The organism is Vibrio rumoiensis 1S-45 (assembly GCF_000286955.2).
GTDB lineage: Bacteria > Pseudomonadota > Gammaproteobacteria > Enterobacterales > Vibrionaceae > Vibrio > Vibrio rumoiensis_A.
On record NZ_AJYK02000002.1, the window covers coordinates 22,490 to 74,250 of the forward strand.

Here is a 51,761-nt window from a genome sequence, read left to right on the forward strand (position 1 = left end):
ATTTTTTAAAGCATTCTGATTGAACGCAGAAGATATTAACCATGCCTTATTCGTGTTGCAAGCAGAAATTTATAACTTTGAGTGTGTTTGTTGCCTTTATGGTCTAATTGCTGTTTTTTTGCACTTTTGTTTTTCAGTCATGAAAAGAAAAACATCCAATATTCATGACGATTTTTATCATATTGGATGTTTTTGTTGTTTGATGAATAACTTAGCTTGAACTATGAGTAAGATACCAGTGTCGTACTTATTTAACTGAATTCTGGCTTACTCATAAAAATTCTAATTCATTATTTCTGCGTTAACGGTAAGTCTTGGGTGAATCTTATGACCAAATCACAAATAGCATTAAGATCATTTATAGAGACGTGAGGCAGTTCGGTGTTTAGGTCGTCACAGTCTGAAGCAATAGCAATGATATTGTCATCATCTGGATGTAGCCAAGGCTTACCAACTTCTTCACGGTGCAATTCAATTTTAGGGAACGATAAATTTTTACACCCTTCAACTAAAATAAAATCGAGTTTACTGCTATCAAAATGGGTCAATAAATCAAAAAAGGGGGCTTCTTCATCCGGTGTTTCTGTCATTAATACATGACGATTACGAGATGAGATTAACATTTGAGATGCACCTGCTTTCCGTAGGCGATAGCTGTCTTTACCTGGTTGATCAACATCAAAGTCATGGTGAGCGTGTTTAAATACACCAACACGTAAGCCTTTTTCGGTTAATTTTGGTAAAAGAGCTTCAAGCAAAGTTGTTTTTCCAGTTCCGCTGTACGCTGCAAAACCAAGAATAGGAATAGAGCATGAATTCATAGAAAACCTTTATTTATCTATATTTGGATAATGTTTTAACTGTTCAAGTGTATTTAGGTTGATAAAGGTTTCTTTTTCATTTGAAAAATCCACCTTATAGGTTTTACATTCATCATAGAAAGCTGTGATCTTTCTCTCTCCACGATCGAGGAAATCCTTGAGTTTGTTTGTTACCCTGTGATGAAAGAGTGTAAAAACGGGTTGATAATAATCACCATCATGTGCCACTAAAATATCGGCATCTTCTTGCCAACCACTGCAAAATATTTCCGCTAAATTAGCCGGAATATTAGGGCTATCACAAGGAACAAAACCAACCCAATCATGCTGATTGTAATGAGTTAAACCCGCATGGATACCACCAAGTGGGCCCGGATATTCAGCAATAATGTCGGCAATAACTGGTGCATAATGCTGATATATTTCTTGACTACGATTGGCATTAATTACGATCGAAGATGCTTGGGGCTTTAATGCTGAAATGACATATTCGATTAACGGTTTACCATTGAGTTTGACTAAACCTTTATCCAGTCCACCCATTCGAGAACCTTGTCCTCCCGCAAGTACAACCCAATGGATCTTCTTTGGTGTCAGCATGATACGTCTCTATATAGGTAGTTTATTAATATTTTTCGTTAGATGAATGATCATCTAAGTTAATATCATTGATGATAGCGATCAGTAAACCATTTTAGATATTACGCTTATTGATTTAAATCAAGTCGTTGCAAAAATCTGGATTAAACAACAATACCTAAAGTAGATCATTCGTTGCATGAGTCATCATGCTGTTTGGTCAAAGCAGGATTGTAACACCTCTAATATTCATATCATGGATGCATTTTTTGTTCTATTTACCGAGTAAGTATTTCTGTCTAACAATAAAGAAATATGCTGAGTGTTTTTTATACAATTAAAAGCAGTATTTGGTTTTATATCTATAATTTACACATTGATGAACATTCGCTGAACCAAATACAGTACGATTAATAAAACAATAAAAATATAAGGATATGTATATGAAGAAAGTACTCTGTACTTCGACCTTTTTGCTTGCGTCGACACTTCCATTTACTAGTTCAGCTTCTGAATGTGGCTCTGTATCTATTGCTGATATGAATTGGAGCTCTGCCACACTGATGGCGAATGTGGATAAATTTATCTTAGAAAATGCTTATCAATGTGATGTTGAATTAGTCCCGGGCGATACTGTACCTACGACAACCTCAATGGTTGAAAAAGGCGAGCCGGATATTGCACCAGAGCTTTGGAGTAACTCGGCAAAAGAATTACTTGAAAATGGTGTGAAAGAAAAGCGTCTTCGTTTTGCGGGTCAAAGCTTATCGGATGGTGGTGAAGAAGGGTATTGGGTACCGCAATATATGGTTGATAAAGACCCCAGCCTTGCCACTATCGAAGGAATAAAAGCGAACGCTAAATTATTTACTCACCCTGAAGATGACAGTAAACATGCGTTTTATACTTGTCCTGCCGGTTGGACATGCCAAATATCAGCAGGGCATATTTTTGATGCACTTCAACTCAAGAAATCTGGATTTGAACAAGTTGATCCAGGTTCTGGCGCGGCGCTTGCTGCCACCATCGCTAAAGCTTATTCACGTCAAGAACCTTGGTTTGGTTACTATTGGGCACCAACAGCCGTATTAGGTAAATACCCTATGGTTAAAGTAGAGTTTGGTCAAGGCACTGACGAGCAGCATTACCAAAACTGTATTACTCAAGTGGAATGTAAAAATCCGAAGCCGATTATGTGGCCACGCTCTAAAGTCGATACGGTTGTGACTGAATCGTTTGCTGAGCGTGCACCGGATGCGATGAATTACTTAAGTAAGCGTGCATACACCAATAAACAAATGAGCAATATGTTAGCTTGGATGGAAGATAACCAAGCCGACGGTGAAATGGCGATGGAAGAATTCATGCTTAAACACAAAGATATCTGGTCAAAATGGCTAGATGGACAAGCATTGAAATCCGTTGACTCTGCGGTCAGTAAATTGTAGTGACATGCCTAATCTATCATTGATTTTATCGATTTTAGGTTGAGCATAATTTTAGTTTGTATTAATAATAAATCATCAAATATCGGAAGTTGAATGTCTTTTCCAACTTGGTTAACTGAGTTTCCTGAATTAGATCGGGACAGTTTGTTATGGATAAGAAGAACACTAGATTCTGCTTATCGCGATTTTTCTCGTCAATACGGCGATACTATTGAATCATTTTTCCACCCATTGCTGTCATTTTTGGTCGGGTTTGAAAAATTATTACTCAGCACACCTTGGTGGTTGGTAATAGGGGTACTGGCTGTGCTGTCTTTTGCTGCTAGCCGTTCTTGGAAACTGTCTTTAAGTGTCATCATTTCCTTTTTCTTAATCGGCTACTTCGGCATGTGGGAAGACACCATGAGAACCATGAGTATTATTCTGGTCTCAACTTTTGTCGCCATTGTCTTAGGTGTGCCTACCGGTATTGCTATGGCAAGTTCTAACCGGGTGCAGCGCATTGTCACGCCGCTATTAGATATCATGCAAACCATGCCCGCATTTGTTTATTTAATTCCAATAGTGATGCTACTTGGGATTGGTAAGATCCCCGGTTTGATTGCAGTGGTGGTTTACGCCATTCCTCCGGTGATCCGCTTAACCAACCTCGGCATACGATTAGTTGATAAAGAAGTATTAGAAGCTTCCACCGCTTTTGGTGCGAATTCTTTTCAGCGTTTATTTGGGGTTCAAATCCCCCTTGCCATGCCTAACATTATGGCTGGTATTAACCAAACCATCATGATGGCGTTAGCGATGGTCGTTATTGCATCAATGATTGGTGTTAAAGGATTAGGGCAACCGGTTCTCAAATCGATAACCAATCAATATTTCACGCTTGGCTTGCTCAATGGCTTAGCGATTGTGGCTCTGGCGATTATTTTTGACCGTGTCACTCAAAGTTATGCCAAGCGTACTCAGCAACATCTTGGAGGTTCCAAATAATGGAAACAAAACTTCCAAATGAAGGCACCACACCTTCACAAGTGCCGCATATTCGAATTAAAGAACTTTATAAAGTATTTGGCACCAATGCTTCGAGCGCCATTGAACAACTACAAAATGGCAAAAGCAAAGAACAATTAATGCATGAATCCAACTTGAGTGTTGGCTTGAACAATATCAACCTCGACATTAATCGTGGTGAAACGTTTGTGGTGATGGGGCTTTCGGGCTCTGGGAAATCAACACTTATTCGACACTTTAACCGTTTAATTGATCCCACTTCTGGGGCAATTGAACTGGATGGTGTTGATATTTGTTCTTTTTCTGCAAAAGAAATACAAGATCTGCGCCGTCATAAAATGTCGATGGTTTTTCAGCGCTTTGGCTTACTACCACACCGTACCGTAATTCAAAATGTAGCTTACGGTTTAAAAATTCAAAAAGTCAGCCAAGATGTTTGTGAGAAAAAAGCCCAGCATTGGATAGATGTTGTGGGGTTGAAAGGCTACGAGCAACAATACCCAAACCAATTATCTGGCGGGCAACAACAACGAGTTGGATTAGCTCGTGCATTATGTACGGATGCTGAGATTTTGTTGATGGATGAAGCCTTTTCAGCACTTGATCCTCTCATACGCAGTGAAATGCAGTTACAGCTTAAAGAGCTGCAACAAAAGCTGAATAAGACGATTATCTTCATCACTCACGATCTCGACGAAGCGTTAAGGTTAGGGGATCGCATTGCGATTTTAAAAGATGGAGAACTGATCCAACAAGGTTGCCCCATTGAAATTTTACTCAATCCAACCACGGATTATGTGGCATCGTTTGTCAAAGACATCAATCGGGCGCGCGCGTTAACCGTCGCAACGGTGATGGAGCCTTTAGATGATGAGGATAATATCGATATCAGTAATGCAGTAACACTTGAGCAAACCTTAGAAACCGTGATGCCAGTGGTGTTAGCAAGCCAACAATCGATTGCCGTGATAGATTCAGACGGAAAAGTGGTAGGCAAAATTCAAGCTGAAAAGTTAGCTCAAGTATTACGTTAATGACTCGTAAGTTAACTAAGCTTGAAATTAACTAGGTATGAAGCTAACTAAGCATAATGAGTACAAAACAAACAAGGCGGCTAAGATGGTGGCCTTGTTTGTTTTGTATATAAAGCTTTCTGGTTATAAGCTTTGTAATAACTCTGGAGTAATTTGTTCAAGTGATGTTAGTTTGTGATCCGCAATAACAAAGCGAGGCTGTTCACGTTGTGAATGCTCTGGGATCACAATAGTCTTCATCTGAGCCGCTTTAGCTGCCAATAGACCAGTGAATGAATCCTCTAAAGCCACACAGTCTAATGGCGACACCTCTAATGCATCTGCTGCATTCAAGTACACTTCTGGGTGAGGTTTGCCATAGGGGAGTCCTTCAGCCGATAATACCGCTTCAAATACGCCATCCAACTCAAGTGCTTCTAACACCGCTTCAATCAGTACCATTGGAGATGAAGACGCTAAGGCAATCTTTAAATCTTGTTGTTGGCAGGTTTCAAGCGCATGGAATAAACCGGGCATCATCGGCTTGTGCTCTTTGACAAGTTCGATAACGCGCGTAAGGATCATATTACACACATCCTCACAGCTTAATCCACTCCATGGCGATTGACGGTAATAGAGCTCAACAATTTGATCAATACGGACACCGGTTGTATCTATGGTATCTTGCAACGTAAGTTTAACGCCCACTTTAGGGAATACTTCAAGTTGAGCTTGTTGCCAAAATGGTTCGGAATCCACCATCAAACCGTCCATATCAAACACTGCTGCTTTAATCATCTTGTATACCTTGTTTTGGAATTTGATAGGGAGTTTAGCACTATGTTATGACGATTTAATAGCGCTTAATCTTTTGATTCACACGCGATTCATTACCTTAAAATTCACCTTAAATATCAGGGCATATTAACGATTAAAAGCCGATGTAATTTATATGCTGCTCATTAAATGATTCTTTCCTGTCTATCGCATTTCCTCCGATTCAAGCCACAATCCCTTCAAACAGTGAATACACTTATTTATTAAAAATAAGGAGAGCTCGAAGATGAAGCAAAAAGAATACCGACCGTTGCCTGTAATCATAACAATGGCGTGTTTACCAGGGTCGCTTTCTTTGCACGCTGAAACGATAAATGTAATGAGTGATGAGAAGGGAAGCATACAACTTATGCTTGCCAATGAGTATGACGATGATATCAATATCAGTCACTATTGCATGAGTGAGAAGTTAGATGGCATCCGTGCGGTTTGGGATGGTGAGCACTTTTACACACGTAATGGACATCCTATCATCGCGCCCAAATGGTTTACCCAAGGTTTTCCAAAGCTTAAATTAGATGGTGAGTTATGGGCGGGAAGAGGGCAATTTCCGCGCGTTCAACAAACCGTTCTTGATCACGAGCCAAATGATGAGGACTGGAAAGGCATTCGTTTTATGGCCTTTGATATTGTCGATGATAAACAGGCTTTTACTTTTCGATATCAGTGGTTAGATTCGGTTATTGGAACAACCAATTCCCCATACTTAGAATTGGTTACGCATGAGGCTATCTTATCGCGCGAAGCATTATTTGAGAGGTTAGAGGAAATAGAGCAAGGTCGTGGTGAAGGCTTGATGCTGAGAAAGTTCAGTAGTCACTATCAAAGTGGTCGTAATGATGATTTATTAAAACTGAAATCTTATCAAGATGATGAGGCGGTTGTAATTGGCTATAAGCCGGGAAAAGGGCGCAATCGCGCGCAAGTAGGCTCTTTGTACGTGGAATGGAAAGATGGAAAACGATTTTATTTAGGTAGTGGCTTAACGGATGCACAAAGATCTGATCCTCCCGCGCTAGGCAGTAAAGTAACCTTTCGATTTAATGGTTATACGCGTTCCGGTTTACCACGTTTTGCTCGATTTGTTCACGTTAGAGTGGAAGGAAGTTAAATCAAAACAACTAAATAAAAAGGCTCGAACCAGTCGAGCCTAATGTTGGATTTATTAGTCGTAGCAACAAGATTAGCGGCCGGCAAACTCCAACTGAACTTCATCGGATTGTCTATGCAACCAGTATAAGCGTGCAGACAATAATACCGCTGCCATACTTAATCCGAAGATGATTCCAATCCAGAACCCATTCACACCCATCGGTTTGTCTGTAATCCAGCTTGTCATACCAAGAATGTAACCAATTGGCATGCCGACTATCCAATATGAGAATAGGGTACGAGTCAGTATTGAACTCATATCCTTATAACCACGTAAAGCCCCAGCAGCAATCACTTGTATTGCATCACTGCATTGATAAATCGCTGCCATAAATAACAAGTGCATAGCGATTTCTAACACTTCTTTATTGTCAGTGTACAAACGGATAATTTGCTCACTGAACACAATGGTTAAACCAGCAGTCATTAATGCGGTCACAAACGCGACTATTAACCCCACATGAGAGGACACTTTTGCACCTTCCACATTATGCTCACCCAATTGATGACCAACACGGATACTTACTGCTGCCGCAATACTCATAGGCAGCATGAAAACCATAGAGGCAAAATTGATAGCCACTTGATGCGCTGCGACAATGATTGGCCCAAGTGGGGCAATCAATAGGGCAACCACTGCAAAAAGCGTCACTTCGAAGAAGATAGAAGCGGCAATTGGAAACCCTAAACGGAATAAGCGTGATAACGAATGCATATTCGGTTTATGAAACTCTGTAAAAATATGGATGTTCTTGAACTTTTTCGCCGTGATCACATACCCAAGCATGCATAAGAACATCACCCAATAAACAATGGCCGTTGCAACACCACAACCAACAGCGCCAAGTGCTGGCATACCAAACTTACCATAAACAAAAATCCAGTTTAAAGGCACATTAAGCCCTAAGCCAATGAATCCAAGGATCATTGCCGGCTTTGTTAAAGATAATCCGTCAGAAAGACTACGCAGTGTTTGGAATAATAAAAACGCAGGTACAGCAAAGATCATCGAAAACATATAGCCATTGGTTTTAGCTGCCATGACGGGTTCGATTTTCATGACATGTAAAATATGCTGAGTTTGCGATAACACAACAACAATAGGGATCGCCACAAGGAATGAAAGATAAAAGCCTTGTTGAATTTCATGTGCAATTCGAACTTGTCGTCCAGAACCATTTAATTGCGCTACCACAGGTACTAAGGCAAGCAATAAACCGATACCAAATAAAATAGAGGGCAGCCAAATACTCGATGCAACAGCAACAGCTGCCATATCGGTCGCACTGACTCCACCGGCCATAACGGTATCCACAAATCCCATACCTGTTTGAGCGACAGAGGCAAGTAAAACGGGGGTCGCTAACTTAACAAGGATGGAACTTTCTTTACGATAACGATGCACAAATTCTCCTAACAACGTTAAAACACGAGAAGATGATTATAGCGATTATTTACATTATAGCGATATAAATAACAGGCAATAAAAAGCCCCAAAATTAGGGGCTTAATGATTGTCTAAATTGTATTAAACTTTAAAAAAATGAGTGATCTTCTGCTCCAATACTTAATTGAACCTTTGCATTTTCGATTTTAAGTTCTAAATGAATTGCATGGCTACAAGCTGGACAATCATCATAAAAATCTTGGTCACCATTAGAAGAATCAACCGTCATACCAATTTGGTGTCCGCAATGTGGGCAAGACACTCTTTTTTCCATGTATTTTATCATCGCTTCCCTCACTATACTTCCCGTGTAAAGCTCTATGAACATCAAAATTAATCAGAATAAGGATGTAGGTGTTTTCTGATTTGATTTTATAGTAACTCGGTAAGTTAGTTCATGATTGAAAATAAGCAAAAAGGTTGAATCACAGCAAAGTTATAACATTATTTAGCTTCTTTTTTGCCATTATTAAGTGACAAAGCAGTCAATAAAAGTAATTCGAACTTCAAGCCTCCGTATATTTATGTAAGTGTAGTTTCTTATCAACATTTTTATACGAGGCATGTCTCACTTTAAGGTTTTGTTAATTAAAATTGAAAATTAACAATATGTTACAGGTTACTTTATTTTTCTAATTGGCTTATTTGTTCAAGGCATTGAGGTAAATAGTCACCTCCAAATTGATTGCAGCAGCAGAGTAGGTAGTACAATTGATAAACCGATTTTCGGTTTAAATATCCTTCAGGCAATGGATACGATTGGTTATAAGCTTTAAAGAATTCATCATCTAAACCACTAAATGCTTCAATAATCGCAATGTCACATTCTCTATCACCCCAATAGCTGGAAGGGTCATAAGAGATCACCCCAGAGACAGATAATGCATGATTATTAGCCGTTAAATTACCATGTAGTAGTGCAGGTTTTGGCGAGTGAGCGCCTAAAATAGACTTCACCAGATTAACGGTTTGATCAATATCACCGAGATCTAATCCTTTTTCCTTTAATAATTGCAGTTGCCAACCAATTCGGAATTCAGCAAAAAAGAAACCCCAGTTTTTATGCCAGGTGTTCGGTTGAAGATTTAGACCTACATAAGTATCAGCGTCATACCCATACTCCTTTTGCTCACCCCATTGATGAAGCATGGCAAGTTGGTTGCCAAAATCAAAGGCATCTTTAGGGGGAATGACAGGTTTAGTGGGTAAATAATTCAAGATTAAAAAGGCATTATCTTTGGTTACACCGCAAGTAACCGGTTGGGGAACGCGAATGGTGCTAGTGGCCAGTAAAGCCGAGAGGTTATCAATTTCAGATTCGAATTTAGAGATAAACTCGCGACCGTTAACTTTAACAAAGTAACGTTCCTCACCATCGGAGATCATGTAACAAGAGTTACATTCCCCATCACTTAGGTGTTCTTTTTCTCGAATGATAAAGTTAAATGCAAGAACTTCTGATAACTGTTGCGCAATAGCGTGCCACATAGTGCCTCCAGATCTTGAAATTCACCAGCCTATGACATTAGCTTAGCTGAAGTTTCAAATTAGAGAACTAATACGCAAAAATAACTTTAATCAGTTAGTCATTTACACTATTCAGTTAGTCTGTGATATCAATAACGTTTTGAAAAGCTAGCTATTTGGAGTGACTCGTCTAAATTGCCAAAATTTACTCGCCCAATAAGGATTATCTAAGCGTGAAATAATGACACCTTTAGATGAGGAAGCGTGCATAAACTCATTATCACCGAGGTATAAGCCAACATGGCGCTGATTCCAACCGGTTTTGAAAAAGACGAGATCACCAAAAGTAGCTTGGCTTTCTGGAACATATTCGCCTTCTTTACTTTGTAATTCAGTTGAACGAGGTAGGTGTAATTGGTAAACACTAGACATAGCGACTTGCATAAAAGCAGAGCAGTCTATGCCTTGTTTGGTCGCCCCACCAAATTCATAGGGAACACCTTCCCAAGATTGATATAACAATGAGACTTCTTGCTCTTCTGTTGGCGCAGAATCTATCAGAGAAGACTTAGCTGGTGGATTTGATAGTTTAGAGGATTTAGAGCTCGCAGGCGGTTGGGAGGCGCAGCCAACCAGAAAACTGGTAATAAGAGTGAGAAGTAATGGTGTCATTTTCATGTTGAATGTGCCTAACAGTGATAATAATGATGAAATTCTGTGCCTTTATAATAGAAGATGCGAGTTTTCACAAGTTGATATGTGATATTGAAAACGCTATTAATTAATGTTTCGTCAAAATTTAATATTCTTTGATGTTTAAAACATGAAGATAGTCATTGGTTTATAAATAAGCAAATAGATTGGCAGAACAAGTAACTTCGCCGCTAATCACAGTTTGCGCAACGAGTTTGTGGATAATACTTTTAGTTTAATTTTTAATTTAGATGTTGTGGAGAATAGGGATGTATTACGGTTTTGATGTCGGTGGTACCAAAATTGAGTTCGGTGCATTTAACGATAACTTAGAACGTATGGCTACGGAACGCGTACCAACTCCGGGTGATGATTATCAAGCTTTACTTAGCGTGCTAAGTGAACTAGTCGAGAAATACGATAAACAATTTAGTGTGAAAGGATCAATCGGTATCGGTATTCCAGGCATGGAAAGTGTCGATGATGGTGCCGTTTTAACCTCTAATGTTCCAGCAGCAAAAGGCAAAAAATTACGTGAAGATTTAGAAGCCCTAGTTGATCGCCCGGTTAAAGTTGAAAACGATGCTAACTGCTTTGCTTTATCTGAAGCTTGGGATAAAGAGCACCAAGGTAAAGAGTCAGTTTTAGGCCTTATTCTCGGAACGGGATTTGGTGGCGGTATCGTCAATAATGGTCATGTCGTTTCTGGCCGTAGTCACGTTGCTGGTGAGCTTGGGCATACTCGCATGCCGATTGATGCATGGTTTTACTTAAACGACAGTGCCGAAGGCATTGATGCACCTTTATTTGGCTGTGGTTGCGATAAGAAAGGCTGTATTGATAACTATTTATCTGGTCGTGGATTTGAACAGCTTTACCAGCATTACTACGGCGAAAATGTTAAAGCGATAGACATTATTAATCGTCACAAACAAGGTGAAGAAAAAGCAGTTGAGCATGTCGAACGCTTTATGGAACTGCTCGCAATCTGTTTGGGTAATATATTTACCGCCTTTGATCCGAATGTTGTGGTTCTTGGCGGTGGTTTATCAAACTTTGAATTAATTTACGAAGAAATGCCTAAACGAATTCCAAAATATCTGCTTTCAGTGGGTAAAGTACCTACAATATTAAAAGCTAAGCATGGTGATTCTGGTGGTGTTCGTGGCGCAGCATTCTTGAATATTGTTTAACGTATTTTCAAACAGTTAAAACTAAAAAAGGGTTCACTTTAATTTTAAAGTGAACCCTTTTTGTTATTTCTTTTTTTGACCAATGCCAATATTTTCTTTTGGCATTAAGGTAATGCGTCCAAAACCTAATTTTTTAAAATGTGCATCACGGTATTCCCGAACCGTTTTTGTATCAGAAATTGCTTCAATAGATTGCTCCATTTTTAAGTAATCACGGATATCAAGCCCTTCATGTGCAGCAACGGCTTCGTGAATAGTGTGGAATTCACGGTAGCTAAATGCCAATGTTTTTTGTTCATCTTTATAAGTGTACGTAATGATGCGAGACATAAAATTTTCCAATAAAAAAGCAGCAACAACAAGAACATGTTACTGCTTTAAAAACCAAACTGCTTTTAAAACTGATTGCCGGATTATACCCTTAACCAACAAAAATCACTAATATGCCTCAGTGACAGCAGTGTAAAACACTATGGTTGCATTGTAGTACGTACAGCAATCATTGGTGGGTAAATGTTATTTTTCCTAAACTCTTTCATTACACGTAATGTAATATCCGTTTCAAATAACTTCTCATAAACTGTATCCACCACATAAGCCTTACAGGTGAGTTTAATCGCAAGATAGTTATCCGCAATGTCTTGACTAACCAATACAACTACAGGCTTAGGTAAGTGAATATAACGGCTAGAAGAGGCAGCTTCCTGAATTAAGTCTCTGGCTAAATCTATATTTTGATCCATTCCGATATAAAAAGGGATCACACATTGCATATCTAGAGCACCATAGTTACCACTCATGGTGACTTCACTTAAAAACTTGTTGTTGGGAATGGTAATAATGTCATCGGTGAGTGTTCTCATTCGGACAGAGCGTAAACCAATGGTAATGATATCCCCATAATTACCCTCAAACGTGACGCGGTCACCAACTTGAAAGGGGCGATCAATCATCACCGTCAAACCTGCAATGAAGGACGCTGCCAGATCTTTTAAAGCAAAACCGATAGAAACCGCTAACGTACCACCAATCAAGGTTAATATTTGATCGTTAATCCTAAAGCTCACCATGAATACAACCAAACCTGCACTCATATAAACGAAGAACTGAAAGAAAGATTGCAGCTTTTGTAGCACCATTCGATATTGAACAAATTGGCTACTGAATGTTTCAACTAATTTATTGGTAAAACGTAATAGAATCCAAGAAGCAAGAATGATGAAAAAAGAGAAAAGGACACCACTCCAGCGAATAAGACTAGTAAATTGGCTGATATTTTCTAAATGAGCAGAGGCATCTTCCGCGCTGGCTAGGGCGCTTGTGCTTAATGCCATGAGTAATAAAAAGGACAGTATCTTTTTCATGTTATTTCACCAATAAATGCTGACGATGTAAGGCGTTGGTAATAAAGCGATACCAATGATCGGAAATTTTTGCTTTATCTGCAGTCCACTCAATGTAACCACGGCTTTCAAAATAACGTAAAGTTCCAATAACTTCCGCAATCGTAAGCTGAGTACACTCGGACAATTCTTCTGGAGTTGACACTTCAAGTTGAACAATTGAACGCAAAATTGCCAACATCGGTTTTGGCATTTTTTCTAGCTCATCGGCTTGAGGTGCTTGGAAAAGGCGAACTACAACTTTTTCAGTCTTCTGATCGCGTCTTAAAGACAATCTAAAAAAGCGAAGCGCAACAGTGGGGTTTCCGTCCGCATAATGCCAAAGAATTCGATAAAAGCCTCTCCTTGCGCGTTCTTCTTCTGAAATATCATCTTGGTCCCATTGTTTAGGTAATGAAAGATCATCAAAAGAGACAGGGTTTTCAACATCTTGGTTTAAACGTGAATCCAATAATTCAGAAATTTCTGCTTCAGACCATCTAGGCATAAACGTCACGAGATCGAACAACAGACGTTCACCACGCGCTCGATCGACAAAGCGCCAACTTGATTTCTCAATAGCAAGCAACACTCTGTGGTTTTTCTTAGAACGGCGCATAAGATTAGTAAACTTCATTAGCCCAGTCAGACCGCCAACCATTGGTTTAACTAGACGCTGAGCATTATCTACGGCTATAAGGTAGTTCGTATCACTTTTTCTAAGATAAGCTAAAATTTGAATATCTGTCGCGGCGGCGTCTAAACCTATTTGAACTGCAAGATCCGACAATAACTCAGCGTAGCCAGAATTAGGGCAGTTTAAATAAATGGCTTCCGCATTATTTACGCGATACAGAATTTGTTTAATAAATGTCGTGGTTCCTATGCCTCGTTCACCGCTCACTACGCACATCGCAGGGCTGTCGGATAAGATATAACGAGAAATCTGCTTAATCTCTTCGCAAGCATAGCCAATGAGTTCGCTGTCTTCTCTACCTGGTAGAACGTAATTGAAAATATCGTCACCTTTCAATTTCACCAAGTTAGTATTGTTGCCACCGCTGTCACTTTGTTTGGCAACTTCAATTCTGAATAAATACGCCAATGCTTGGCTGAAGAAAGCGTATTGTGACAAGTTAGCGATGACAAATTGCTTCAAACTACGAGTGATTAACCAAAATGTCATGGTCGCAGTTGTAATAGTCGATAAACCGAAAGTGTTTTGTTTATCAACAGCCCATAAAGCCCATACCGGCATTTCTAAGCTAGTGTGGTTTTCACTAAAGACATACGGCTTCCACTTACGCAGTACCAAAATAGTAATAAAGATAAACCACAGAAACAGTAGGCTAGATACCCAATGATAAATGGTACCTTCGCCAATCGTAGTTTCGGTTATTTGTAAGATGACACCTGCACCAATCACACTCCAAACGTAGTAACGAATTGTTGATAAGCGGATTGCTGTGATTTCTTTAGTTGTTGAGCGGCTATTGCGATAAGCAAATTCAAGAATAAATTTAACCGCAATCGAACCACCTAAAATCCACCATGTAAAGATGTCTAAGAACTTAACATGTTGAAGGCTTTGTAATTTCGCTAAGATATCAAGAGATACGGTGATGGCAATTAACCATGCAATAGGGCGATTGGCTTTACTGATGTACCAAAATAACCTGACCCATATCGTTGGTGCCGTTGGGGTTTCTAGCTTTGTTTTACGAAAATGTTGGATCATTCCACGGCTGTTTCGCAGCCACCATGACAGCAATAAATAAACAATAAAGAGTTTAACCACCATCGCGATTACAGGAACCGGTGAAATCGTAAGATCTTTAATGAAAGCTTTAAAACTCTGAAGTTGATAAAAAAGAAGGTATTGAGCATTCAATTCAGTTAAATGAAGTTCAGCTTTAAATTGTGTGACACCGTATGGGCCAAACCCTGTCAGTTTATTATAAACACTTGATTGAGCTAACTTGAGTAAATCTTCTTTCGATTGACTATAACTGTGCAGAGTTAAGTAATACTCTTGCGCGCGAAACCATGCATTCGTACCACCTTTAGTACGGTATTCTTTCAGCGTATCTTGAAATCCATTGGTGCCTATATCAATCTGATACAGCGTGGTTGATAGCAATTCATCGACTTTAATATGATCTTTTTCTGTCATAAATAAAGGATCAGGTAGTTTCGCAATTTGATCGGCGATTCTTTGGGCTGCAGGCGTGATGGTTGGTGTTTTCGATTGATGAGTTGGTTCCCATTCTGCTTGAACAGAAAGAGAGAAAAACAACAATAAGCTAAGCATTATTTGAATGGTCTTACCCATAGAGTTCACTTTTAAATAGTTGAAAGGACATGTTTTTAATAAAGATATTATTATACTTAATTATTTTTTAGATGCTTGTTAATGTAATGACTAACGATAAAAACAATCATATATTTATTAAATCACATTAATTATGGTCGTAAATTCCGATCTAACACATAAGTTTTTAATCCAAAATGTAAAATTACGAATAAAACAGGTAAATTAGCCTTATCTATTTTTGTTGTATCGGCATGTTAGAACCGATTGATTTAAGTTACATAGCAAAAGGACTTTGAATGCTTTTTCCTTATCAAAATATTGTCGTTCTCACTGGCGCAGGTATTTCTGCCGAGTCTGGCATTCAAACTTTCCGCTCTCAAGATGGTTTATGGGAGAGTCACAAAATTGAAGATGTGGCAACACCAGAAGGTTATGCGCTTAACCCTGAATTGGTACAAGAATTTTATAACCAAAGAAGGGCAAGCTTGCATGATGTCAATTTGATGCCAAATGACGCCCATATTGCACTGGCAGAGCTTGAGCAGCAATTAAATGGCAAAGTCACGATCATTACACAAAACATCGATAACCTACATGAACGAGCGGGCAGTGAGCGTATTATCCATATGCATGGTGAATTATTAAAAGCTCGTTGCCCAGAATCCAATCAAGTGATTGAGGTGACTGAGTCCTTAACAACAACAGATTTATGCCATTGTTGCCAAATACCAAATCCTTTACGACCACATATTGTTTGGTTTGGTGAAATGCCGTTAAAAATGGCAGAAATATATTCTCTTATTGAGCAGGCTGATCTGTTTATTTCAATTGGAACATCAGGTGTGGTTTATCCTGCGGCAGGATTTGTTCATGATGCAAAAATGCATGGTGCTCATACCATGGAAATCAACTTAGAGCCTAGTGCAGTACAAAGTGAATTCGCTGAAAAAAGATACGGCAAAGCCAGCATAGAAGTGCCGAAGCTCGTTGCCGAGTTACTAGCCGACTGATTCAAGAAAAATAAAACCCGCTATTGCAAGCGGGTTTTATTATCGATACCAAAGTAAGTAAATGTAGAACGATTACATGTTTACTTTTAGCTTTTGGAAGTACTCTTCATAAAGCACATTCGCTTCACCAACATCATCTTGCCATTCACCTGAATCTAAAACTTTCTGTGGTGGGAATACGTTGTCATCATTTGCGAAATCTTTTGGCAATAATGGATAAGCGGTTTTCACTGGGGTCGGGTAACCAATTTCCACCGCAATTTTGGCTGCATTTTCTGGGCGTAATAAGAAATCAATCATCTTGTAAGCCGCATCAATATTCTTAGCTCCAGACGGAATCGCTAGGCTATCCATCCAAAAAATTGTGCCTTTTTCTGGCCAAATAATATGAATAGGGGCGCCTTCTTTGCGAGCAGCGTAAGCAGATCCATTCCACAACATACCTAGCGAGGTTTCACCGGCCAAATAAGGGTTAGCAGGGAAGTCTGAGTTAAACACCAACACATTTGGCATTAACTTTTTCAGCTCTTCGTACGCTTCTTTAATTTGTGCTGGATCTTGTGTATTACCTGAATAACCCAACTTCGTTAGAGCAATTTGGAACAGCTCACGTGGGTCATCCATCATCATTAACTGACCGACCCATTTAGGATCCCATAAATCATCCCACTTATGAATGCTAGATTTATCCAACATATCGGTGTTAATACCAATACCCGTTGCGCCCCATACATAAGGAATAGAGTAGTTATTGCTTGGATCAAAAGGTTTGTTTAAATAGTTTGGATCCAAATCGGAGAAGTGAGATAACTTCGACTTATCAATTTCTTTTAACATGCCTTCTTTACGCATTTTAGAAATGAAATACGTAGAAGGAACAACAAGATCGTAACCTTTACCTTGTGTTTTTAATTTAGCGTACATGGACTCATTGGATTCATAAGTTGAATAAATAACTTTGATTCCTGTTTCTTTGGTAAAGTCTTGAAGTACTTCGCTTGGAATGTACTCAGACCAATTATAAAAATAGAGTTCTTTGTCATCAGCTTGTACGGAACTTGCAGTAAACGATGCCGCAAGCGTTGCAGCTACAAGGAACTTAGACCATGTTTTCATTGGTGACTCCCAGTCTGGATAGTGTTATTTGTATCATTATCAAAATAGTGTGAAGTATAGTTAGATAAATCCATTTTTAAACCATTTATCCGTATTTATTCAAACAATAACTCGCATCTTACCGTTACTTCAGTATAGGTACGGTTACTTAACGCGATCTCGCGCTAATAGCTGTGAAATCATTACTAGCAGCAAAGAAACCACTAACATCACTGTCGCTAATGCGTTCACCTCAGGTGAAATACCTACTTTAACCATAGAATAAATCTTCAAAGGTAGTATTTCATAGCTTGGCCCTGTTACAAATGAACTGATGATCACGTCATCAAGCGACAAGGTGAAGCTCAATAACCAGCCAGCAGCCACAGCAGGTTTTGCTAGTGGGAATATAATTCGTTTTAGGATAATCCATTCACTTGCGCCTAAATCTTTAGCAGCTTCAAGCATTTTGACATCAAAGCCTTTTAAGCGGCTATATACCGTTACCACCACAAAGGGTAGGCAAAACGTAATGTGGGAAATTAATAACGTGATTAAACCTAACTGAAACCCAACCACTAAGAACAGAGCAAGCAAAGAAATTGCCATCACAATATCAGGCGACATCATCACGACAAAAAGCAATCCATTAACAGCAGACTTTGCTTTGAATTTATAACGAAATAGCGCGACAGCCGTTAAACTGCCAATGATGGTTGCCGCGGTAGAGGATAAAATTGCGATGGTAATAGAATGGCCAGCAGCTTGGATTAAGCTGTCATTATTCAGTAATTCTGAATACCATTTTGTCGTAAAACCATCCCATTTAATCCCAAATTTACTGGCGTTAAACGAATTAACAATTAACACAATGATCGGCAAATATAAGAATAAATACACCAAACTCATGAAGCTCGATTTGGCAATATTCCCACCAACAGATTTCTTCATTAGTCTAACTCCGTCTTTTTATTCAAAAACTTACCCGCACGATAGTACGCATAAATCATCAAGGCCATAATCAGTGTTAGGGCAATACTGGTGGATGCTCCAAATGGCCAATCTCTCGCATTAAGGACTTGGCTTTTAATCACATTACCAATCAATAAGTTTTTCGCACCACCTAATAGATCTGATACGTAGAACATCCCTAAAGCCGGCAATAAAACTAACAAACAGCCACCAATAATACCTGGCATCGTTAAAGGTAAAGTCACTTTTATTAATGTTTGAATTTTATTCGCACCAAGATCTCTCGCAGCTTCAATATAAGTGCGATCTAACTTTTCTAGTGCTGAGTATAAAGGCAAGATCATAAATGGCAGTAAGATGTACACAAGGCCGATCATTACGGCTGTTTCGCTATACATAATACGCATTGGATGCTCAATAATACCAATGGCCATTAGGCTCTTATTTAAAATGCCTTGTGTCCCTAACACGATTTTTAAACCATAAGTACGAATAAGGGAGTTGGTCCAAAAGGGCACTATGATTAAAAACAGCATGATAGGGCGTGTTTTTGCTGGCATTTTCGCCACGATATAAGCAAAAGGGTAGCCAATCAGTAAACATAAGCCTGTTGCCACTATCGCCATATACAATGAATGGAGCATAACTTTTGCGTACAGAGGATCTAATAAGCGAGTATAGTTACTTAACGTAAACGTTAACTCAATGAGGTTCGCTTCATCACGAGTAAGAAAGCTGGTGATGATGATCATTAAATTGGGGATGAAAACAAACAGCATCAACCAAGATACAATCAAGATAACAATGCTATTTTGAAGATTGAGTTTCTTCATTGCTTTATTTACTCTTCAACTGATTTGGCAAATGCTGGCGCACTTTCATCGTAAGGCAGCACGACTTCCCAACTCGCCACCCAAGTAATGGATACTTTTTGACCAATTGAGTGATCAACATCAGGGTCATCCTCATTAAAGAATTCACTAACCATCACTCGCATACCAGATTCCAACTCAACAATCGAATCTAATGTCATGCCTTTATAAGTGCGCTCTGTTACATGTCCAACAATACCAAAATCTTCGGACTCTTTAATTTCTTCAATTCGAATATCTTCCGGTCGGATCAAAACATTTAGTTTCTGACCGATTTCAACATTTTTGCCGTAATGAACTGTAGATTCAATCTCTTCAATTTCAGCCAAAATGGTTTTGTCGTCTTGTCTTTTTATGACTGACGCTTCGAAAACATTAATCTCACCAATAAAGCTGGCAACAAATAGGTTGCTTGGTTCTTCGTATATCTCACGAGGAGAGCCATCTTGTTCAATGATCCCATCACGCATAACGATAATACGATCAGACATTGACAGTGCTTCTTCTTGATCATGAGTCACAAAGATAAACGTAATGCCTAACTGACGCTGTAATTGCTTTAGCTCTAATTGCATTTGTTTACGAAGCTTGTAATCCAATGCGGAAAGCGATTCATCTAATAGAAGTACTTTAGGCTTATTGACGACCGCTCGCGCAATGGCAATTCGTTGTTGCTGGCCACCAGATAATTGATGAGGTTTGCGTTGCGCCATACTGTCTAAGCGAACCATCCTTAACGCTTCAAGTACACGAGCCTCCACATCAACTTGAGGCACTTTTTGCATGCGCAAACCAAAAGCCACATTTTCAAATACCGTCATATGAGGGAAGAGTGCGTAACTTTGAAATACAGTATTAACGTGTCTTTTCTCAGGTGGCTGTTCTGTCACATCATCATTCGCTAGGAGTATGGTGCCAGAATCTACAGTTTCAAACCCCGCAATCATTCTTAAAACCGTTGTCTTACCACAGCCAGAGGGGCCAAGAATAGTAAGAAACTCACCATGATTTACATTTAAATCTAGATTGTCGATGATCGCTTTGCCATCGAAGCTTTTGCTTATGCCAGTCAATTGAATGACGGTTGAGCCTTGTGATTGTTCAACATTCAATTTCTGTATTTCTCCATAGAATGAAAAGCGCAGTTACACACAAAAATTTGAGGGCGGATCATAGTCGCCATTAGCCGTAATTCATAGTCATTTTTAACAACGAATCTAAGCGGTCATTTTCACGCAATTCGATAATTATCCTTCATCTGCCGACCAGATACAAAAAAGAATCGATGAATATAAGTAATCTTTTGAAAATAAAAGATTTTTACAAATTAAATGGGATTTAAAATTGGCTGAACTCGCATCTTGATACTGCTTGGGTATAATGTGGCTCCATTACGTACATTTGACGATGCTTGGATTACCCATAAATGAATGACAATTTAGAAAAAGAATTCAATGTTGGCGGAAACATAGAGACAGCGTTATCGGGTCAATATGAATTAAAAGCCAGCAATATTATTAAAGAAGCATGGCAATTGACGATCAAAAACTTTTTATCGTTCTCACCAACAATTGTTGTCCTTATCTTATTACAAATTACCATTTTTATTGTCGCGCTAAAAATGCAACTGGGTGACCCTAGTGCGATCTTTAAAATATTTGAAGACTCAGCGGATTCAACCCAGGTTCAGAGCATTATTGAATCGGTATTGATTGCTAACTTCAGCTATGAAGTGATAAGCGCACCATTATTTGCAGGTGTGTGTATTATGGCGATGAGCCATGCTACGGGGTTCAAAACTCAAATTCGCCATATTTTAAAAGGTTTTCAATTCACTATCCCAGTCATGCTGATGACATTAATGGCGTTAATGCTACAAGGTATTGCTGGTATGGTTTTACCTTTCTTATCATTATATTTATCGATGGCGTTCAGTAATGCGGTATTGCTAATTTGCGAAAAACGAATCACACCAATGCGTTCACTATTGCTATCACTGCGTGCAGTTAATAAGAAAATACTGCCCGTGACGGCTGCTTATGCCTTGATACTATTGATGTTCTTTGTTGCAGCGCTTTTTTATGGCATCGGCCTGATATTCGTATTGCCTTTTTATTTTCATATTAAAGGCATCATCTATAGAGATATGTTTGGCGTTAAATTAAAAGTAATCAACACGGGTGGCAACCCACCTAATAATGGCAATAAAACTCAATCGCAGGTGTTTGACGCATGATGAAAAAATTTATAATGATCTCCGCAATATTGTCCTTTTGGGCAGTTTATTATGTGCAAAACCATATGAACACATCCCCTAAAGAAGAGATTGCAGAAGAAAGCGAAAGTACTGATGTCAATACTAAAAAAGCGCAATTTTTTGATGAATTAAATATCGGAATCAAGAAGGAAAATGAACGTGTTGAAGCAGAACGTTCTCAATTGCTGGAAATAAAAACATCCTTATCCGATAACGACATAAGTAAAAAACAAATAAATATGGCAACAGGTCTGGCTGAACTGTATAGCAATGAAATTCCGGAAGCAGGCATTGACCAAGCATGGGTTGAGGAAATGCTATTGCGCGTCAATGTTCTTCCTGAAGCACTCGTTATGATTCAAGCCGCCAATGAATCAGCTTGGGGAACATCAAGATTTGCTGAAGAAGGGAATAATTTCTTTGGGCAATGGTGTTATACCGAGGGCTGTGGTTTAGTACCACTACAACGTGTAGAAGGTGCCACCCACGAAGTAGCTAAATTTGATTCACCACAAGAATCAATTAACGCATATTTTATGAATGTGAACACTAATTCAGCGTATGAAAAGTTACGTGAGATCAGAGCCAAGCTTGCTTTAGAAAATAAAGATTTAAAGTCAGAAGAAACTGCTATCGCGCTGACGAATGGATTGCTAAGTTACTCTGAGAGAGGGCAAGCCTATGTTAATGACCTGCAAACTATGATTCACCATAATACTGCATATTGGACAGAAAAATGATCATTCGTAAAGCGACTCTAACAGCATGTGCATTGATGGCGTCTCTATTGTCAGTATCTGCCAATGCTGAACAGTATCGATTCAATTATTCCAAACTATATACACAAATGAAGAATAACCTTGAAGAAGGGCATCCTGACGTTAAGGTGGCTTTTTTCTTCCAAGAAAATCAAAGCTCAAATATTTGTCATATAGAAAAAGCTTGGATGGAGAAAGAGGAACATTACGAAGAGTTTAGCATTCCATCAAGCCAAGAATTGATCGTACCGATTGACAGTAATCTCCGTAAAGCTGCGCCTTTAGTTTATGTTGATACTGAAAAAGGGAAGCTCTGTGACTTTTCGATGGTCGTGATGACAAAAGAGCCTTTACAAGGAAAAGTCAGTTACGACCAAATCGAAGCGTTAATACCTCAAATGAGTAAAATGCTGAATGATCTTGGGGGAATGTTCTCAAGTTGGTTTGCACCGGACGTAATTGGATTAACGCTAGAGTTTAATGATATTCAACACGGCTCAATCTCAGTCTCTGATGGTTCAATCATCAACATAGAGAATGGCAAGGCCGTCGTTAAACTTGCTGACTTGAAAAAAGGAAATACGTTAACGCTTCCTCAAGCCACGTTTAGAGTACTACCATTACTTGAGAAATAATGACGTAAACAAGCGTGCATAACACATAAAAAGGCCGAACCTTTAAGTGCAAAACAAGCACATAAAAGTTCGGCTTTTTCATATCAAGATGAGAGATAGACGTTAGATATTCGTAACGTCTAATTGTAGGCTAGGATCGAATTCCACCGCATCCTCGGAAGGTAGTTGCGTGGGTATTTCTTCTTTGTCAAAGCCAATATCCCCACCGTTTATCACACCAGAATCACGATCAATCGATTTAAAATCGAATAAGTTATGATCGGCTAAATGACTTGGCACTACGTTTTGTACTGCTTTAAACATTGTTTCGATACGCCCTGGGAAACGCTTATCCCATTCATTGAGCATTAGCTTAATGTTTTGACGCTCAAGGTTAGGTTGAGATCCGCACAAGTTACATGGAATAATAGGGTAGTCACGCATAGCGGAGAACTTGATGATGTCTTTCTCACGGCAATACGCAAGTGGGCGAATAACCACGTGCTCACCATTATCTGAAACCAGCTTGGGCGGCATCGCTTTCATTTTCCCGCCATGGAACATGTTCAAAAACAAAGTTTCTAAAATATCATCTCGATGATGTCCAAGGGCGATTTTTGTCGCGCCTATCTCTTTTGCTGTACGATACAAAATACCACGGCGTAAACGAGAACATAAAGAACAAGTTGTTTTCCCTTCTGGTACTTTATCTAACACGATAGAGTAGGTATCTTCTTCGACAATTTTGTATTCAATACCGAGAGAATCAAGGTATGTTGGAAGAATATGCTCAGGAAAGCCCGGTTGTTTTTGATCTAAGTTTACCGCGACTAATTCAAAATTAACGGGGGCGCTTTTCTTTAAACTAATCAGTATGTCGAGCATGGTGAAGCTATCTTTACCACCAGACAAACACACCATGATACGGTCACCTTCTTCAATCATGTTGAAATCTGCAATGGCTTGACCGGTATTGCGACGAATCCGTTTTTGAAGCTTATTAAAATCATGCTGCTTAGCTTTATTGAGCACTTGTTGGCCAGATTCGGTCATGGTGTTTGGATTTACGTTCATTGTTCTTAACCTTAACTGATACCAATGTAACTTATGTTATCCATCGGTATTGTTTAACGCTTGTGGCATCAATCAGCAAAAAGATGCACATAAATAAAGGCAGTATCATACTGACAAAAAACAAAAGAGCAACACAGTTGGTTGCTCTTTTCATAAGCTCAGATTACCTTTTCAGATAAATGCCGTTAAGGCGTTACCTGATTATTCATTAGGATCTAACGGGCTAATATAGCCTGCTGGTTTCAATGCCAATACATCACAATTTATCTTATCAATAACATTCTCTGCAGTATTACCAATAAATACGGCAGAAAGACCCGTTCTACCAGTTGTGCCTAAAATAACTAAACCCGCATCTAATATTTTAGATTCTTTAGGGATAACATCTTCCGGCAAGCCTTCACTCACTCGAGTATGCTCTTCATCTATGCCATATTTTTGTCTTAGTGCTTTCATGGCCGTTAAATGGAAGCCCCTTACTGCATCGGTATATGAGGTAGGATCAAATTCTGGTAACTCTACCGTTACATTTGCTGGTGTCACCGGGTAGGAATTAACTAAGTAAAGCTCCGCATGCAACTGCTTTGAAAAGTTAAGTCCTTGCTTGACCATACTTTCATTCAATTCTATATGAGTGCTATTTTCTGAACCCACATGCACGGAGGCAACAATGTTTCCATTGACCGGCCAATCATGGTTTTTCACCAATAAAACAGGGCAAGGGCACTTACGTAATAAATGCCAGTCCGTTGGAGTAAAGAATACGGACTCTAATACGTCATGTTTGCGCGTTGCTTTAAGCAAAATATCGTGATCGCCGGCAAACACTTCCGCAATAATCGCTTCGTATGGTCGATGGTGCCAAACGACTTTAATATTCAGTTCTATCCCATCTTTCATATAAGGTGCAGCGACTTCTTTCATCCACTCTTCACGTTGATGAATTACGCCTTTACGCATAGCATCACGTTCATCAGAAGACAACATAGAGGTCATGTCATAGGAAAAATCGTATATGGATAAGAAAAAAGTAATTGGAGCTGGGCAAGGAAGGTCACGAACAATCTGAAATGCACGTGAAAGTGCCGATTGCTCGACATTATTAACATCCGCAACCACTAAAATATGTTTATACTCGTTCATAAATACTCCCTTTATTCACAATTGAAGCTAAGCAAACTTCAAAATATTACCTTACTAATAACTGTAGCTGAATATAGGGTAAACTTTTAGTGACCAATCCAATATTTTAGAAAGAAAAAAGCCGCTAATATCACAATAGCGGCTTTTTAATTATTTGAATTTACAGTGATTAATCATCAACAATACCAGCAAGTTGCTGCAAAGCGTCGTGATCGTTAATGGTAATATATTTGCCTTTTACACTGAGTATTTCACTTTTCTGAAAACGACCAAGCAAACGGCTAATCGTTTCTACTGTTAGACCTAAATAATTACCGATATCGCCACGAGTCATTGTTAGGCGAAACTCTCTTGGTGAGAAACCACGCTGAGAGAAACGAGTCGAAAGGCTGAATAAAAATGCGGCTAAACGTTCTTCGGCGTTCTTTTTAGAGAGCAGCAAAATCATATCTTGATCGCCTTTGATTTCATGACTCATCAAACGCATGATTTGTTGGCGAAGTTTTGGCATTTTCCCGGAAAGGTCATCTAATGTCTCGTATGGGATTTCGCAGACCATCGCAGTTTCTAATGCTTGTGCAAAGCTAGGGTGCGAGTTGTTGTTAATCGCATCAAACCCAATTAAATCACCGGCAAGATGAAAAGCGGTAATTTGTTCGTCGCCTTGCTCCGTAATGGTATAGCTTTTTATAGTCCCAGAACGAATCGCATACAGTGATTTAAGTTCATCGCCTGCTTTGAATATTTCCTGGCCCTTTTGAATTGGCTTCTTACGCTCAATGATTTCATCAAGCTGATCGAGCTCTGAGTCATTCAATGTGAAAGGAATGCATAACTGACTAATGCTACAATCTTGGCAGTGAATCGCACATCCACCAGATTGGACTCGTTTAGTTTTCGAATTACCTGAATTCATAAGGCACCAGAGAAGTTAAAATGTAATAAACAACAATATTTTAGCATTTTGACATACAGAAGAATAGACAAGACTACGAAATTGCTACATTCATATAACTCTGACGACGCCGTAATACAGCTGAAACACGCCATAACATAATAATATAGCGGCACCTATTCGGCGAAATGCCATCGACTTTATCCATTGGTTTAACTTAGAAGTGCTCAAGCCAATTGTTAACATTAAAGGTAAAGTGCCTAAACCGAAGAAAAACATGATTAAAGCGCCTTGTGTAGCATTACCAGATGCAGCAGACCATGTCAGCATTGAGTACACTAAACCGCATGGTAACCATCCCCACACAAAGCCAAACGGAATAGCGTACAAAGGATGCTTAATCGGTAATAAGCGTTTCCCGAATGGTGAAATGTATTTCCAAATATGTTGCCCAGCTTTTTCTATTTTAAGCAACCCTTGCCACCATTGCCCTATGTATAAAGCAAGAACAATCATAAAAATGGCAGAGATGAGACGCAACCAGTTCAACGGCGAATTAACACCGGAATATTGTGCAATCGTTGATATTGCTGCCCCAACAATCCCACCAATTAAGCTGTAGCTCATCAAACGCCCAATATTATAGAACAAAGGGTTAAGCCATAACTTTGATGACGAGATGCTACCAATACTCATCAAGCCTGCAATCCCACCGCACATTCCCATGCAATGACCAGCACCTAATACTCCGATAAGAAAAGCCGCTAACCAATCATGACTCATTGCTTTACTTTTCCTCTACCTTGTCTTCTTTAACAATAGAGGTGGTATCAGAGTTGGCTTCTGATTTCATTTTAACTTCATCGCTATCATCAAATAAGATGCTGTGACCTTGTCGATCTAGGTCATCAAATTGATCCGTTTTCACAGCCCAAATAAATATGCCAACCGCAATACAAACGAAAATTACAGCAATGGGGATCAATAAATACAAACTTTCCATTTATTTCAATAACCTTAATGAGTTGGTTACAACGATGATTGAACTTGCAGACATACCAATAACAGCAAAATATGGCGCAATGAAACCCATTACCGCAAGCGGTAAAATTAAAGCATTGTACCCAAGAGCCCAAGCAAGGTTTTGGCGAATAATGCTTCGAGTATGGAGTGCCAACTCTCTTGCCTCAAGCACTTTATCCAGCTTATCGCCAAGCAAAACCATATCTGCAGATGCTTTAGCAATATCAGAGCCACTACCCATCGCTACTGATAAGTGAGCACCGGCCAAAGTAGGGGCATCATTAATGCCGTCGCCAATCATCAAGGTGACGTTGTTTTTGTTTAAGTCATTTAAGTAACGTAATTTATCATCGGGTTTCAACTGACAATGAAAATCTTCAATGCCAAGTTCATCAGCGACTCTTAGCGTGCTTTGTAAGGAATCTCCGGTTAATACCGTTACTTTTAGATTCTTAGTTTTAAGGCTATTAATAAACTCAACGCTTTCTTTACGAATTGGGTCTAAATATTCAAAAGATGCAACCAATACATCATTATGAGAAAGGTAAATGGTAGAAGCCTGAACTACTTCTGTTGACTCTTTTGCTACAAAATCCAAGGTTCCAATTTTCCATTGATTTCCTTGGTATTCTCCAATTAAACCCGATCCAATAATATTTTTGACATTAATGACTTCAATGCTGTCAGAGAAGTATGGTTGAAATGCATTAGCAATAGGGTGGTTAGCGTGTTTTTCTAAACTGGCAGCAATCGAATAACATTCAGACTCATTGAAGACAGACTGGTTATAAACCGTACATTGGCTTATTTCAATATTGCCTTCGGTTAAAGTTCCGGTTTTATCTAATACTATCTGATTAACTTTGCATAAGGTTTCAAAAACATGGCCTTTACGCAATAAAATTCCTAAGCTGCCAAGACGAGAGGTAGAGCAAGTTACCGCTGTAGGCGTAGCTAAGGAAAGGGCACAAGGACAGGTTGCAACTAACACTGAAAGCATGATCCAGAAAGCCGAATCTGGCTGATGTTGGTGCCAATAAAGCCAAGTTCCCAGTGCAATCACTAAAATAATCGCCACAAAGTATTTTGCAACGTAATCAGCAACTTCGGCAATTTTAGGTTTAGATAATTGAGCTTCATCTTGCAGGCGAACAATTTTAGAAATCACCGAATCCGCTTTATGTGTGGTGACTGACATCTCAAATGATTCATCAACATTCATAGTGCCAGCATAAACGAAGTCATGCTCTTGCTTAAACACAGGTATAGATTCACCCGTTAGCATGGATTCATCAACTTGCGTGGAACCAGTCAAAACTTCTCCATCTGCCGGAATATGCTCACCTGGCAGCACTTGAATAATATCGCCAATTTTTAAACTGCGAACAGGAATTTGCTCACCATCCTTCATTCTTGCCATGGCTGGAATTAATTTAAGTAGGTTGGCGCTTGCGGTCGCGGCTTTACGTCTTGCACGCATTTCAAGAAAACGACCAACCAATAAGAAGAAGGTAAACATTGAAATGGATTCGAAAAAAACTTCCCCTGTACCTGCAACAGTTGCCCATAGACTTGAAACATAAGCGAAGATCAAAGCAATAGAAACGGGCACATCCATACCAAGCGTTCGACCTTTGATACTTCTCCAAGCATTAAGGTAAAAGGGCTGAGCTGAATAAATCAATACAGGGGTAGCAAAAATCAAACTGACAACACGTAAGTACTGTTTAAATTCAGCATCGAGATCGGAGAATACTTCAAAGTAAAGTGCAATGGCTAACATCATCACTTGCATGGTAGCAAGCCCGGCAACCCCCAATCGATAGAGGTATTGCTTCATCATGTGGTGATAACTTTCTTCGTGTTTATTCGGTTCAAAAGGGGCTGCTTTATAACCCAATTGATGAATAGAACGCAGTAAATCACTTAAACGAGTTTGCTCTGAATCCCATTTTAAAATGGCTCGATTAGTGGTGATATTGACTCGTATAAGGACGATGCCTTTTTCAGAGGCCAATTGTTTTTCAATAAGCCACGCACAAGCAGCACATGACACCCCATCGAGTGACAGTGTCACTTCGGATGTGTTTACATCATGTCTGACAAACTCTTGCTGAACTTCTACATTGTCATAATGAATGAGCTTTTGAAGTTGTTCAGGTACCAAATCTGCTTTTTCAGCAGGGGAAGTCCGATATTGGTAATAAGAGTCCAAACCACTTTCTACAATGGTTTGTGCGACAGATTGGCATCCTGGGCAACACATTTCACGTTGCTGCCCTAGAATATCAACGGTAAAGCTAGCTTTAGCTGGTACAGCATCACCACAGTGATAGCACGCTTGCGGCGTCGATGGTTGAGACATTTACAAAAGGCCTTAATCTAATAAAACAGTCGGAGTTTTTGTAGGGAAACCAACCTTACCTTGAATAATCCACTCTTTGTTATGAGGTTCTAACTTGATGAACCAAGGTCCACTTAAAGGAGTGTCTAAGCTGATTCGATAATTTCCATTTGCATCTGAGCTAATGGTACGTTCGAAGTCTCTATCAGGCAATGTACGATGTGTAAAAGTTACTTTCAAAGCAGGGTAAATAGGCAACTTTCCTTTATCTAAATTGAAGATAAGACCAGTGTCAGTTGAAACCACCGATGCTTTTAATTGGAAGCCTTTAGCAACGTGTATTCTCGTTAAATCAACATTAATACCTTTGCCTTCTTTGTAGTAATCCTCAGAGACGAGATCCACACTGTTTTTAGTGAAGAGTCCTAAGGTAACAAAACTACCGATAACAGCCGACATAGGAAGGAAAATAAGAAACCACGGCCAAAACTGTTTATACCAAGGTTTTTGCATAATATTCTCACAAATTGAAACATATTGAATAGAAGAAAAAACAGCCCCATGAAGGGGCTGTTAGACCAGTGAGGTTTAGTTGGTCTGTTCAGAAGGTTGTGGGTTACTCAAACTCCATACATAGGAAGCAACAAGGTGAATTTTGTCTTCACCTAAAATGTTACCCCACGCTGGCATCACACCTTGGCGCCCATACATAACCGTTTCAGTCACATCAGCGCGAGAGTCGCCAAATAACCAATCATGGTCAGTCAGATCTGGTGCACCAAATGCTGGGTTACCTTTACCATCTGTGCCGTGACAAGCCGCACAAGCTGCGAAACGAACTTTACCCGCAGATGCATCACGAGAGTTCACTTTACGTCCTGATAGACTCAACACATAACTTACTACTTCGTGAACACCATCTTCACCAAACGTTTCGCCCCAAGCTGGCATAGCGCCAACACGACCATGACGAATTGTCGTAAGGATAGCTTCTGGTTCACCACCATATAACCATGCTTTATCGGTTAAGTTAGGGAACCCTTTTTGCCCACGGGCATCAGAACCATGACATTGAGAACAGTTTTGTAAGAATAAATTCTGTCCAACTCTCAATGCCGCAGGGTCTGCAGCGATTTCAGGAATCGTTTTATACTCTGTACCCGCTTCGTTATACGCTAAGCGCTTAAATGATTCGCCATAAAACTTATTGGCATCATCTAACTCTTTTGAGTATTCATCGAGCTGCTTGTTTTCTTGTGCGCTTTTAATCGCCGCATTCATTTCTTGAACTGATTTCACTTGTTGCGGTGAACTTGTCCAGCCTAACAGGCCAGGGTAGTTACCTAAACCAGGGTATAGCGCAAGATAAATAGCAGAGAAAACAAACGTAGAGAAGAATAAGTAGGTCCACCATTTAGGAAGAGGGTTATTAAGCTCACGAATACCATCGTATTCATGTCCCATATCCGCACCTTCTTCTACGCCCATTTTATCTTTTAAACACCAGATTAAAATGGCTGCAATACCAAAAATAGTACCGAGTGTAATTACTGTTATCCAGACACTCCAGAATGTAGTCATTACTTCATTCCTCCCTGTTCTTTGTTCGATTCAGCTGGTTCATCATCAAAGATTAAATTGGCTGCTTCATCAAAACGAGACTGGCGACTCTTACTTCCATAAGCCCACCATACAACACCACAAAAACTAATGAACAGAACCAGAGTCCAAATACTATGAATCGTAATAATATCCATATTATTTACTCCTTATTTCATTGCATGGCCAAGAGACTGAAGGTAAGAAACAAGAGCATCTAACTCTGTTTTGCCTTCCACATCTTTCTTAGCATTAGCAATTTGTTCATCAGTGTATGGAACACCAAAGGAATCACGGAATAAGCGTAGCTTTTGTTCCGTATACTCACCAGTTAGCTTGTTTTCAGCCAACCACGGATAACCTGGCATAATTGATTCAGGAACCACTTCACGTGGATCAATCAAGTGAACACGGTGCCATTCATCAGAATAACGACCACCTACACGAGCAAGATCAGGACCAGTACGCTTAGAACCCCATAAGAATGGATGTTCCCATACCGATTCACCTGCAACCGAGTAGTGACCATAACGTTCTGTTTCTGAACGGAAAGGACGAATCATTTGGCTGTGACATACGCTACAACCTTCTTTGATATAAATATCACGACCTTCCATCTGCAAAGCAGTGTAAGGTTTTAGACCGTCAACAGGTTCAGTCGTTTGTTTTTGGAAAATCAACGGTGTGATCTCAACCAAAGCACCTAAACTGATACCGAAAACCATCAAAATAGCCAATAAACCAACGTTCTTTTCGACTATTGAATGGCGATTCTTATTAGAACTCATACTAATAGCCTCCTATAAAGCCGGTTGAGGAATAGCTTTTAAACTATTCTTTGGCGCAGTAACCGTTTTATATGTGTTATATGCCATCAACCACATACCACTAACAATGATTACACCGCCAATGAAACGAACCAAATAGAAAGGATGAGATGCTTCTACAGATTCAACGAAGCTGTAAGTTAGTGTGCCGTCAGCGTTAACTGCTCTCCACATTAGACCTTGCATTACACCTGAGATCCACATAGCTACGATGTATAAAACGGTACCTATGGTTGCAAGCCAGAAGTGAATGTTAATCAGCTTCACTGAATACATGCGTTCTTGGCCGAATAGTTTAGGAATCAAGTGGTATAACGAACCCACCGTTACCATTGCAACCCAACCTAAAGCACCAGAGTGTACGTGACCAATGGTCCAGTCAGTATAGTGTGATAGGGCATTAACTGTTTTAATTGCCATCATTGGACCTTCAAAGGTAGACATACCATAGAAAGACAATGAAACAATCAAGAAACGAAGTATTGGGTCATAACGCAATTTATGCCAAGCACCTGATAAGGTCATAATACCGTTAATCATGCCACCCCAAGATGGAACAAATAGGATAACTGACATCACCATGCCTAAAGACTGAGTCCAGTCAGGCAATGCGGTGTAATGTAAATGGTGCGGACCTGCCCAAATATAAAGCGAGATCAAACCCCAAAAATGCACAATAGAAAGGCGGTAAGAATATACTGGACGTTCAGCTTGTTTTGGTACGAAGTAATACATCATACCTAAGAAGCCAGCTGTTAATAAGAAACCAACAGCATTATGTCCATACCACCATTGGATCATGGCATCAACAGCACCAGAATATATCGAATAGGATTTACCATAAGAAACCGGTATAGCCATGCTATTTACAATATGCAGAACTGCAACGGTTAGAATAAACCCACCGAAGAACCAGTTTGCAACATAAATATGGGAGGTATTTCTTTTAATCAAAGTACCAAAGAAAACAATGGCATAAGCAACCCATACAATCGCAATTGCAATGTCAATCGGCCATTCTAGTTCTGCATATTCTTTACTGGTTGTATATCCCAAAGGTAGTGAGATCACAGCAGCCAAAATAATGGCTTGCCAACCCCAAAAAGTGAACGGAACTAACAAACCACCAAATAGGCGGGTTTTACACGTTCTTTGCACAACATAGTAAGAACATGCGAATAGGGCACTAGTACCAAACGCAAATATTACCGCATTTGTATGCAATGGACGTAAACGACTGTACGTCAACCACGGCGTGTCAAAGTTAAGCTGTGGCCAGACTAATTGAGCGGCAATTAACACACCCACGCTCATACCCACAATTCCCCAAAGTATAGTTACAAGGGCAAATTGACGCACGACCGTGTAGTTATAATTATGCTCAAGCTGATGTTCTTGGCTCATCTTGAATGCTTCCAATCTTTATAATTAACTACATAGCATCAACACTAAAATAGTGTTGTAATGTCACCCAAACACATATTACCTAGGCTATCACTAACCGCCGATAACAATGGCTTTAAATAAAAGCAACATTTTCGGTGCTACTATACCTGACATACCAATAGGTTAAACAGGTTTATTACCAAATAATTTGAAGTAAGTTGCATAGGAAAGTAAAGCAATGGCAGCAGAGAAACTCACGAAGGCAAGACTTGTACAAATAGTGGTCATTTTCATCATTCTCGTTATAGCATTTACATGGAGAACCATTGAACATGGAAAAGACTCAAACATGAAAATCACCTGTAAAATAGGTGAAATATGTCTATTTAAAGATTCAGAAACAACGCACTCCATGCTTTTTAATCAAGTATCGCCATCAGAATTAAAAATCACATTACAACCAATTAAAAATACAAAAGAAAATGAAAGTGAAATAATAAATTCTATTTGGATTAGCTCTCGAACTTTAAAAGTAGACCGCATGCACTTAACAACATCTCAAGAGCTAAGGTTATCGATATTAAAACTAAATCCTATGAACCAGTTTGATATAGAAACCCACAGTGATGAAGTAATATCTTTAACTTTAGTGCCATAGAACTTTAGCGCGGATACAAAGTGGATTTATTTGCAATACAAAAATTACAGAGTAATGCAGGGGATTAATGGTAAAACGTGTAAACAATTACGTATAACGCGATCTCATTTAACATAATATACATAATGCGCACCTAATTTATTGATCCTATTTAGTCTTATCTCTTACTTTTCTATTCAAACTGATCAATGTGTTAAGGCTCATTAACTTAATGGTTATCGATGCCCTAACACTAAATCAGAAAATGACTTTTAAAGCTGTTAGATTCAGTATTACTTAAACCTACATAGGTATGAAGGAAAAATGAGAAGTTACTTTAAGCTTTCAAAGTACGCTGCAATATTTTCAATGTCAGCATCATTAATCGTTGCTGCCATTGGTGACATAACAGGATCTTTTCGTTCGCCACTCTTAAATGCTTTAATTGATTTTTCAAGGTATGCCGCGTTTTGCCCCTTGAGATTTGGATATGTTGGAATGATCGCAACACCATCAGCACCATGACATGAAGCACAAATTGCAGCTTTGGCTTTTCCAGCCTCGATATCTGCAGCAAATGTCGATGATGAAGCTAATCCGAACAGTATCAATATAGTGAGTTTTTTCATAAACATCTTCCTTGTATTGGTGGGAAATGGCAGCCATCAATGTAAACATTAATGTGTACAATCTACCAAGATTTCAGCTATAAACCAAAAACATTTGTTAGAAAGTGTTTGTTACATCACTATTCAAACATTGAGGAGATGGCTTAAAAATCGAGTAACTTACTTAGATCCGCTTTGATACTATTCACTTTTTTACTGGCTTTTTCACTACGAGATGCTTCTGAAACTAAGTATTCAATGGCTTCGGATAATGTACACCCTAGTTCTTGTGCTCGCTCTGATAGCTTTTCCCAGACGGCATAATCTAAATCTATTGATTTCTTCTTGGTATGAACATGTTCAGCATTGAAATGTCTTTTTCTTTTCGCTCGAATGGCTTGTTTAAGTTTATTTTCAAGCTCTGGATTCATGTGTTCATTTATCCATTCAATAACTTGTGTTGGTTGGTGCTCAAGCTTTTTCAAACCTTCAAAAGCAGCGGCTGATTCACTGCTATCCTTGTATCGAGTGATTGATTCACCGTCTTTCCATTTTCGTACCAAATATTGCCATTTCCAACCACATTCTAAATTCTCAAGTTGTTGATACTTCATTAGTCTTCCCTATTGACAAGTTTGAGTGACAGCGTAACCAAGTATGGGTATAAACTCAACTATTTAATAATGATGATTATAGATATATATCGGTATGTCATTTTGAGCATTCTGTTGCTATATGTACCGATAAACAAGTATAAGATTAGGCTATTTTTCTATATACTTCTTAGCTTCTAACCACATAGTGAAAAAATTTATAATGATAAAAGAGTCTTGGCAATCAGCGATACCTAATTTTGATCAATTTAAAGATGAGTTATCTAATATAGATGCAATACCAGCACTCTCCTTTCTCGATTTACAGCCTCGATTAAAATCGTCATTAATTCGATTTGATCAAGTAAACGACTTCCCTCGTTTTCTTCTAATCAACTCACCTGATAATTTCATCTATCGTCAAGCCATCACTCAAAGTTATGAAGATCTTAAAGCAGAACAACAAATCTCACAGGTTCCTATCATCACCAGTGATTCGATAGAACCAGAGGATCTATTTGGTCAATATCAAGTCAAAGATGGTGAAGTTGTTAATTTCACAAGCGGTCTACTTGATAAAGCTAATGGTGGTTACTTGATCATTTCGGCCAATTTAATTCTCGCGAACCCTAGATCATGGCCAAAGCTTAAATCAGCCCTTCTTGGCGAAAGTTGCCCAGCGATTAGTTCTGATCCACGCCAAATTGCACCAAATCCACCGGTTAAAAATTACGATGTAAAACTTGTCATTGTTGGTGATCGTAACCAATTAGGCGATCTCGAACATTTCGATAGCGATTTTCGAAGCCAACTCTGTATTTTTGGCGAAGTTGAGCTTGAAGTTAAAGCTTCTAAAAAATCATTCAAACAGTACTTGGGCTATGTTAAAGGCCTCATTGAACAAAACCGTTTGCCACAACTACAAGATTCCGAAGCTTGGGAAGTCTTATTAAAACACGGAACAAGAGAAACTGAAGATCAAGAACGATTGCCGCTTTGCTTAATCTGGCATAAAGGTTTGCTTGCTGAAGCAAGCATTGAAGCCCAACACCAACCAATTAAATCTATCCATTTATTAAAAGCGTTAACCCATAAAGAATATCGTCAATCTTACTTACCAATGAGGGCGATAGATGACATTTTAGAAGGCCAAGTAATCATTGAAACTCAAGGCGAACGTGTTGGACAAGTAAATGGATTGACCGTCATTGAAATCCCTGGTCACCCTGTCACTTATGGTGAACCAGCCAGAATATCTTGTGTTATTCATCTTGGTGATGGTGATATTACAGATGTTGAACGCAAAGCGGAACTTGGTGGTAATCTTCATGCAAAAGGTATGATGATCATGCAAGCATTTTTAGCCAGTGCGTTGCAGCTTGATGAACCTCTCCCTTTCTCTGCTTCTATTGTATTTGAACAATCCTATTCTGAAGTTGATGGTGACAGTGCTTCGCTTGCTGAATTATGTTCTTTACTCAGCGCCCTATCTGGATACCCAATAAACCAAGAAATAGCCGTAACGGGTGCCATTGATCAATTTGGCCGCGTGCAAGCAGTTGGCGGTTTAAATGAGAAAATTGAAGGGTTCTTCCATGTATGTCAGCATCAAGGATTAACTGGTCATCAAGGCATAGTTTTACCCAAAACCAATTTAAAACACCTTTCTCTTCATCAAGATGTCATCACAGCAATAAAAGCAGAGCAATTCCATATTTGGTCTGTTGAATCTGTCGATGAAGCATTGCCGGTTATTTTTGGTAAAGCATTCCGTGGTGAAGACGACGACACTATTTTAAATAAAATTTCTGAGAGAATTGAACATTTCGATAAACATGAACATAACCCATGCAGTTTCTTGAATAAGATCAAAAACTTTATAGGCTTTCACTGATCGGACTTGTTTAGCTTACACGTGTTCTCTAAGATACACAGACTATTTCTGGAGTGATTATACAATGCAAAACAAACGTAACTCATATACTCGTGAAGATCTTTTAGCTTCAAGCCAAGGTGAATTATTTGGCCCAGGCCGTCCTCAGTTACCTGCACCAAACATGCTAATGATGGATCGTATCGTAAATATTACAGACGAAGACGGCGCTGGTGCATTCGGCAAAGGTGTTATCGTTGCTGAACTAGATATCACTCCTGACTTATGGTTCTTTGATTGTCATTTTCCTGGTGACCCAGTTATGCCTGGCTGTTTAGGTCTTGATGCAATGTGGCAACTTGTAGGCTTTTTCTTGGGCTGGGTTGGCGGCGAAGGCAAAGGCCGAGCTTTAGGAGTTGGTGAAGTGAAATTTACTGGTCAAATTCTTCCTACCGCTAAAAAAGTTACTTATGAAATTAACATAAAGCGTGTTGTAAACCGCCGTTTAGTGATGGGTCTTGCAGATGGTCGCGTTCTGGTTGATGGAAAAGAAATCTATGTGGCAAAAGATTTAAAAGTGGGCCTTTTCCAAGACACCTCTTCTTTCTAGAATATGTTGTTTTAATAATATTAATAGATCAGCTTAACCGCTGATTTATTTTATATAAGATATTTAGTTATAGTGCGTTATGGTATAAAATAAAAGGCCCCAATAACTTGGAGCCTAAGTTTAGCATCTTACTTTATAAGGCCAGATTGACGATCTTCTCTAGCATCTCGCCAACCACCTAACCAATTCGATTTTGCATCCATTTGCTGGAATGGACAGTCATCCATCGATCTCCCATTTAGACCCGCTTTATAGCCTTGAGATTGTGCTCTTTCTAGGCGATCGCGTTTCTGTCTCTTCATAGTTCAGTCCTCTACTTTTGATTTTACGAAAACGACTATCTGTGGCAGTTTTATTACACCACAATTAAAGCATCGAACATATTCAGAGTTTTCTCAAGGTTAAAAAAAACCGAGGCTCATTTTTGTGAGCCTCGGTTTAATCTTACATTTTATTTTTTCTTCGTCTGAAACCAATTAAACCTAATAAGGTCAAAGCAAAGTATCCGATGCTACCACCCGACCTTTCAACATTTTGACTGTCTGATTTTCTTAATACAATGTCATCTGATGTTGCGCCAGAAATTGGTACAAGTTTAACCGACACTAATGTTTCAACGCCTGTACCGCCACCACAGAATGAATCATTGGCAACATCATCGTAACCACCTTCACAGAAATTAGCAGTAGCAGAAATAACACCGTCATCATTAATACCAGTGGCATTCACTATACGATATTGGTTATTGTTACCCGTTGCATTACCATCGTTTGTTAGGTTATCTAACCACCATGACTTACCTTGGAAAATAGCCAAGCGATCAGCATTCGTTCCACTTAAGTTTAATGGGTCGATAAAGCCACGACGACGACGTTGTTTGCCATCTACTTCACGATCATCTTCTGCATCAATTGAACCAACAACCTCATTATAATTGTTGATCGCATTAGCTTCACCGCCGGCACCACTGAAGAAAATATCCCCAGTCAAATATACTGCAGTAGGTGGAGATGATGCACTGCCTTTTGACGCATCTGTATAGAACAAACGATTATTAGCAGCTCCATTTTCTGGCGCATCTCCACGACGCTTGGTTTCACCAATAGCAATTAGATGTTCGTTAATGTCTTTAACTAAGCTATTACTATAAATGTAGTCATCACCTTGCTCAATTTCAGCACCTTTAACAAAAGCCGTTTGCCACTGATTTTCTTTTGTAATATCAAAACCATCTATTGGATAAAATATAGCGGCTTGCATTAGTAAATTATCGTCATCGCGATATGTATTAAACCCACCTAATACCGGTTTTCCTTTGTACAAACTGTTAGAGTCTTCAGCAATTACCGATGTACGAGCACTACCTTCTGCTGCTGTATCATCATCATTTGCATCAGTTTGCCCAGACCATCCTGTTGCAGCCAAACCAGATGCACCATTGGAGCTATCCCAAACATAAGCTTGAGTAGCAAAGGCAAAGTTCTGGCAATCCGGTAATAATACAGGATCAGGATTATTGGTGGTGTCAGTACACTGACTCAAATCACCAAAGTAGTTTTTATCATCATCGTCATTATTAAAAGGTTCAATAGAAGCAGAACCTACAACATACGTCTTGCCATTATAATCAAAAGAATCGAACGCAAAAGTTCTACCCATTTGTTTTACAATCGTTTCACCATCTTGCTTAGGAAGCATAAAGGTTGTGTCGTAAAAACCACGTTGACGATAAGTCAATACTTCATTATCACCAACAGTGTAATAGCCACTGCTTGCAATACCAATTGCTGTTCCATCTTGTAGTACTTTATTAATAACTGTATTAGCGGAGTTATCCACTAATGTACTGTTTGGTGGTGTATAACTGACTTCTTTTGGCGGTATAATCTCAGTACCATCAATAAAAGCGGCAGCATTACGGCCATTATAACCCTGATAGAAAGCTCTTCTTTCATGACATAAACCACCTTGGTAATTATCGTCACAATCATCGCTATTATTATCAGATTGCCCACCAAACCACTGCTGGTTAGCCCAAGATTCACAGGTTGAATAACCTAATTGGTTATAGCAATACACCTCAAGATCATCTTGATCTAAGTAAGTAAAAGTACTGTCTAAACGAAACGGCACTTCATCTCTATATGAAAAACCATCGGTTCCATTACGAGTATCACCACCAAGGTGATAATCAGTACCTTGAGCACAGTCCTCACCAAAACAACCTAAAGGGTTAGAACTTGAAACCGGAGTGGTTGATTCACTAATGGCACTTGAATAACTCTGGTTAGCACTAATATTTGGACTAACTTTGACAATATTATAGATCGCAGCCGTAGCTGAATTTGCTGCAAATAATGAAGCAGCGATGACACTTAGCTTAAAAGTTTTATTATGCATTAACATCTAATCCGTTAGGCCTGCATTGACTCGAGTTCTTCCCATCGAGCAAAGGCAGTTTCTAATTCTTGTTCAGTAGCGTTCAAACGATTCAATACTGCTTGAGTTTTATCGCTACTCTGGTTGAAAAAGTCTGGTTGATTCACTTTTTCTTGAAGCTCTTCAATCTCAGCTTCTAGTTTTTCTAATTGCTGTGGCAGAGATTCTAATTCCCTTTGCAGCTTATAAGATAATTTTTTTGGTTTATTTTCTGCCGGTTTACTAACTATTGGTTGTGACTGCAACTCAACTTCAATGGCTTTTTCCGTTTTCACTGAAGCATTATCAACCGGAGAACCCATTACACCACGAGACAGTAATACTTGTGCTCGCTGTTCTTGAGCATCATGATAACCACCGACAAACTCTTCGATCTTACCATTACCTTCAAAAATCCAACTGCTCATCACTGTGTTATCCACAAATTGACGATCATGGCTCACCAACAATAAAGTACCTTGATAGTTGGCAAGAATTTCTTCTAAAAGTTCCAATGTTTCGATATCTAAATCATTGGTTGGTTCATCGAGAATAAGTAAATTATTTGATTTTAAGAACAAACGCGCTAAGAGTAAGCGGTTTTTCTCTCCACCCGATAAAGCCTTAACAGGTGTACGTGCCCGCTTAGGTTCGAATAAAAAGTCTTGTAGATACCCTAACGCATGGCGAGTTCGGCCACCTACGGTCACTTCTTGTTTACCGTCAGCCAAGTTATCCATTACCGTCTTCTCAGGATCAAGTATCTCACGGTATTGATCGAAGTAAGCAACTTCTAACTTAGTACCACAATGTAAACGCCCTGAATCTGGTTGTAATTGACCAAGTAATAATTTTAATAATGTACTTTTACCACAACCATTCGGGCCGATTAATGCGATACGATCACCACGCATAATATTAAAGCTGAAGTCACTCACAATGGTTTTGCCATCAATCGAATAATTCAGGTTTTCAGCTTCAAAAATAATCTTACCAGAGCGATTAGATTCATCAATTTGAATGTTTGCTTTACCTTGAACTTCACGGCGATCTGAACGTTCTTCTCGAAGTTTCTTAAGCGCTCTTACACGACCTTCATTACGTGTGCGACGCGCTTTGATCCCTTGACGAATCCACACTTCTTCTTGGGCTAATTTCTTATCAAACTCTGCATTTTGCATTTCTTCAACACGTAATGCTTCTTCTTTATCAATCAAATATTGTTCGTAATTACCTGGATAGGAGCTTAGCTTGCCTCTGTCTAAATCCAGAATACGAGTCGCCATTGACTGAATAAATGCACGGTCATGCGAAATGAAGATAATAGAACCGCGAAAATCTTTTAAAAAGCCTTCTAACCATTCAATGGTCGATACATCCAAGTGGTTGGTTGGTTCATCAAGCAGTAATACATCCGGATCACACACCAATGCACGAGCCAAAGCCGCTTTACGCTGCCAACCACCAGATAAGCTGGTTAACAATGTATGCTCATCCAGCGATAATGACATTAAAATGTTTTTAATACGCTCTTCTAAACGCCAACCGTTAGCGTGATCAAGTTTTTCTTGAATTTTCGATAAACGGTTAATATTTTTTTCAGACGGGTCTTCAGCCATAATATCAAGTTGATGTTGGTATTGCTTGAGATACTCACCAACTTCAGCCAGACCTTCCGCTACATAATCGTATACAGTACCTTCAGCGTTACGAGGTGGGTCTTGCTCTAATCGAGAGACTACAACGTCTTGAGTTACTTGGATTTTACCGTCATCCATAATGATTTCCCCTGCAAGGACTTTCATCATGGTTGATTTGCCTGCGCCATTACGACCGACAAGACACACTCTTTCATTTTGTTGTAGTGAAAAATCGGCTTTATCCAATAAAGGATGGTCACCAAAAGCCAGTTGACCGTTATGAATGGTAATTAATGCCATTTTGTTTTAACCACACTTGTAATTCTTCAGTATTAAATGGCCAGAACAACTCTTGTGGTTGCTTCTGGTGCTTATTGTCTGCTTCATTGAGTGCAAGCACAGGAATAGTGACACCGTAACGAGAAAATAGGTCATCATTAAAAGCAATGTCCACTACCTCTACCTGAGATTGAATGCCTAGACTAACCAACTGTTCATAGGCCATCTCACACAAATGACAGCCCTCGGTTGAAAATAGTTTTAACATATCGCCATCCTACTATTCTTACGTACACTCAGTGTAAATTTATTTATGCTTTATGATCCAACAGTTATGGATATGCTTATTTCGTGCAAAATCCATCGGCAAGGTTTTAGACGATATATTTTCAGCCGACAGACCTAATGCGTCTAACCCCTCTAAATCCATCTTAAATTGGCGTTTGTTGTTAGAAAAAACCACCACAGCTTCATCTCTCATTAAACGCTTTAGGTTTTCCATAAGTATTAAGTGATCGCGTTGAATATCAAATGTTTGCTCCATTCTCTTAGAATTTGAGAACGTAGGTGGGTCGATGAAAATCAAATCAAAAGTGCGATCTTCATGCTTTAACCACTGTAAACAATCTGCTTGTTCAAATTGATGATCGCCACCCACAAACCCATTCAACTCCATATTGCGCTGAGCCCATTGAAGATAAGTATTCGACATATCAACGGTTGTCGTCGATTTCGCACCACCAGCGGCAGCATGAACGCTTGCACTACCGGTATAAGCAAACAAGTTTAAAAAGTCTTTACCTGCCGACATCTGACCTAAGCGACGACGAGTCAATTTATGATCTAAAAATAATCCCGTATCGAGATAATCTTGCAGATTCACTAGTAATTTCGCGCCATATTCGTTCACTTCCAGATATTCAGAATCTTGAGATAGCTTTTGATATTGGCGTTTGCCCTTTTGCTTTTCACGTGTTTTTAATACGACCTTATTAGCATCTACATTCAAAACTTGAATGGTGGCACGAATAATATCGGTTAAACGACGTTTTGCGACATCTTCAGGGATAGTTTTAGGTGCGGCGTACTCTTGAATCACCACATGATCAAGATACAGGTCTATCGCAACATTATAATTTGGTAAATCAGCATCATATAAACGATAGCAATCGAGTTCTTCACGCTTCGCCCATTTGCCAATTTTTGTTAAATTCTTTTTAAGTCGATTAGAAAAATCAGGTGCAATCTGAGCATCTTCTTTTTCCGAGTGGCGCAATGTTTCACCATTAGGGTTAACACGAGCCGTAATAGAATAGTTTTTTTGGTGACACGGTAACGCACCATTACTCAGTTTATATTGCTTATCAGCACGCATGCGTAAGCAACTAAGTAACTCTTCACTTGAAGAGAAGATTGAAGCATGACTTCCAGCAAATTCACTTTTTAACTGAGCGCCAAAAGCGGTATACAAGGCAATCAGGCCTGGTTCTGTACCTAAACGCTCACCATACGGTGGGTTACAGATAATAGTACCAGTATCAAAACCTTGTGGTTTTTCAAGTTTCGCTGCATCGCCCATCTTAAACTGGATAACGTCCGCTAAACCTGCACGTTTGGCATTATCTTTTGCGGCTTGTAATACTCGAGGATCATTATCGATACCAAAAAAACGATTTGCTTCTAAAGATTTAATGCCCTTGCGACCCTGAACGGTAGCTTCTGCTTTCACTTCAGCCCACGTATCGGCTTCAAAGCTGTTTAATACTTCAAAAGACCACTTAGCACGTTGAATACCGGGAGCAACATTAGCTGCCATTAACGCAGCTTCTATTAACAACGTTCCCGAACCACACATTGGATCGAGTAAAACTTGTGAGCCATCCCAGCCGCTTCGAGAAATAATGGCGCAGGCTAATGTTTCACGCAATGGCGCAGCCCCTGCTTGAGTACGGTAGCCACGTTGATGTAAACCTAAACCGACCATATCAATACCCAGTATCGCTCTATCACGATGCAAACGAACATGGATACGAAGATCAGGTTGATCTTTGCTGATCTCAGGGCGACCTAGGTCTTTTTTGGTAAAACTATCAACAATCGCATCTTTTACTTTCATTGCTCCGTATTGGCTATTGCGAATTTCTTGGTTTGTACCATTGAAATCAACAATTAATCGCTTATCTACAGAAAAATGAGAAGACCAATTAATAGCAGAGGCGGATAAATAAAGGTCCATATCATCGTTACAGTAGAATTCTGAAAGAATTAATACAAAACGAGAAGCCAGTCGGCTCCATAAACAACAACGATAGACTTGGGCGTTGGTCGCAGAAAATCGTACACCAGCCTGTACTGGCTTAGCATCGGTAATTCCTAATTTTGTGAGTTCGTCCGCTAGAAGGTTTTCAAGTCCGTTAGAGGTTATCGCTAAATATTGATTCATTATAACTTTCATTACCGTAATAAATGGACAGCGATTATATAACGAAAGCACACTGATATGCGACCACCCACACCATTTAACCAAGCTTTTCGATAAACAAATCTACCACGTCTTCCCATTATTACGCTTCCTAACAACGACCCAGGCAATTTGAAGCCTTTCTGATCTTTATTTATCAAGAAATATTCAAAGCACTCACCAACACCTCAATATGCAACATCGGAATATAGTCATACCGCCACGCAAATCAATAGTGAATACTTATTCTCTAAAAACACCATTAAATCTGGACTATACCAAACGTGTTTTTACAGTGTAAATTTATTACTAAACATGGGAAAAAGAGGAATTAAATCTAAAGCGAAGGTGTTGTATAAGGTTCAATACGCTTATTTTTTTATTTAATTTTGACTAGTTTGTGATTAATAACCGTATTTAATGTGGGTATCAATATGGTGTTATCCCCTATTGGCGTTCATAAAGGGATACGATAAATAAATTTATGATGGGAAAGCGAATCTAGATTGGGATATGACAGACAAAAAAATGCCGGCAACAAGGCCGACGGAAAGAACAACAAGGAACAACATATATTTGATTAAGCGTGTCGTTAACCGACCATTGCATAAGTTTCAATTGAAGTATGGATATTAGCCTTAGCAAAGCGATCGTGCATCACTTTAATTGGCTCACCGAACTTCAACGATTTAGATTCTGTTAAGCTGAAATCGCGCAGAGACACAGAAACACAAATACTCGCAGTTTCACCCACCTCTACCACCATAAAGTACCCTTCAGAAAAACAGTTTCTCAAGTGCACTATTTCCCCTTCTTCAGGTGTGAAATCGCCACCCTGAGCAGAGAAGAACCAGCTCTTAGGTTGTACCGGTTTATGGAAACGTCGTGCAGCCACACTATTCAATGCTAATTCGGCTTTACGAGGTTCTGATAAAGGAAGAGTATCAACTTGCTGTTTGAATTTATGGTAGCTAGATGCATCTTCAACAGAGAATTCGTTTTCTTGAAATGCACTATTAATAAGCAGTTTTTGAGGTAGGTTTACGCTGAAAACCATGTCCCGTCCAAGATCCAACATTAAGGACTTGTTAGTTTCATTGTAATACCATTTCCATGTATCACTTGGTTTAAGCATCATTCAGCCTCTCAAAATTAAAACGAAATGTTCACTTCGTTTCCGCCTATCCATTAGATGTACTTTGATTGTACAAACAGATAAACAAAAAAAAAGAGGAAAACTTTTTCCTCTTTTTCAGGCTGAAATTTTAAATACATTCACTTTATAGTGAGTTATTAGATGTTCTTCACGATTTCTTTGATCAAACCAGGGCCTTTATAGATAAATCCTGAATAAACTTGGACTAGTTTTGCTCCGGCCATCATTTTTTCTTTGGCTGCAACATAAGAATCAATACCACCAACACCAATAATAGGAATTTCTTCTCCCAGTTCTTTATATAACTGACGAATGACTTCCGTACTCTTCGATTGTACAGGTCGACCACTTAGCCCTCCCATTTCAGTCGAGTTTTTCATGCCTTCCACCAAAGCTCGATCTAATGTGGTGTTCGTAGCAATCACAGCGTCAATTTTATATTTTTTCAATGAGTCACATATTTGTACGATCTCATCATCACTTAAGTCAGGGGCAATTTTTAAAGCTAAAGGAACATATTTTCCGTATTGCTTTTCCAATTCGGCTTGCTTTACTTTTAAGGATGAAAGTAATTCATCTAAAGCTTCACCGTATTGGAGCGTTCTTAACCCAGGGGTGTTAGGAGAGGAAATATTCGCGGCAATATAGCCAGCGTATGGATATACTTTTTCCATACAGATCAAATAATCTTCAGTACCCTTTTCAATTGGCGTATCTTTATTCTTACCAATATTGATGCCAAGGATGCCATCAAAAGAAGATTGTTTTACATTTTCAATCAGTTGATCAACACCTTCATTATTAAATCCCATTCGATTGATAATGCCTTCAGCTTCTACAATTCGAAAGCATCGAGGTTTTTCATTACCAGCTTGTGCACGTGGCGTAACAGTGCCAATTTCTAAAAATCCGAAACCCATTGCGCCAAAAGCATCAATGCATTCGCCATTTTTATCCATACCAGCCGCAAGACCAACTGGGTTTTTAAATGTTAACCCCATAACTTCTACAGAGCGTATTGGTAAATTTTGGCGGAAGAAAAAATCAAGCGGTGTTCCATTTAATCTTCTTAAATTACTAAGAGCTAGCTCATGCGCCCTTTCAGCACTGAATTTGAATAAGCCCGTTCTAGCTAGACGATAAAGCATACTTCCTCCCAAAATAACATCAAAAAAGCCCCGAAAATTCGGGGCAAAGTATACCTTTGTCTAAGTCATTATACTAGCCGCAATCGTTTGCTGCGGATCCAGTTAATTACTGATTTGCTGCACAATTTAGATTCAATAAAACTAATTCACGCAAAGCGACAGAGAACTTAGCAAATTCATGCGCCGAGCCAACTTTAAACTCATTTAATATATTATCCCAACGTTCCAGAGAAACTTGATTGGTTTCAATCCACTGATCTAGCGCGACTTCAACGACCCATTCTTTTTCTGCTTGATATGCACAAGATAACACTTGTAGTGTTAACTGACGTTGCTGCCAATCAAGATCTTCACGGAAACTTGCTCTTGCTAGTGCCTGCCAATGGTTATCAATTGGTTGATTGTTGATTTGATTTAAGAACCAATGTAACGACAATCTATCACCAAGCGTGAAATACATTCTTGCCGTTTGATCGATTGGCACATTGCATTCCGCTGCAACCGAAGAAATATCCAGTGTAGAATATAAACTACTGAGTCGAGCGACCTTATTGGCTAATTCTTCCGTCACGCCTTGCTTGATCCAATCGTTAGCTTGTTGATTATGTTCTTTAACTTCATCACTCACTAAGAAAGTGTCCATGCCCTTCTGAATGGCTTTAACATCTTCAAGATAATGAGCAATGATTTCATCTACGTTCAATTTCATCATTCGGTTACGCAATAACCAACGTGTTGAACGACGCAAAATTCGACTCACCGATATTAAAAGCTCATATTGAACATGAGAGCTCGCCACATTATCCAGCTCTCGGATATCTTCAAACATACTCTCTGCATCAAAGATAACTCGCGATGCCACGTAAGCATTAGTGATATCAATAACACTAGCACCCGTTTCATCCTGCAAGCGCGTGACAAAATTGCACCCCATTTCATTAACCATTTGATTAGCAAGGGATGTTGCAATAATTTCTTGTCTTAATGGGTGTTGCACCATGAAGTCAGAATAGTTACGTCGTAACCTTTCTGGGAAGTATTGCACTAATAATTTTGCATTAAATGGATCATTGGATATTTCATCGCAAGCAAGTTGCTCTTTTAATACCATTTTGGCGTAAGCAATCAAGACGGACAACTCAGGACGAGTTAGCCCCTCACCTTTTTTCTCACGCTCTAGCAGAGTTTCATCATCTGGAATGTATTCCAAATTACGATCCAATTTCCCAAGCTTTTCCAAAGTATGAATGAAGCGTATTTGCTCTTTAACTTGCGCAGTACCTTGATGTTCGCTAACCGAAATCGATTCAGATTGACAGTAAGCATCATCTAAAACGATCTCACCAACTTCTTCTTCCATACTGTCGAGAATTTCGTTGCGCTGTTTGATCGTGAGATCGCCATTTGCAACCAAGGTATTCAAGAAGATCTTAATGTTCACTTCATTATCTGAACAATCTACGCCACCGACATTATCAACAAAATCGGTATTCACTCGGCCACCAGTTAGGGCGTATTCAATACGTCCTAACTGAGTCATCCCAAGGTTACCACCTTCCCCTACAACTTTTGCTTTCAGCTCTGAGCCATTAATGCGTAAACCATCGTTTGCTCTGTCGCCAACATCAGTATTGTTTTCAGAAGATGATTTAACATATGTACCGATACCACCATTCCACAGCAGATCAACTTGCATTGTAAGCAACATTTTGATCAACTCTGTTGGTGTAACAGATTGCTTTTGCGTGGATAACATTTTTTGTATTTCAGGCGTCAGCGTGATCGACTTAGATCGTCTTGAGAAAACACCACCACCTTGAGAGATTAAGCTTTGATCGTAATCCTCCCAACTTGATCTTGGTAATTTGAATAGACGATCTCTTTCGATCCAACTTGAAGCGGAATCTGGATTTGGATCAATAAAGATATGCATGTGATTGAATGCAGCTTGAAGACGAATATGTTTTGATAACAACATCCCATTACCAAAGACATCCCCAGCCATATCACCAATAGCCACACACGTGAAATCGGTTGTTTGAGAATCAATGCCCATTTCACGGAAATGACGTTTAACTGATTCCCAACCACCTTTCGCGGTAATGCCCATCGCTTTATGGTCATAACCATTGGATCCACCAGATGCAAAGGCATCCCCTAACCAAAAGTTATATTCTGCGGCGACTGAATTCGCTAAATCTGAAAAGGTTGCCGTTCCTTTATCTGCTGCAACCACTAGGTAGGCATCATCTTCATCATGTCGAACAACATTGTTCGGTGGGACAACTTTTCCTTCAATAATATTATCCGATACATCAAGTAATGCACGAATAAAGCGCTGATAACAACGCTGCCCTTCAGCAAATATTTCATCTCGTGTAGTAAAGTTTGGCTGACGTTTACAAACAAACCCACCTTTCGCGCCGACTGGCACAATCACGGTATTTTTTACTTGTTGCGCTTTAACTAAGCCTAATACTTCTGTACGGAAATCTTCTTGTCTGTCAGACCAACGTAATCCACCACGAGCTACCTTACCTGCACGTAAATGCACACCTTCAATATCTGGGGCATAAACAAATATTTCAAATTCAGGAACCGGAGCTGGAATCTCTGGAATATTTCTTGGCTGTAGTTTTAATGCGAGCCAAGGTTTAGCATTGCCGTCTTTATCCGTTTGATAGAAGTTAGTACGAATCGTGGCTAAGATCATTTCCATGTAACGACGAATGATTCGATCATCATCTAAGCTTTCGACTTTTTCTAATTTTTCTTTAATCGATTTAACCAGTTTCTCTTCAGCTTTCGTCCTAGCTTTAACGCTTGGATCAAAACGTTTAGTAAATAGGTTTACTAAAATTTGAGCTAATTCTGGATGGTTGGATAGCGTATCTTCAATGTATTGCTGGCTAAATGGAAAACCAACTTGGCGCATATAGCGAGCATAGCTTCGAAGGATAGTCACCTCTCGGCCACTTAACCCACCAGAAAGAATTAATCGGTTAAAACCATCACTTTCTAAATCGCCAGACCAAATAGCGGCAAAAGCTTGTTGGAAACGATCGCGAGCTTCACGTAGATCTACTTTTTGGTTACTGCGATGCAGCATCGAGAAATCTAAGATCCAATAAACAGTACCATCGGCTTTTTGGATCTCATACGGTGATTCACCGATCACTCGTAAGCCCAAGTTTTCAAGCATTGGCATGACATCAGATAAATGGATCGGCTCATCACGGTGATACAGTTTTAACCTAACCGCCTTTGAATCTGCTCTTTCTTCCTGAGGACGATAGAACAACATGCCAAGTTTATTATCTTCATTGAGTGCTTCAAGTTGCTCGATATCCGCAACCGCGGTTCCACCCGCAAGAGTGTCTTCTTTATATGAGCGCGAGAAAGCATTTTTATATTCTTTCGCTAGTGTTGTTCCTTGGTTTTCACCAAAGCTACTCATGATTGATTGAGTTAATCTATCATCCCAAGATGAAGATGCTTCCATTAGGTTTCTCTCTATCGACTTAACGTTTACTTCTTGATTATTATTATCAACCCGCACAATGTAATGTGTTCTGGCTAGTGGGCTTTCAGAGAAATAGGTTGTAAATTCAACACGTTGATTACTATCAAAATAACGCTTAAGTATTTCTTGGGTTTTAAAACGAAGCTCTGTGTTGTAGCGCTCTTTTGTCACATAAACCATGCAACTGAAAAAACGTCCAAATGGGTCTTTGCGAACAAATAAACGCAGAAGATCGCGATCTTGCATTTGAACTACGCCCATCCCAACTTCTTGGAGTTCGGACTCTTTAGCTTGAAGCAGCTCGTCTCTCGGGTAGTTTTCTAAAATATTATGTAATGCTTTCCAAGAATAAGAACCTTTTAAATAACCACTAGCATGTAAGATACGAGTTACTTTGTCCCGAATCAGTGGAATACTTTCTACACTTTGGTTGTACACAGCTGAGGTATACAAACCTATGAATCTGTGTTCTCCAATCACATTGCCTTTATCATCGAATTTCTTAATTCCGACATAATCAGTATGCGCAGGTCGATGAATGGTCGAAGCACTGCTGCCTTTTGTTAGGATCAACAACTCCGGCTTACGAGCTTCAAGTCGTGCCGATTCAATTAGATCAGATAATTTATAGGTGTGCACTCGTTGAGTTTGAGTAAATAAACCCAGCGGTTGTGATTCAGAAGGAACCAATTCAAAATCGCCTTCTGTAGCTTTTAGGTCAAATTCTTTGTAACCCATGAATGTGAAATTGTGTTGCCCTAGCCATTTTAAAAACGCTAAGCCTTCTTCCATTCTTTCAGCTTCAACAGGTATATTTTTTCTATTTTTCTCAATATCAGAAATGACGGTGTAAAGCTGATCGGTCATTTGTTGCCAATCTTCTACCACCAAACGCGTGTCTTGTAATACCGATAACAGTTCTTGCTTCAACTCGGTCATTCGGTTCTTGTCGTTGATACGATCGATTTCGATATGAAACAAAGATTGCATGTCACCCTTGTTGGTATTAACACCAACAATATCACTTGCCTTTCTCTCAATTCTTGTTGGTGCATTAGCCATGAAATGACTGGTTAAATCCAATCTTGAGAGCGCCATTTTGATTGAATCGACTAAGAACGCTGAATCTGGAACAACAACTTCGACAATGGTATGAGTTGATTGCCAACCTTGGCGACTCAACGTGGGATTAAATACGCGTACGGAAATCGTCTCTGGGGGTTTTTCCAAAATGTGCTGCCAAATACTTACAACAGCACCATATAGATCCGATTCATTCCTTTGAAAAAGATCATCCTGCGAAATATTACTGTATAGATGTTCTGCTAACTTACTGACTAAGGGTTTGGTTTTTGATTCTAATTTTTCCTGGATCAATTGATATACTTTTTCAAGTAATACAGGAACCACTTTTTCACTAGATGGCATCTTTACACTCCACAAAATGGGTACATAGATTATAGACCAGAGCACTCACTCTCATCTCTTTATTGGGTTATACCCAAATAACTTGGGTATCCATATTGTAAGAGTAGTATTGATATAAAGTTAAATCCTTTCCTATCAATAAACAGGATAAAAGTCGAATATGT

Annotated in this window: 46 protein-coding genes and 1 pseudogene; 12 read left to right on the forward strand and 35 right to left on the reverse strand. The window is 39.3% G+C overall.

What is annotated here, in order from left to right:
• Window positions 1-311: 311 nt before the first annotated feature.
• Window positions 312-821, reverse strand: a pseudogene (gene mobB, locus A1QC_RS00320) (molybdopterin-guanine dinucleotide biosynthesis protein B); the annotation flags it as partial.
• Between the two features lie 9 nt (window positions 822-830).
• Window positions 831-1,421: a molybdenum cofactor guanylyltransferase MobA gene (gene mobA / locus A1QC_RS00325; RefSeq protein ID WP_026025875.1), complete on the reverse strand. Its 591-nt coding sequence runs from the start codon at window positions 1,419-1,421 to the stop codon at window positions 831-833.
• 422 nt (window positions 1,422-1,843) lie between these two features.
• Here mobA and A1QC_RS00330 point away from each other — a divergent pair, with 422 nt between their 5' ends.
• From A1QC_RS00330 to A1QC_RS00340, 3 genes are all read left to right on the forward strand, one after another.
• Window positions 1,844-2,848 carry a glycine betaine ABC transporter substrate-binding protein gene (locus tag A1QC_RS00330; RefSeq protein WP_017025561.1) on the forward strand — a complete coding sequence of 335 codons (1,005 nt, stop codon included), beginning with the start codon at window positions 1,844-1,846 and terminating at the stop codon, window positions 2,846-2,848.
• Window positions 2,849-2,941: 93 nt separating this feature from the next.
• Entirely contained in the window at window positions 2,942-3,835 is an 894-nt protein-coding gene (locus A1QC_RS00335; RefSeq protein ID WP_017025562.1) for an ABC transporter permease, read from the forward strand.
• On the forward strand, window positions 3,835-4,890 hold the full coding sequence (locus A1QC_RS00340) for a quaternary amine ABC transporter ATP-binding protein (protein WP_017025564.1): 1,056 nt from the start codon (window positions 3,835-3,837) through the stop codon (window positions 4,888-4,890). Before A1QC_RS00335 ends, A1QC_RS00340 begins: the two co-directional genes overlap by 1 nt.
• Window positions 4,891-5,013: 123 nt before the next feature.
• Here the strand turns inward: A1QC_RS00340 and hxpB are convergent, their stop codons facing one another.
• Window positions 5,014-5,667: a hexitol phosphatase HxpB gene (gene hxpB, locus A1QC_RS00345; protein ID WP_017025566.1), complete on the reverse strand. Its 654-nt coding sequence runs from the start codon at window positions 5,665-5,667 to the stop codon at window positions 5,014-5,016.
• Window positions 5,668-5,932: 265 nt separating this feature from the next.
• Between hxpB and A1QC_RS00350 the strand changes: the two genes are divergently transcribed.
• Window positions 5,933-6,817 carry a DNA ligase gene (locus A1QC_RS00350; protein WP_017025567.1) on the forward strand — a complete coding sequence of 295 codons (885 nt, stop codon included), beginning with the start codon at window positions 5,933-5,935 and terminating at the stop codon, window positions 6,815-6,817.
• A gap of 72 nt (window positions 6,818-6,889) precedes the next feature.
• On the opposite strand, the gene A1QC_RS00355 is transcribed toward A1QC_RS00350, so the two are convergent.
• The 4 genes from A1QC_RS00355 to A1QC_RS00370 all read right to left on the reverse strand — a co-directional run bounded on the left by A1QC_RS00355 (window position 6,890) and on the right by A1QC_RS00370 (window position 10,450).
• Complete coding sequence (locus A1QC_RS00355) at window positions 6,890-8,263, reverse strand: MATE family efflux transporter (RefSeq protein ID WP_017025568.1); 1,374 nt, start codon at window positions 8,261-8,263, stop codon at window positions 6,890-6,892.
• Between the two features lie 130 nt (window positions 8,264-8,393).
• Entirely contained in the window at window positions 8,394-8,591 is a 198-nt protein-coding gene (locus A1QC_RS00360; protein ID WP_026025877.1) for a CPXCG motif-containing cysteine-rich protein, read from the reverse strand.
• A 338-nt stretch (window positions 8,592-8,929) separates the two neighbouring features.
• On the reverse strand, window positions 8,930-9,793 hold the full coding sequence (locus A1QC_RS00365; protein WP_017025570.1) for a fructosamine kinase family protein: 864 nt from the start codon (window positions 9,791-9,793) through the stop codon (window positions 8,930-8,932).
• Between the two features lie 147 nt (window positions 9,794-9,940).
• Window positions 9,941-10,450: a C40 family peptidase gene (locus A1QC_RS00370; protein ID WP_017025571.1), complete on the reverse strand. Its 510-nt coding sequence runs from the start codon at window positions 10,448-10,450 to the stop codon at window positions 9,941-9,943.
• A 284-nt stretch (window positions 10,451-10,734) separates the two neighbouring features.
• Between A1QC_RS00370 and nagK the strand changes: the two genes are divergently transcribed.
• Entirely contained in the window at window positions 10,735-11,658 is a 924-nt protein-coding gene (nagK, locus tag A1QC_RS00375) for an N-acetylglucosamine kinase (protein WP_017025572.1), read from the forward strand.
• Between the two features lie 63 nt (window positions 11,659-11,721).
• On the opposite strand, the gene A1QC_RS00380 is transcribed toward nagK, so the two are convergent.
• The 3 genes from A1QC_RS00380 to A1QC_RS00390 all read right to left on the reverse strand — a co-directional run bounded on the left by A1QC_RS00380 (window position 11,722) and on the right by A1QC_RS00390 (window position 15,372).
• Window positions 11,722-11,988, reverse strand: a complete 267-nt coding sequence (locus A1QC_RS00380; RefSeq protein ID WP_017025573.1) for a DUF2960 family protein — start codon at window positions 11,986-11,988, stop codon at window positions 11,722-11,724.
• A 140-nt stretch (window positions 11,989-12,128) separates the two neighbouring features.
• Window positions 12,129-13,022: a mechanosensitive ion channel family protein gene (locus A1QC_RS00385; protein WP_017025574.1), complete on the reverse strand. Its 894-nt coding sequence runs from the start codon at window positions 13,020-13,022 to the stop codon at window positions 12,129-12,131.
• 1 nt (window position 13,023) lies between these two features.
• Window positions 13,024-15,372, reverse strand: coding sequence for an ATP-binding protein (locus A1QC_RS00390; protein ID WP_017025575.1), 2,349 nt, complete (start codon window positions 15,370-15,372; stop codon window positions 13,024-13,026).
• A gap of 278 nt (window positions 15,373-15,650) precedes the next feature.
• Between A1QC_RS00390 and cobB the strand changes: the two genes are divergently transcribed.
• Window positions 15,651-16,364: a Sir2 family NAD+-dependent deacetylase gene (cobB, locus tag A1QC_RS00395; protein ID WP_017025576.1), complete on the forward strand. Its 714-nt coding sequence runs from the start codon at window positions 15,651-15,653 to the stop codon at window positions 16,362-16,364.
• Window positions 16,365-16,436: 72 nt separating this feature from the next.
• Here cobB and A1QC_RS00400 read toward each other — a convergent pair whose 3' ends face one another.
• The 4 genes from A1QC_RS00400 to potA all read right to left on the reverse strand — a co-directional run bounded on the left by A1QC_RS00400 (window position 16,437) and on the right by potA (window position 20,448).
• Window positions 16,437-17,480: an extracellular solute-binding protein gene (locus A1QC_RS00400; protein ID WP_017025577.1), complete on the reverse strand. Its 1,044-nt coding sequence runs from the start codon at window positions 17,478-17,480 to the stop codon at window positions 16,437-16,439.
• Window positions 17,481-17,624: 144 nt separating this feature from the next.
• Entirely contained in the window at window positions 17,625-18,410 is a 786-nt protein-coding gene (gene potC, locus A1QC_RS00405) for a spermidine/putrescine ABC transporter permease PotC (protein WP_017025578.1), read from the reverse strand.
• Window positions 18,410-19,264: a spermidine/putrescine ABC transporter permease PotB gene (gene potB, locus A1QC_RS00410; RefSeq protein WP_017025579.1), complete on the reverse strand. Its 855-nt coding sequence runs from the start codon at window positions 19,262-19,264 to the stop codon at window positions 18,410-18,412. The genes potC and potB overlap by 1 nt, the downstream gene beginning before the upstream one ends.
• A gap of 8 nt (window positions 19,265-19,272) precedes the next feature.
• A complete protein-coding gene (gene potA, locus A1QC_RS00415) occupies window positions 19,273-20,448 on the reverse strand; it encodes a spermidine/putrescine ABC transporter ATP-binding protein PotA (RefSeq protein ID WP_084021831.1) in 1,176 nt (391 codons plus the stop codon).
• Window positions 20,449-20,729: 281 nt separating this feature from the next.
• Between potA and A1QC_RS00420 the strand changes: the two genes are divergently transcribed.
• Genes A1QC_RS00420 through A1QC_RS00430 form a run of 3 tightly spaced genes read left to right on the forward strand, consistent with a single transcriptional unit; the run spans window position 20,730 to window position 22,953 of the window.
• A complete protein-coding gene (locus tag A1QC_RS00420) occupies window positions 20,730-21,539 on the forward strand; it encodes a hypothetical protein (RefSeq protein WP_017025581.1) in 810 nt (269 codons plus the stop codon).
• Window positions 21,539-22,300 carry a glucosaminidase domain-containing protein gene (locus A1QC_RS00425; protein WP_026025879.1) on the forward strand — a complete coding sequence of 254 codons (762 nt, stop codon included), beginning with the start codon at window positions 21,539-21,541 and terminating at the stop codon, window positions 22,298-22,300. The genes A1QC_RS00420 and A1QC_RS00425 overlap by 1 nt, the downstream gene beginning before the upstream one ends.
• 2 nt (window positions 22,301-22,302) lie before the next feature.
• Window positions 22,303-22,953: a DUF2987 domain-containing protein gene (locus A1QC_RS00430; RefSeq protein ID WP_026025880.1), complete on the forward strand. Its 651-nt coding sequence runs from the start codon at window positions 22,303-22,305 to the stop codon at window positions 22,951-22,953.
• A gap of 102 nt (window positions 22,954-23,055) precedes the next feature.
• Here A1QC_RS00430 and ttcA read toward each other — a convergent pair whose 3' ends face one another.
• From ttcA to ccoN, 11 genes are all read right to left on the reverse strand, one after another.
• A complete protein-coding gene (gene ttcA / locus A1QC_RS00435) occupies window positions 23,056-23,985 on the reverse strand; it encodes a tRNA 2-thiocytidine(32) synthetase TtcA (RefSeq protein WP_026025881.1) in 930 nt (309 codons plus the stop codon).
• Between the two features lie 222 nt (window positions 23,986-24,207).
• The gene (uspE, locus tag A1QC_RS00440; RefSeq protein ID WP_017025585.1) at window positions 24,208-25,149 is read right to left on the reverse strand and encodes a universal stress protein UspE; all 942 of its coding nucleotides are present in this window, start codon (window positions 25,147-25,149) and stop codon (window positions 24,208-24,210) included.
• A 169-nt stretch (window positions 25,150-25,318) separates the two neighbouring features.
• On the reverse strand, window positions 25,319-26,065 hold the full coding sequence (locus tag A1QC_RS00445; protein WP_017025586.1) for an FNR family transcription factor: 747 nt from the start codon (window positions 26,063-26,065) through the stop codon (window positions 25,319-25,321).
• A gap of 90 nt (window positions 26,066-26,155) precedes the next feature.
• Window positions 26,156-26,827, reverse strand: a complete 672-nt coding sequence (locus A1QC_RS00450; RefSeq protein WP_017025587.1) for a sulfite exporter TauE/SafE family protein — start codon at window positions 26,825-26,827, stop codon at window positions 26,156-26,158.
• A gap of 4 nt (window positions 26,828-26,831) precedes the next feature.
• Entirely contained in the window at window positions 26,832-27,047 is a 216-nt protein-coding gene (gene ccoS, locus A1QC_RS00455; RefSeq protein WP_017025588.1) for a cbb3-type cytochrome oxidase assembly protein CcoS, read from the reverse strand.
• Complete coding sequence (locus A1QC_RS00460; RefSeq protein WP_017025589.1) at window positions 27,048-29,432, reverse strand: heavy metal translocating P-type ATPase; 2,385 nt, start codon at window positions 29,430-29,432, stop codon at window positions 27,048-27,050.
• 12 nt (window positions 29,433-29,444) lie between these two features.
• Entirely contained in the window at window positions 29,445-29,924 is a 480-nt protein-coding gene (locus tag A1QC_RS00465; RefSeq protein WP_017025590.1) for a FixH family protein, read from the reverse strand.
• Window positions 29,925-29,999: 75 nt separating this feature from the next.
• A complete protein-coding gene (ccoP, locus tag A1QC_RS00470; protein ID WP_017025591.1) occupies window positions 30,000-30,992 on the reverse strand; it encodes a cytochrome-c oxidase, cbb3-type subunit III in 993 nt (330 codons plus the stop codon).
• Window positions 30,992-31,168 carry a cbb3-type cytochrome oxidase subunit 3 gene (locus tag A1QC_RS00475; RefSeq protein ID WP_017025592.1) on the reverse strand — a complete coding sequence of 59 codons (177 nt, stop codon included), beginning with the start codon at window positions 31,166-31,168 and terminating at the stop codon, window positions 30,992-30,994. Before A1QC_RS00475 ends, ccoP begins: the two co-directional genes overlap by 1 nt.
• Window positions 31,169-31,180: 12 nt before the next feature.
• Window positions 31,181-31,798 (reverse strand): cytochrome-c oxidase, cbb3-type subunit II, encoded by a 618-nt coding sequence (ccoO, locus tag A1QC_RS00480; protein ID WP_017025593.1) that lies wholly within the window; start codon window positions 31,796-31,798, stop codon window positions 31,181-31,183.
• A 12-nt stretch (window positions 31,799-31,810) separates the two neighbouring features.
• Window positions 31,811-33,241, reverse strand: coding sequence for a cytochrome-c oxidase, cbb3-type subunit I (gene ccoN, locus A1QC_RS00485; RefSeq protein ID WP_017025594.1), 1,431 nt, complete (start codon window positions 33,239-33,241; stop codon window positions 31,811-31,813).
• 220 nt (window positions 33,242-33,461) lie between these two features.
• On the opposite strand from ccoN, the gene A1QC_RS00490 reads away from it, so the two are divergent.
• On the forward strand, window positions 33,462-33,881 hold the full coding sequence (locus A1QC_RS00490; RefSeq protein ID WP_017025595.1) for a hypothetical protein: 420 nt from the start codon (window positions 33,462-33,464) through the stop codon (window positions 33,879-33,881).
• Between the two features lie 311 nt (window positions 33,882-34,192).
• Here the strand turns inward: A1QC_RS00490 and A1QC_RS00495 are convergent, their stop codons facing one another.
• Window positions 34,193-34,489, reverse strand: a complete 297-nt coding sequence (locus A1QC_RS00495; protein ID WP_017025596.1) for a c-type cytochrome — start codon at window positions 34,487-34,489, stop codon at window positions 34,193-34,195.
• Between the two features lie 143 nt (window positions 34,490-34,632).
• Entirely contained in the window at window positions 34,633-35,082 is a 450-nt protein-coding gene (gene matP, locus A1QC_RS00500; RefSeq protein ID WP_017025597.1) for a macrodomain Ter protein MatP, read from the reverse strand.
• Between the two features lie 202 nt (window positions 35,083-35,284).
• Here matP and A1QC_RS00505 point away from each other — a divergent pair, with 202 nt between their 5' ends.
• Together A1QC_RS00505 and fabA are read left to right on the forward strand one after the other, a co-directional pair.
• A complete protein-coding gene (locus tag A1QC_RS00505) occupies window positions 35,285-36,955 on the forward strand; it encodes an AAA family ATPase (protein WP_017025598.1) in 1,671 nt (556 codons plus the stop codon).
• Window positions 36,956-37,019: 64 nt separating this feature from the next.
• Window positions 37,020-37,544, forward strand: coding sequence for a bifunctional 3-hydroxydecanoyl-ACP dehydratase/trans-2-decenoyl-ACP isomerase (gene fabA, locus A1QC_RS00510; RefSeq protein ID WP_017025599.1), 525 nt, complete (start codon window positions 37,020-37,022; stop codon window positions 37,542-37,544).
• Window positions 37,545-37,672: 128 nt separating this feature from the next.
• On the opposite strand, the gene rmf is transcribed toward fabA, so the two are convergent.
• From rmf to A1QC_RS00550, 8 genes are all read right to left on the reverse strand, one after another.
• Window positions 37,673-37,846: a ribosome modulation factor gene (gene rmf, locus A1QC_RS00515; RefSeq protein WP_017025600.1), complete on the reverse strand. Its 174-nt coding sequence runs from the start codon at window positions 37,844-37,846 to the stop codon at window positions 37,673-37,675.
• Window positions 37,847-37,988: 142 nt separating this feature from the next.
• Window positions 37,989-39,944: a DUF3466 family protein gene (locus A1QC_RS00520; protein ID WP_026025882.1), complete on the reverse strand. Its 1,956-nt coding sequence runs from the start codon at window positions 39,942-39,944 to the stop codon at window positions 37,989-37,991.
• Window positions 39,945-39,958: 14 nt separating this feature from the next.
• Window positions 39,959-41,902 (reverse strand): ABC transporter ATP-binding protein, encoded by a 1,944-nt coding sequence (locus tag A1QC_RS00525; protein WP_017025602.1) that lies wholly within the window; start codon window positions 41,900-41,902, stop codon window positions 39,959-39,961.
• Window positions 41,880-42,149 carry a glutaredoxin family protein gene (locus tag A1QC_RS00530; protein WP_017025603.1) on the reverse strand — a complete coding sequence of 90 codons (270 nt, stop codon included), beginning with the start codon at window positions 42,147-42,149 and terminating at the stop codon, window positions 41,880-41,882. The genes A1QC_RS00525 and A1QC_RS00530 overlap by 23 nt, the downstream gene beginning before the upstream one ends.
• A 39-nt stretch (window positions 42,150-42,188) precedes the next feature.
• The gene (gene rlmKL / locus A1QC_RS00535; RefSeq protein WP_017025604.1) at window positions 42,189-44,324 is read right to left on the reverse strand and encodes a bifunctional 23S rRNA (guanine(2069)-N(7))-methyltransferase RlmK/23S rRNA (guanine(2445)-N(2))-methyltransferase RlmL; all 2,136 of its coding nucleotides are present in this window, start codon (window positions 44,322-44,324) and stop codon (window positions 42,189-42,191) included.
• A gap of 610 nt (window positions 44,325-44,934) precedes the next feature.
• Entirely contained in the window at window positions 44,935-45,480 is a 546-nt protein-coding gene (locus A1QC_RS00540) for a cell division protein ZapC (RefSeq protein ID WP_084021832.1), read from the reverse strand.
• Between the two features lie 155 nt (window positions 45,481-45,635).
• Window positions 45,636-46,646 (reverse strand): quinone-dependent dihydroorotate dehydrogenase, encoded by a 1,011-nt coding sequence (gene pyrD / locus A1QC_RS00545; RefSeq protein WP_017025606.1) that lies wholly within the window; start codon window positions 46,644-46,646, stop codon window positions 45,636-45,638.
• Between the two features lie 106 nt (window positions 46,647-46,752).
• A complete protein-coding gene (locus A1QC_RS00550; RefSeq protein WP_017025607.1) occupies window positions 46,753-51,597 on the reverse strand; it encodes an NAD-glutamate dehydrogenase in 4,845 nt (1,614 codons plus the stop codon).
• Window positions 51,598-51,761: the final 164 nt, after the last annotated feature.

What these genes read in the sequence shown, in the direction of transcription:
- uspE (WP_017025585.1), bottom strand. Translation starts at nt 25,149, where the DNA reads ATGAACGAGTATAAACATATTTTAGTGGTTGCGGATGTTAATAATGTC.
- ccoS (WP_017025588.1), bottom strand. Translation starts at nt 27,047, where the DNA reads ATGGAAAGTTTGTATTTATTGATCCCCATTGCTGTAATTTTCGTTTGT.
- ccoP (WP_017025591.1), bottom strand. Translation starts at nt 30,992, where the DNA reads ATGACTACATTCTGGAGTGTCTGGATAACAGTAATTACACTCGGTACT.
- A1QC_RS00525 (WP_017025602.1), bottom strand. Translation starts at nt 41,902, where the DNA reads ATGGCATTAATTACCATTCATAACGGTCAACTGGCTTTTGGTGACCAT.
- potB (WP_017025579.1), bottom strand. Translation starts at nt 19,264, where the DNA reads ATGAAGAAACTCAATCTTCAAAATAGCATTGTTATCTTGATTGTATCT.
- ccoN (WP_017025594.1), bottom strand. Translation starts at nt 33,241, where the DNA reads ATGAGCCAAGAACATCAGCTTGAGCATAATTATAACTACACGGTCGTG.
- ccoO (WP_017025593.1), bottom strand. Translation starts at nt 31,798, where the DNA reads ATGAGTTCTAATAAGAATCGCCATTCAATAGTCGAAAAGAACGTTGGT.
- potC (WP_017025578.1), bottom strand. Translation starts at nt 18,410, where the DNA reads ATGAAGAAATCTGTTGGTGGGAATATTGCCAAATCGAGCTTCATGAGT.
- hxpB (WP_017025566.1), bottom strand. Translation starts at nt 5,667, where the DNA reads ATGATTAAAGCAGCAGTGTTTGATATGGACGGTTTGATGGTGGATTCC.
- rlmKL (WP_017025604.1), bottom strand. Translation starts at nt 44,324, where the DNA reads ATGAATCAATATTTAGCGATAACCTCTAACGGACTTGAAAACCTTCTA.
- A1QC_RS00520 (WP_026025882.1), bottom strand. Translation starts at nt 39,944, where the DNA reads ATGCATAATAAAACTTTTAAGCTAAGTGTCATCGCTGCTTCATTATTT.
- pyrD (WP_017025606.1), bottom strand. Translation starts at nt 46,646, where the DNA reads ATGCTTTATCGTCTAGCTAGAACGGGCTTATTCAAATTCAGTGCTGAA.
- A1QC_RS00350 (WP_017025567.1), top strand. Translation starts at nt 5,933, where the DNA reads ATGAAGCAAAAAGAATACCGACCGTTGCCTGTAATCATAACAATGGCG.
- mobA (WP_026025875.1), bottom strand. Translation starts at nt 1,421, where the DNA reads ATGCTGACACCAAAGAAGATCCATTGGGTTGTACTTGCGGGAGGACAA.
- A1QC_RS00400 (WP_017025577.1), bottom strand. Translation starts at nt 17,480, where the DNA reads ATGAAAACATGGTCTAAGTTCCTTGTAGCTGCAACGCTTGCGGCATCG.
- A1QC_RS00495 (WP_017025596.1), bottom strand. Translation starts at nt 34,489, where the DNA reads ATGAAAAAACTCACTATATTGATACTGTTCGGATTAGCTTCATCATCG.
- A1QC_RS00550 (WP_017025607.1), bottom strand. Translation starts at nt 51,597, where the DNA reads ATGCCATCTAGTGAAAAAGTGGTTCCTGTATTACTTGAAAAAGTATAT.
- A1QC_RS00370 (WP_017025571.1), bottom strand. Translation starts at nt 10,450, where the DNA reads ATGAAAATGACACCATTACTTCTCACTCTTATTACCAGTTTTCTGGTT.
- A1QC_RS00330 (WP_017025561.1), top strand. Translation starts at nt 1,844, where the DNA reads ATGAAGAAAGTACTCTGTACTTCGACCTTTTTGCTTGCGTCGACACTT.
- A1QC_RS00365 (WP_017025570.1), bottom strand. Translation starts at nt 9,793, where the DNA reads ATGTGGCACGCTATTGCGCAACAGTTATCAGAAGTTCTTGCATTTAAC.
- A1QC_RS00460 (WP_017025589.1), bottom strand. Translation starts at nt 29,432, where the DNA reads ATGTCTCAACCATCGACGCCGCAAGCGTGCTATCACTGTGGTGATGCT.
- ttcA (WP_026025881.1), bottom strand. Translation starts at nt 23,985, where the DNA reads ATGACCGAATCTGGCCAACAAGTGCTCAATAAAGCTAAGCAGCATGAT.
- A1QC_RS00475 (WP_017025592.1), bottom strand. Translation starts at nt 31,168, where the DNA reads ATGGATATTATTACGATTCATAGTATTTGGACTCTGGTTCTGTTCATT.
- A1QC_RS00490 (WP_017025595.1), top strand. Translation starts at nt 33,462, where the DNA reads ATGGCAGCAGAGAAACTCACGAAGGCAAGACTTGTACAAATAGTGGTC.
- nagK (WP_017025572.1), top strand. Translation starts at nt 10,735, where the DNA reads ATGTATTACGGTTTTGATGTCGGTGGTACCAAAATTGAGTTCGGTGCA.
- A1QC_RS00540 (WP_084021832.1), bottom strand. Translation starts at nt 45,480, where the DNA reads ATGATGCTTAAACCAAGTGATACATGGAAATGGTATTACAATGAAACT.
- rmf (WP_017025600.1), bottom strand. Translation starts at nt 37,846, where the DNA reads ATGAAGAGACAGAAACGCGATCGCCTAGAAAGAGCACAATCTCAAGGC.
- A1QC_RS00420 (WP_017025581.1), top strand. Translation starts at nt 20,730, where the DNA reads ATGAATGACAATTTAGAAAAAGAATTCAATGTTGGCGGAAACATAGAG.
- A1QC_RS00450 (WP_017025587.1), bottom strand. Translation starts at nt 26,827, where the DNA reads ATGAGTCATGATTGGTTAGCGGCTTTTCTTATCGGAGTATTAGGTGCT.
- A1QC_RS00335 (WP_017025562.1), top strand. Translation starts at nt 2,942, where the DNA reads ATGTCTTTTCCAACTTGGTTAACTGAGTTTCCTGAATTAGATCGGGAC.
- cobB (WP_017025576.1), top strand. Translation starts at nt 15,651, where the DNA reads ATGCTTTTTCCTTATCAAAATATTGTCGTTCTCACTGGCGCAGGTATT.
- fabA (WP_017025599.1), top strand. Translation starts at nt 37,020, where the DNA reads ATGCAAAACAAACGTAACTCATATACTCGTGAAGATCTTTTAGCTTCA.
- A1QC_RS00505 (WP_017025598.1), top strand. Translation starts at nt 35,285, where the DNA reads ATGATAAAAGAGTCTTGGCAATCAGCGATACCTAATTTTGATCAATTT.
- A1QC_RS00445 (WP_017025586.1), bottom strand. Translation starts at nt 26,065, where the DNA reads ATGAATTCAGGTAATTCGAAAACTAAACGAGTCCAATCTGGTGGATGT.
- A1QC_RS00340 (WP_017025564.1), top strand. Translation starts at nt 3,835, where the DNA reads ATGGAAACAAAACTTCCAAATGAAGGCACCACACCTTCACAAGTGCCG.
- A1QC_RS00390 (WP_017025575.1), bottom strand. Translation starts at nt 15,372, where the DNA reads ATGGGTAAGACCATTCAAATAATGCTTAGCTTATTGTTGTTTTTCTCT.
- A1QC_RS00425 (WP_026025879.1), top strand. Translation starts at nt 21,539, where the DNA reads ATGAAAAAATTTATAATGATCTCCGCAATATTGTCCTTTTGGGCAGTT.
- A1QC_RS00380 (WP_017025573.1), bottom strand. Translation starts at nt 11,988, where the DNA reads ATGTCTCGCATCATTACGTACACTTATAAAGATGAACAAAAAACATTG.
- matP (WP_017025597.1), bottom strand. Translation starts at nt 35,082, where the DNA reads ATGAAGTATCAACAACTTGAGAATTTAGAATGTGGTTGGAAATGGCAA.
- A1QC_RS00465 (WP_017025590.1), bottom strand. Translation starts at nt 29,924, where the DNA reads ATGCAAAAACCTTGGTATAAACAGTTTTGGCCGTGGTTTCTTATTTTC.
- A1QC_RS00360 (WP_026025877.1), bottom strand. Translation starts at nt 8,591, where the DNA reads ATGATAAAATACATGGAAAAAAGAGTGTCTTGCCCACATTGCGGACAC.
- A1QC_RS00530 (WP_017025603.1), bottom strand. Translation starts at nt 42,149, where the DNA reads ATGTTAAAACTATTTTCAACCGAGGGCTGTCATTTGTGTGAGATGGCC.
- A1QC_RS00385 (WP_017025574.1), bottom strand. Translation starts at nt 13,022, where the DNA reads ATGAAAAAGATACTGTCCTTTTTATTACTCATGGCATTAAGCACAAGC.